Raw genomic sequence first — 49000 nt, 5'->3', positions numbered from 1 at the left:
CTGAGCCTGTCGAAGCGTGACCTCGCCTGCCGCCACCCTGTCATCTCTTGCCACAACGCTCGCGGCGCACGATTGCACGCTTCGACAAGCTCAGCGTGACTTATAATGAATGGTCGCACGCCCCGACATGGACGCCCTGGGCCGCGCTTCGACAGGCTCAGCGTGACGGGAGGGGAGTCCCCGGCAGGTACGCACTGCGCACCCCACACTCGACCCGGCGGAGGGCTCTTCCCGCGGAATCGGCTCGTGAACGTGGCATCGCCGTCCCGGCGATGATGCACATCCGGCGGGACGGTGGTAGGAGCCAGTGCATGCAGTACCGAACCCATCCGGGAGACCAGGAGGGACACCGGTGGAGAGAATCTGGGCGCCGTGGAGGCTGGAATACGTGGAGGTCGCGGCAGAGCAGCACGGCTGCATCTTCTGCGAAAAGCCAGCGGCTCAAGCGGACGAGGAAAACCTAATCCTGTTCCGCGGAAAGACCGCGTTCGTCATCCTCAACCTGTACCCCTACTCCAACGGACACCTAATGGTAGCTCCCTACAAGCACGCGGCCTCGTTGACCGAGTTGAGCGAGCCGGAGCTTCTGGAGTTGATAACCCTGACCCGGGACGCCACCGAGTGGCTGAAGCGCGCCTATCACCCCAGCGGCATGAACATCGGGATGAACCTGGGGCGCGTCGCAGGGGCGGGCATCGAGGGCCACATCCACATGCACGTGGTGCCCCGATGGGCTGGAGACACGAACTTCATGGCAGTCTTGGGGGACACCCGCGTCATTCCAGAGGGACTGCGCAGGAGCTATGAGAGGCTGAAGGAGGCCATCGGTGAGTGACCTTTTCTCGACGGCAGCGGTGAACATGAACCCGGAGGACGAGCTGAGCGCCCTGGCAGCCAAGGCCGCAACCTGCACCGCCTGTCGCCTAGCCGACACCAGGCAGAACGTGGTATTCGGTGAGGGCAATCCCCGAAGCCCACTGGTGCTGGTGGGAGAGGGCCCGGGCGAGCATGAGGACGCCAGCGGTAGGCCGTTCGTAGGCCGGGCAGGAGCATGTCTGGACAAGGCGCTAAACTCCTTCGGGGTTTCCAGAAGCGACGTATACATTTGTAACATCGTGAAGTGCCGGGCATTCACGCTGGAGAACGGGCGAGCGCAGAACCGAGCCCCCGAAGCCGACGAGGTGCAAGCGTGTTCCCGGTGGCTCGATGCGCAGCTCGCAGCCATCCGACCCCGCGTCATCTGCTGTTTGGGAGGCCCCGCTGCAAAGGTCATCATAGACCGTGGGTTCAAGATCACCGAGATGCGGGGGGGGTTTTATGCGTGCCGTTGGGCACCGTGGGCTACTGCAGCACTCCACCCGGCCTACGTTCTCCGACGCATGAACGAGGGCTTCGCCGACGCAGAGCAGCAGTTGCGCGAGGACCTTCAGCGCGCCTGGGAGAGAGCCCATGCTCCCGTCGAGGCGCCGCCTGCCGAGACTGGCCAGATGACGTTGTTTTAGTAGTGATCCGGATCGGCTTTCCATCCCTGGCCTGGGAACTCCCATGTAAGCCAAACGCAAGTTTCGACTAGCATCACGCGACCACGCAAGACGTCGGGAGACCGTAACATCGGACAGCTTACACGAGAGCCTCCGGTACTGAGCGGATCGGCATGCATCCCGACCAGCACGTCGTACTCGACGGCCCCGACATCGGGGTTCTCGAAGCCTCGGTACGCGAGCTGGAGTGCCACTGCAGGCTGCTCGACGGAAGGGACGCTTAGATAGCGGATCGGCATTGGCATTCTCATCCCGCTCGCGCTCCATGATTTTCGTCCAATCCTTAGATAACACTAACCGCGCCTGAACTTCGATCCCGGTACGCTTCCGACCGATAGTGTGCTCCTATTCCTGCATGCTATGCCTGACCCGGGTGGCCTAACCTGATTGCGAAAGGAAGGATAGACGGAATGCATCATCGAGCATGGGGGACGCTGGCACTGGCTGTGCTTCTAGTCCCTAACGCCATCGCCACCGTAGTCACTGTCGAGGCATTCAACAACGCGACGATTCAGCCGGCCGGCCCGCGCAGTGGCCCGAACGGCAAGAACTTCTTCAACATCGAGGGTTCGGATAACGGCAACTTCTCTTCGTGGGGTGCCGCCGACTTCAACAACGCCGACTTTGGGATCAGCGTAGCCAATCCGGCAGACCTGATCATTCACGGTCTGTGGCTGGAGTGCACCCAGTCCAACGCGTCGTTCACCAAGGATGGTCCCATCCGAATCTACCTGGTGGAGGATGCGACCACGAGCATCGAGCCCGGGATTTCCCCGTTCGTGTTCCTCTCGAGTGATATTCCCGAGGGTCTGGGCGGCCAGTTCCCGGTCAAGTACCATCTCACCGATGGTTATTTCACCAAAGTGGCTAACGGCTTTGTGGACGTGTTCGACCTCTACAGCGGTCTGGATTCGGCTACCAAGGACGTGATCAAGGGCAAGCTCATCTCGCCCCCGACTGCCCCGTTCCGCCTAGTCATCACTCCTCTCGCAAATGACACGGCGGCCACTTGGGCGGGGTTCAGCAACTCCAGTTATGCGGGTCCGACGCTGGTCGTTGACTACAGCATCGTCCCCGAGCCGTCGGCTCTGATCGCCTTGACTGTGGGTGTCGCCGGTTTGCTCGCGCGTAGGCGCCGCGCCTAGCCGCCATCACCCACACGCGCCCCGGGTCCTCCGCCCCGGGGCGCCGTTGTTTGTGCTTGGGGCTGACGCGGCGGATCATGGCAAGGATTGTGCAGAGAGACGCAGATCAAAAGGGAGAAAAGTCGGCAGTGCTCGTCCATCTCGTACTCGCCGCGTGCCTGGCCACGCCACCTACCACGGTTGCACGCCACGTCGCCTATGAGGTCCGAAAGGTCTCAGGCGTCTGGTGCCATGTAGTACGAGTGAACCTCAACGCTCCGGGAATCAAGGTCACTGGCGTCGTCTCGCGGTCCATCGGCGTTCTCGAGAGTGCCGACAGCTTGGTGAACCGCGCAAAGCCTACGGTAGCGATCTCGGGGACCTTCCACGGCACGATCCTAAAGCGGCCAATCGGCGACATCGTGATAGACGGCTCTGCTGCTTACCGAGGCCACTTCCCCAGTTGCCTTGCCGTGGACTGGTACAACCGCGCGGAAGTTATCACGCCGAAGCTAGGAAAGATAGTGGATTGGAGCAACTACGAGTTCGCTCTCGGCGGCTTGATCCGGCTCATGCGGGCGGGAAAAGTGGCTCCAGAAGTCGGGCACAACACCCAGCACGTCTTGAAGCCCAGCCCTCGCGCAGCCGTAGGGATCACGCCCCAGAACAAGCTAGTGATGGTGGCGACACGACAAAACGTGACACTTTCGGGCATCGGTGGCATTCTAAAGAGCTTGGGTGCGCGCGAGGCAGTGTGCTTGGACGGAGGGTCCTCGACCTCGCTCTACTACCGAGGCAAGATGTTGATCCGACCGACGCGGGCGTTGACGAACCTGCTCATTGTGTACGAGGATCCGGTCCAGTACGAGGCTCGGAGAACGGTCTTGGCGCCCAACGCGAAAAAAACGGCCCGGCTCTAGTCCGGGCCGAGAGATAAAGAGCACTGCGCGATCCGCGGTTCTCGGGGCCCGATGGAGTCGATCCTCGGGCCTCCGATGCTTCTCAGACCGAGGAAGCGGACATAATGTTCCGTGCCTTCCCCGATGATTCACGAGTACTCTCGCTGCTGGGCCGAGGTGGATCTCGACAACCTTCGGCACAACTTACGGACGCTGCGCGGCCTGCTCGCGCCCGGTGCCAAGCACTGCTTCGTGATCAAGGCCGACGGCTACGGTCATGGCCTGCTGCCGGTGGCTCAGTGCGCCGTGAACGAGGGTGTGGAGTGGCTTGCGGTCGCCACGGTGTCGGAGGGTATCGCGCTGCGGCAGGCCGGCATCTCCTGCCCCATCCTCGTCCTCGCGCCCATTCTATCGCTGGACTGCGACGTGCTCGTGCGCTACGACCTGCGAAATCTGGTGGAGGAACTTGCCGCGGCCCAGGCGCTGGCCGTGGCCGCCCGAAGGCAGGGACGAAGCGTGCGCGTGCATCTCAAAGTGGATACGGGGATGGCCCGCTTCGGAGCGCAGCCCGAAGAGGCAGTGGACCTCGCCTGCAGCATCGCCGACATCCCTTGCCTGGTGTTGGAAGGGATCGCAACCCACTTCAGCAGTTGTGCGGTCGACTTGCCTTACACCCACAAGCAGTACGAGGGATTCATCCGCATCGTGGAGGAACTGGAGCGGCGTGGTCTCCATGTTCCTCTGCTGCACTGTGCCAACAGCGCCGCGCTGATACGCATGCCGAAGCACGTGCAGCACGCTCTGGTGCGAAGCGGGCTGCTGGCCTTCGGCATTCGCAACGTGCCCTGCCCCGACGTGGACCTGCGTCCGGTACTGACCTGGCGTACACGCATCATGGCGCTGCGTGAGATACCTGCAGGTAGACGCGTGGGCTATGGGGGTACGTGGACCACCGAGAAGCGGACCCGCATCGCCACGCTGGGAACGGGCTACGCAGACGGCTACCCGCGCGAGCTGAGCAACAAGGGTTGCGTGTTGATTCACGGGCAAGAGGCGCCCATCCGCGGCATCGTATGCATGGATCAGACAATGGTGGACGTCACTCGCATTCCAGAGGCCCGCGTGGGCGACGTCGTTGGGCTGGTAGAAGGACCTATCACGGCCGAGCGCCTGGCTGAATGGGTCGGTACGACCCCGCACGAAATCCCTTGCCGCCTCACCGGGCGCGTTCCCCGCATTTACCTGAACGAGTAGGCCGCCCTACCCGAGCAATCCGCCGTCCGTTTCCTCGTCCTTCCCCGTGCTGGCGGTCTTCAGCTGCATTCCTTCAACCCTCACAGGTCGAGGCCGAAACCGCCGAGCGGCGGAGGCATCGCAGAGACTCCTACTTCAGGTTCTCCGGGTTGAGAGGTTGTAGCTCGGGGAGGACGAAGGTGCCGTCCTTGCGCACCAGCACATCGTCGAAGAATATCTCGCCGCCACCGTAGTCGTCCCTCTGGATACACACGAAGTCCCAGTGGACAGACGACCTGTTCCCATTGTCCGCCTCGTCGTAAGCATTCCCGGGCGTCAGGTGGAATGAGCCGGCGATCTTCTCGTCGAACAGCGTGTCCTTCATCGGGTGGAGCACATACGGGTTGAAGCCGATAGCGAACTCGCCGAAATACCTGGCGCCCTCGTCGGTATCCAGAATAGAGTTGAGTTTGTCCGACTTGGCCTGCGCCTCGGCCTCCACCACCTTGCCATCTTTCACCACCAGCCGGACACCCGAGAACACGGTCCCGTCTCGCAGACTCTCCGTATTGAATGTGATGACGCCGTTTCCGGACTCCTTCACGGGCGCGGTAAAGATTTCGCCGTCCGGGATGTTCATCTCGCCGCAGCAGGGCACACATGGGATGTCCTTGATGCTGAACGTGAGGTCCGTGCCCGGTCCGACCAGCCGCACACGGTCGGTCCTGGACATCAGTTCCTGGAGCGGCTCGACCGCCTTGGCCATCTTGGCGTAATCCGCAGTACACACCTCGAAGTAGAAGTCCTCGAAAGCCTCAGTGCTCATGCCGGCTTGCTGGGCCATGCTGGGGGAAGGCCAACGGAGCACCACCCACTTGGTCTTCGACACTCGCGTCTGGAAATGTACCGGTTGTGCGTAATGGGTCAACCACATCTTGAGCTTGTCGTCAGGCACGTCGGAGCTCTCGGCATAGTTGTGACCACCCCGGAGTCCCACGTAAGCCTGCATGTGTTCCATCCGCGCCCTGTCCCACTCAGCCTGCGCCTCGACTACGCTCTCATTCACTCCCAACAGGAACCGCCGCTGCACGATGGCGTGGTACGTATCGACGAATACGTTCGCGCCCGCTTCCTGCGCCACGCGCACTAATTCCGCCGTACAGTCGGGCGGAATGTCGAACGCCTCCACCAGCAGGTTCTCGCCGGGCTGAAGCCGGGTCGAGTGTCGGACCAGCAGCTGCGCTAGCCTAGTCATCCTCGGGTCTTTCATCCTCACTCCTCCCTTTCCGCGGATTCTACCGGCGAGGCGGAGCGGTCGAGCGTGGAACCCCCGTCCTTGGACCCTATGCGCGTTCGTGGAACACTGACCTGCCTGCCGCGGCTCCCCCTGCCTCGGGCGCCGTATACGAGCAGGAATGCCGGGTTCCACATCAACCCGAAAACCCAGTGCAGGTTTTGGTCACTCCGGCAGCCTACCTGTCCGAAAATCCTGGGCGAAGGTAGGGACAGGATGTCCGGACCATGATCGAACAGGGAGGTCGTAGGTATGCCACGCTTTGCCTATAGCGCGGTGGACCCCGCAGGACGCAACGTCCGAGGCGTAATCGAAGCCGACTCGGAGGAGCTAGTCCTAAGCCGTCTGCACGAGCAGCAGATGCATGTGACCAGCGTCAAGCTGGTAAGAGGTGGAGCGGGCGCCCGCAGCGCCCTCCTAAAGCCAAAGAAGCCCAAACTAACGTCGCTCGTGATCTTTTCGCGTCAGTTCGCCACCATGATTGACGCAGGCATCCCCATTCTCCGCTGCCTCGATATCCTAGCAGGGCAGATGAAGGATCCGGCTCTACGCGATTCCCTCAACCAGGTACGCGCAGACGTGAAGGGCGGTCAGTCACTGAACGAGGCGATGGCGAAGCACCCAATGGTGTTCAACCGCCTGTACGTCAACATGATCCGCGCTGCCGAGGTGGGAGGCATCCTAGACACCATCTTGGACAGGCTTGCACAGTTCCTCGAGTCGGAGATGGAGATCCGCACCAAGATCAAGTCCGCCATGATGTATCCGGTGATGGTACTGATAGCATCCGGCGTGATGTTGTTCGCGCTGTTCAGCTTCGTGCTGCCTAAGTTCAAGGACATCTTCGCCGGTATGGACGTAGAGTTGCCAGCTGTCACCGCTGCGTTGTTCGCCATGGGTGATTTCATGAAGGCGTTCTGGTGGGTGATCATAGGCGCAGGGATTGGCATGTTCGTGGCGATGAAGTTCTATGGGCGAACGCAGAGAGGGCGCTACCAGTTCGACTACCTTAAGCTCCGCATGCCCATCGTAGGCGAACTGAGCCTCAAGATGTCCCTCGCGAGATTCGCAAGGACGTTCGGCACGCTCATCGCCAGTGGCGTCCCGATGATGCGCTCACTGGAGATCGTCGGCGAGACCACTGGCAACGCGGTTCTCGCAGGTGCGATCGAAGTGGCACGAGGAAGCATCCGTGAGGGCAAGCAACTGAGTGCACCACTCGCTGCTAGCGGGCTTTTCCCTGCCATGGTTACTCAGATGATAGACGTCGGTGAAGAAAGCGGGCGTCTCAACGAGATGTTGATCAAAGTATCGGACTTCTATGATACCGAGGTATCGCAAGCCGTCAAAGGTCTCACCTCGATGATCGAGCCGTTACTCATCGTGTTCATGGGTGGCATTGTCGGCTTCATCGCTATCTCGGTGATGACACCTATCTTCAAGCTGGTCAACTCGGTTCAATAGCGACCTGTCACAGCTCAGGCGTGCATAGGATGTGCGCGCCGAGGCCCAACAGACCCCGGGGAACCGGGGGACCAAGGAGGAACATCACGTTGGGAGATTGCGCTCGAATCAGGCTGGAGCCTGAAGAAATGGTAGCGCTGTATTCACGGACTAAGGAGCCCGACCTGAGGGACGCCGTGACCCTGCACTACGCCGGGATGGTAGAACGCATCGCGCGCCGCTTCGCGGGGTCATCGGAACCGATCGAGGACCTGGCGCAGGTCGGTTTCATCGGCCTACTCAACGCACTGGAGCTGTTCGACCCTAGCAAGGGGGTCAAGTTCTCCACCTACGCAACACACTTAGTCGCAGGGGAGATCAAACACCACTTGCGTGACAAGGGGAAGATCATCAAGGAGCCGGCATGGCTGCAGGAACTGAACCAGCGGATCAACCGTATCACCCAGTCTCTCGCGCAGGAGTTGGGACGTCAGCCCACGGCCGCAGAGATCGCTGCGAACATGCGCATGACCGAAGAGGCGATCACCGAGGTGCTGATGACGCGGGACGTGTTCAAGGTGCTCTCGATTGACGGTGCGACCGAGGAAGACGACGGCGACAAACCTTACGACCTGGACAAGATGGAGTCTCAGGAAGAGGCTACGTTCCAGCTTCCCATCGAGGACAAGATGATCCTCGAAACCGCCGTGATTCACCTCAAAGAGGTGGAGCAGAAGGTGATCCATCTCTTTTTCTATGACGGTCTCAACCAAACGGAAATCGCCGCCACGCTCGACATCTCTTGCAACTACGTATCACACATCCTAAGGCACTCCGTCCAGAAACTGCGGAAGATACTGGTCACCGAGGACATCAAGGATCGTCAACTGCGTATACGTTATGCGCCCGACTGTGAGAGCGACGTGATGGATGACCAGACCGGTCTCTACGGACCCGATTACTTCCGTTCGCGGTTATCCGAGGAGATCCAGCGTGCGTCGCTCGACGGGTCCAAGATGTCGGTGATTATCGTGCGCTTCCACGGTCTAGAGCAACTACGCAGTTTCTATGGGGATATGACGGTTGGGGAGTTCCTCACCCAAGCTGGGTCCGTCATCCGAGCCAACATCCGTAAGCTCGACGTGCTCTGTCGCGCAGATGAGTTCGCGTTCGGGGTGGTTCTGCCTCACGTGGACCGACTGCGCGTGGATATTGGTGACCTCCTCGAGGAGAAGCTGGCCGAGTGGATTAACCGCCTCTTCTCCGCGAAGGGCCAGGTCGGATTCTACGTGGGCTGTGCGGACTTCCCAGACGATGGCTCGACCCTTCGAGAACTCCTCGCCGCCGCCTTGCGCTCGGCAGACAGGCACGACACCGCATTGCATCAGGCTGCTTAACAGACGAAACCTGGATGGCAGGGCCGCGCCCAGCCGCGCGGTCCTATCTTCTTGTCTTCTTCACGAACCCGAAGGATGCCGGCACCCATCCCATGCGAGGCCAGAACCGGCTAGAAAGGGGGTTCCACGGACAGTACACCAGTTCCCACCGCTGCGCACCCCTTTTGGCTAGCTCTGCAGCCAGGGCGAGACATAGCGCCCCACCCACGCCCCTGCCTCTGTGCTTCTCGGTGGTGCCCACGGACCTCAGGAAACCAATACGAGCCTCCGGTAGCAGCAGAGACGGCCTAAGCATCGCATACCCTACTCGTCCATCGGCAACTGCGATCACTTCGCCAGCTTCCTCGGCATAAAGCGAGACGCCGTTCGCGTCGCGGATCACCTCCTCACAGCCCTTGAGCTGGCGCTCACGCGCGTTGGGGTAGTCCGTGCGCTGAGACGGCGCGCACTCTGCGTGGTAACGTAGCTCCTCCAAATGGCAGTCCACTATGCGGCTCCCGTCTCCCGGCTGCGCCACCCGGATCTCGACTCCCGGCGGCGGCGCTGGGAGTTCGCCGAGAGGCTGAGTGCGTACACAGTGCGCATAGGCGGGCTCGAAGCCGTGACGGGCAACCAACGCTGCGGTCTCCGCATCACAGACATGGAAACACACATAGGTGGCCTCGACCTTTCGTTCCTTCGCAGCTTCGTCCATCGCCTCGAATAACTCAGGAGCATCACAACTGTCGGTCGGCCGAAGCCACGCGACGTTCCACACGAGGCTCGACCGAAACACGATCTCCTGAGCAGGGTCGTCTTTTCGAAGGTTCCAAGTGATGCCCTGGGCGATGGCACGCCAGCCCGCGGCGTCGCGAAGTGCAAGGGCGAGCCCTCCCTCGTCCACGGACCGCAAGATCTGCGATTCGAAGTACTCGGTCAGCTCTGGGAGCACAACGAGGCGAGGGTCACGGGCGGAGAGCATCGACGCGTGGACCGTCCACTCCACCGCCGGCTCACGGGCCTGTCGCGCCGTGATCCGGACCAGTTCCATATTATGCCAGCGCCTTGCGCAGCAGGTTCTCCCCCTCGGCGGCAAGGCGGGCGGCCACCGCCGGCTCTTCGGCCTCTGCGTAGATGCGCACCACCGGCTCGGTTCCCGACGCACGCAGCATCAGGAAGCGCCCACCTTCGAGTTCGAACAGAATGCCATCCATCCGATTGGTCTCGAGCACTCCGAAACCACCCACTTCGGCGAGACTCAGCCCGTTCACGACATCTTTGAGCGCTGCCATCTCCGAGCGCTGGAACTGCGCGTCAATCCGGTGATACCAGTGCGGCCCGACTTCCGCAAACACCTCGTCCACTAGCTGGCTCAGCGACTTGCCGCTCATCACGATGGCCTCCATCAGCAGCAGAGCCATCAGCATCGCATCACGCTCTGGTAGGTTCTGCGTAACGCCCATGCCACCCGACTCTTCGCCTCCCATGAGCACTCCGCCCTCCAGCATCTTCTCGACGATGTGCTTAAAGCCGACGGGCGTTACGTAACAACGGACGCCATAGCGGGCGGCCAACTTGTCAATCATCCTGGTGGTGGTAAGCGTCTTCACCACGTCCCCATCCAGCCCCCGCCGCTCGCGAAGATGTTTAAAGGCAATGGCGAAGATGCGATGGCTGTCCACGAAGGAACCCCGCTCGTCAATCGCGGCCAACCTATCGGCGTCCCCATCGAACGCGATGCCCAGGTCCCTGCCCTTCGCGGTCTCGACAAGCGGCCCCAGCATCTCGAAGATGGGCTCGGGGTGAATGCCAGGGAAGATTGGATTACGCTCTTCGCGTATCGCGACGATGTCCATCTTCGGCAGAAGGCGCGCGAAGTTGCCCGCACCCGCCCCGTACATTGCGTCGAAGGCGAGACGTAATCCCGAGGCCTGGATCCGATCCACGTCCACCTGTCGCCCGAGCCGGTCGAAGTATGCGGGCACGAAGTCAACAACCTCGGTGGTCCCGCTTGCCGCCCCGTGGGGATCGCCTTGATAGAGCTTCTTCTCGATAGCGTCGGTGATCTCGGTGATCGCCGCGCCGCCGTAGTAAGGCTTGAACTTCAGACCGTGGAAGATGCCGGGGTTGTGGCTCGCGGTGAAGACGCATGCACCCTGTGCCTGGTGCGCCAGCACTCCGGCGGACAGCGCCGGAGTCGCTGTCGGTTTGTCGTTCAGCACCACGTCGAAGCCGAAGGAGTTGAGCGTCCGGGCGCACGCTTCGGCAAACTGCTCGGACATCATGCGGCAATCGTGGCCCACTACGACTAGCCGCTTGCCAGGGGGATTCGCCTCCAGAAGGTACCGGGCGGTCGCCGCCGCCACTATCTCGACATTCGCAATGGTGAAATCGTCTGCAATGACACCGCGCCACCCCTCGGTGCCGAACTTGATCCTCATGCTGTCTCCCGGAATGATGTTATGCGCGCCTGCGCCGGCTGGACAGGATGTTCAGCCGCTCGCGGTACTTGTTGATAGTTCTACGAGCGACCTCGATACCCTGCTCTTTTAACATCTTGGAGATGCGTTCGTCGCTGAGAGGGCAACCTGGGTTTTCGTGCCTGAGAATCTCTTCGATTGCCTTCTGCACACGGAGCGCGGGCTTGAAGAATACTTCGAAAGGCACCACTTCCTGGCTTGGGAGCTGCACGAACTTCCCCATCGTGGCGCGTGAGACCGTGCTTTCGTGCACGCCGATCTCACGGGCAAGTTGCATGCGTGTGAGTGGGCGCAGGAAGCGATACGAGCCGGTGGCGATGAACCCGGATTGCGTCTGCAGCAGATAGTCCACGATACGACGCACCGTGCGACGGCGCTGCTGAATGCTCGCGATGAAGTTCTGGGCGCGGTCCACATACTGCACCACGTGCGAACGCTCGTCACTGGACAGGCGGTCCCGTTGCTGGTGGAGGCGGCGATAGCGCTCATTGATGGTCAAGGCGGAGGGATCGAACCCGCGTATCTCCACCTCATAGCCGTTGTCGGTCCGGCGGATGACGACGTCGGGCGTCACACTCGGTGCAGGCGACGGCGAGAAGTGGTCCCACTCGGCTCGAAACGCCTCGCCGGGAAACGGGTTGAGGTGCGCGACCATAGATGCGGCGGCCTGAACCACGAAGGGGCGCGCCCCATAGCGCCGACCGATCCGGGAGTAGCGTTGTTTGGTGAATTCCTCCCAGCAGTCGGCGACCATGTGCAAGGCGAGGTCGCGGACCGGCTCCGAGGGCATCTGCCTGAGCTGGATCAGCAGGCACTCGCGAAGGTCCCTGGCCCCCACTCCAGCCGGCTCACACTGCTGCAGCTTCTCCAGCACCTCCTCGACGTCTTCCATAGTAGCGTCGAAGCTAAGCGCCAGTTCTTCCACCTGCATGTCCAAATAGCCGCGGTCGTTGACCGCATCCACGACGTTCGCGCCAAGTGCGTGGAGCCGCTCTGGAAGCATGGGAAGGAGCTGAGCGCGGAGGTGATCCGCCAGCGACACCGGGGCCACGACGAAGTCCGTCCAGTCCTGGCTGTCGTCGGGGTCGTAGGGCTTGGTCGGGACGGTATCCTCCGCGAAGGAGTAGCGCGCCCCCGCCCGCAGCAGCAACTGGTCGGCGATGGTGTCCTCGTCGAGGGGCTCCTGCTCTTGCTCCATAACCTCCAGAGCAGGGTTTTCGGCCAGCTCCGCCTCGACGGCCTGCTCCAGCTCGACCTGGGTCATCTGCAAGAGGGTGCTGGTAAGCACCAGCTTGGGGTCCACACGGGTAGAAACCTGAACTTCGGCTCGCTGCGAGTTCTGCAAGGGCTCGTGCTCCTTTCCCGAACAGCCGCAAGTACATACTTGCACAGATCGTATGCCCTTTCTTGGCACGAGGCTAATATCGTGCTTTGCCGGTTTGGCGAGAGCGAATGCTAGAATCACCGGGTCGGGAGGCGCAGATGGCCCTGAGTATCGAACAGGTACGTCACATTGCTAAGTTGGCTAGGCTACAGATGACAGAAGAAGAGATGGAGGCGATGCTTCCGCACCTGCAGGAGATGGTGGATCGGTTCGGTCGTCTCAGCCAGGTAGACACCGAGGGCCTCGAGCCAACCTCGCATTCTGCACCACTGGAAAACGTCTGGCGAGAAGACGAACCATCTCCGCAAGGGGAGCCTTCCGCCATCCTAAAAGGTGCTGCCGAAGCCCGTAACGGTCTGTTCCTGGTTCCAGCCATCCTGACACAGGACGAAGCATGAACCTCTGGGAACTGCCTGCCCACCGACTGGCCGCAATGCTACAGAGACGTGAGGTCTCCGTGCTGGAAGTCGCCGAAGCCTTCCTTCAGCGTACCGAGTGCCTCGACGAGAGGCTCGGCACTTTCACCTTTCTCGACCCAGACGAGGTGCGAAGCCAGGCGGTCGAGGCACAGAGACGACTGGATGCCGGAGAGCGCCCCACCCTCCTGGGAGTCCCAGTGGCGATCAAAGACAACATCTGCGTGAAGGACGAGCCGACGACTTGCGCCTCGAGGATCCTGAGCGGGTACCGACCGCCCTATGATGCGACCGTTGTGGAGAAACTGCGAGCCGCGGGGGCTGTCCTGTTCGGCAAAGCGAACTGCGACGAGTTCGCGATGGGCTCAAGCACTGAGAGCTCGGCATGGCAACCCACCCGGAACCCTTGGGACCTCGATCGTGTTCCCGGCGGGTCGAGCGGCGGTTCCGCAGCCGCGGTGGCAGCAGGCTTGGTGCCTTTGGCACTCGGTTCCGACACGGGCGGCTCCGTTCGGCAGCCTGCAGCGATGTGCGGCGTCGTGGGTTTGAAGCCGACGTACGGCCGGGTCAGTCGCTACGGCTTGGTAGCTTTCAGCAGCTCTCTGGACCAGATCGGCCCGCTCGCGCGCGAGGTGCAGGACGCAGCGATGCTTTTCGAGGCGATTGCGGGCTATGACAGACGAGACGCGACGAGTGTGGACACCGAGGTGCCCAGGGTCACGCTCGATCCTGACGACGCTCTTCGCGGTCGGCGCATCGGCCTGCCCAGCGAGTTCCTGGGAGAAGGCGTGGACCCGGCTGTGGCGGAGGTTGTGCGAACCGCTGTAAGCGCGCTGGGGGATGCAGGGGCCATCGTCGAGGAGACGAGCGTTCCCAGCGTGCAATACGGTGTAGAGACGTATTACATCATTGCGCCTGCCGAGGCATCCTCCAACTTGGCGCGCTACGACGGCATCCGATACGGACACCGGGCGGAAGGGAATGCGGGCCACGTCGGCCTGGTCGAGCAGACGCGCGAGGAAGGCTTCGGACCCGAAGTGAAACGGCGTATCCTGTTAGGTACGTACGCGTTGTCAGCGGGTTACTACGACGCCTACTACCTGAAAGCCCAGAAGGTGCGAACACGGATGCGACACGAGTTCGAGGAGCGGCTCCGAACCTATGATTACCTCATGGGTCCGACCAGCCCCATCGTGGCGTTCGGGATCGGGGAGCTGCAGGATGACCTGCTGGCGATGAAGATGGCGGACATCCTGACGATACCGGCGAACCTCGCGGGCCTGGCGGCAATCAGCGTGCCATGTGGCTTTGCCCATGGGCTGCCCGTGGGCCTTCAGTTCATCTCGCGACCCTTCGACGAGGCGGGGCTGCTGCGAGTGGCCCACGCTTATGAGCAGCGGACGGAGTGGCACCGACTGCGACCACCGGAGCCGGCGGCAGCATGAGTGAGCGAGAACGAGCAGAGCTGAAGCTGTTTCTTCGCACGCTGGGCCGGCCTGGGCCGATTGTTCTGGGGCTCGCCCTAACACTCTTGCCCGCTAGCTGCATCGTGCCCATGGTGGCAGTTCAGATGGGAGGCTCCATCGTCGCGCTACTGGTCCCTCTCGCCCTTGGTTTCTCTGGATGGACACTGAGCGCACTGCTGAGCCGAGGGAACTACCGCTTCCGAAGCCTTCACTACAAGGAGCTGTGGGATAGAGTGCAGGACCGTGTGAGGCGCTTCGAGCGAGCCTACCGGAAGAGCCCACGCGTTCTGAAGCAGACCCTCAGCGAGACGCCCGATTCCGTGCACCGCCTGGTAGACGCGATGTACCTCGCCCTTCTCCGAGCCGACGCGGTGCGTCACATGCTGGAGGGGCTCGAGCCGAGGGACGTGCCGGTACGAGGCATCCGCATCGAGCCGCCTGCGTTGGACGAGCAGGCGCGGACTCTCTACGACCTCGCACGCAAAAGCCGAAGCGACTACCGTGAGCAATACCAGAGGATGCTCGCGGGCGTCGAGCGCACCGAAGCACAGGTGGACCTGCTCGTCAGCTCCCTGGACAACCTCCGCTTGCGGCTCCTGGACCACCGTGTCACTGGTGCGAAGGTCGAAATGCCCTCGGACGAGTTGATCCAGAGCCTTCAGCGACACCAGTCGGAGTTAACCGCACTGGAGAAAGCTGTAGACGAGGTGGACTTGCTTACTCGGTAAAGCTCGGTCTCCCGATTGCCCATAAGTAGATTAGATAGCCATCGAGGAGAGACGCCCGAATGTCCGAGTCCGACGCCCAGCCCTTCGTGAGCGTGGTGCTTCCGGCGCGCAACGAAGAGCGGTTCATCGAGTCCTGCCTGCGGTCGCTGCTGTGCTCCGACTATCCGGCAGAGCGGATGGAGATTATCGTGGCGAACGGTGCCAGTGAAGACCGTACCGCAGAGATCGTGTCTCGCGTGGCCACCGAGGACCCGCGAATAAGGCTGATGGAGAACCCCAATCGAACGGTTCCCTATGCGATGAACCTGTGCATACGCGCGGCCCGCGGAGAGATTATCGTGCGCGTGGACGCTCACGCTATGTATCCGTCGGACTACATTGCCCGTTCGGTCGAGACCCTGCGGAGGACAGGGGCGTGGAATGTCGGTGGAGTGTGGGTGACACGGCCCGGCGGGCGGGGTGCTTGGGCGAGAGCGATCTCGCTTGCTCTCGCCCACGGCTTCGGCGTTGGGGGCTCGGCCTACCGAACCGGCGCGAAGTCGGGCTGGGTGGACACGGTGCCTTTCGGAGCCTTCCGCCGCGAGGCGTTCGAGAAGGCCGGCCTTTACCGCGAATGCCTGACGCGCCACCAGGACTACGAGCTGAACGCGCGCATCCGCTCGGCGGGAGGACGCATCTACTTGGACCCCGAGATTCGGTGCGAGTACTTCGCTCGGCCCTCGCTCTCGGCGTTGGCGCGACAAAAGTATGCCGATGGCAAGTGGTGCGTGTACTCGTGGCTGGTCTGCCCCGAGGCCTACGCGTTTCGGCATGCCGTGCCAGGAATCATGGTCGCGGTTGCGTCACTGCTCGCGGCGGGATCGGTGCTGTCTCCCGTTCCTCTGGGCGTACTCGTGGTCCTCGCGGCTCTCTACTTGTTGGGCGGCGCGAATGCCGCAGTCGAGTTGTTGGCGACCAGTAGGCTATGGGAAGCATTACTAACACCTCTCGTGTTCCCGATCCTCCACTTTAGCCATGGTGTCGGCGTGATCGCAGGACTGCTCACCGCGCGCCGTTGGTCCGGCGCTGCGGTTGCCGCGCGACCGGCACCCCAATTGACAGCCGTAACCGAAGCCATGGAGGAGGCCGCCGCTTAGTCGGCGGGAGTGATTGGTATGCGGATGTTGACCCACACCCTAACCCTCCCCCTGCTGCTTCGCTACAAGGGGAGGAAGGCTGGTTCCCTGTGACATACGCCTGGCTCAAGCGTATGATGGACATTATCGTAGCGGTGCCGGCACTGTCGCTACTCGTGGTGTTGGTGCCGCTGGTCGCGGTCGCAATCAAGCTCGACTCCCCTGGACCGGTCTTCTATCGCCACGTGCGCTGCGGCAAGGCGGGACGCCGTTTCCGCATGCTGAAGTTCCGCACCATGCAGATGAACGCCGACCGCATCGGCGCGGCAGTGACCACGGCCGACGACCCACGTGTCACTCGCGTTGGCCGGTTCCTGCGCAAGAGCAAGCTGGACGAGGTGCCGCAAATCTGGAACGTGCTGCTCGGCGACATGAGCCTGGTCGGGCCGAGGCCGCAGTCACCGCATTACATCCGCTACAACTACCCCGACGAGCAGCGGCGTGTAATCCTAAGCATCCGCCCCGGCATCACGGGGCCTACGCAGATCTGGTGCCGTAACGAGGAAGAGGTGCTCGCGGCATCCTCCGATCCCGATGCCTTCTACGAGCACGTGCTGCTGCCGAAGAAAATTGCTTCCGACGTGGCATACGCACAGCGCCCGACATTCCTAACCGACCTTCGCTGTCTACTGCTCACGCTGCTTGTCTGCCTACCCATTCGACCGTTGAAGGGGCACTCGGCCACAGCGGACGATGTCGCGGACTTAGAGATGGCCGAACCGTCCGCGGTACCGATCCAGTAGCGCGCGGTTCCACTCGTCGCCGCCCTCCTCGTTGGCCGAGCGGAATACCGGTGGCTCGATGCCTCTGGCGACTAACACCTGCCACGCTGCAGCAAAGATCGAGTGCAGAATCGCGATACCTACGGCGGACGACAGCGGGCAGCATCGCACCGCCATTCCCTCCAGCCGCACACACGCATCACCCGCGGGCACGCAGTTGTCAATCACAAGGTCCACCACGTCCTGCAACCGTTTCCCCGTGATGCTTCGTGGCGTGAGGGTGCTCGCCCACTCGGCGCTGAGAATGCCGATTGTTCTCGCGCTCCGACGCTTGCCCTCTACCGCGACTTCCACCGGCGCAGGGTTGCGGCCTGACACCGAGTGTACGATCAGCACGTCGCCCACACTAACAGGCACCTCGGCCATTCGCTCTGCCGCGTAGCCGTCTCGACGCTCGTTCTCGGTGGTGACGGTGATAGGCCTATCCGTGGTCAGCAACCCGGGAAGGTGAATCGGCCCTACACACGCAGGACCACCTGCCCGATAGAAGCTCTCGTCGGTCACGATGCCCGCGTGGCCCGATCCGAACACCCATACCAGATGATCCTGCCCCACCGCCTCGGCCACCCACTCACCAGCGGTGCGAATGGCCCCCGCGCTACGGCGCTCTATCTCGGCCAGCACTACTCGCAACTCATCGAAATATGGCAATGTGCCGCTAGAACCCACGCTCTGTAACTCGCTTCCTTTCCTCCGCGTACAGTGCGGGACCGTCCGGCAGATTGATGCTCGGGTACACCGTAGGAGCGCTTCCCTTTTCTCCCAGTCGTTCGCAGACTTCGGCCACTAACGCCCACAGGCACAACACCGCACCGAGCCCCGAAAACGGACAGCAAGGGTGCCGGAGCCCCTCCACTGTCAGCATGGCATCGCCGAAGGGTGCACCGTTGTCTATCGCCCACGTGGTCACCTCGCGCAGCCGTTTGCCACTCGGGTGCCTCGACTCCAATCTATCGCTGTACTCGAAAGACGTGAGGGCTACGGTCACCACCTGCATCTCGTTGGCCTGGAGTGCCAGTTCCACCACTGTGGGGGACACACCCGACACGGAGCCGAGGACCAACACGTCCCCGGCTCGCAGGTTGCTCTGTGCCAAGGCAGCTCGCACCAAGTCCGTGGTCGCAGGCTTGTCGCCTCGTAGGTCCACCTCGCTATCTCGCGACGGATGCGGGTTATCCACAGTGAGTGCGAAGCTAAGCGGAACGAACGCCGCCAATCCACCCGCCCGGTTGATCATCTCGCGGGAGACCAGGTGACCCGTGTCGTACACGTGAATCGCGCCCCCGGCAAGCAGTGAGCGTACGCACGCATCTGCTACCTCCCGGATCGCCTCGGCAGAGGTAACACGCAACGACTCGACACGCTGCATCACCGTGTCGAAGTAGGTATCCAGTGCGCTCACCGCTTTCTCCAGTCTGTCATCGTCCGTATCGCCAACCCATGTGCGGGCGAGCGTTGCTCAGAGACAAACCGCGCGCCTCCATACCTCACCCGCACCATCTCTCGAAATGTTTCGCAGAGTGGGTCGCCTGCCTTCCACACTCCGCCGCTCAGCGCGAACGTAACTGGATCGCTTCTGTCATACAGTTTGGCTGCAGCCGCCACTGCAACTGCCGCGAGGTCGGCTGCCGCACGGGAGAACAACCCTGCGACCACCGGGTCGTCTTGCTCGACCGCCAGCCGTTTACACAGCGCCGCAATCCGCGCCCTAGGCACCCCATCGCGATACACCACCCGAACCAAGTCCCACAGGCAGTCTGCGCCGAAGTGCTCCTTCACTGCTCGTTCCAGCGGCTCGCTCTTCGGACCGGCGCCATCGTGCGAGCGCGTGGCTGCGCGTAGCGCCTTCACAGCGATGTCCCAACCGCTACCCTCGTCCCCCAGCAAGGAGCCCCATCCACCGGCACTCGCATGACGGCCATTTCTGTAGGCAACGGCACTGCTGCCAGTGCCCGCCACCACCGCCACACCCTCGTCTTCATACACTCCACACGCTGCCAAGGCAGCCTGGTGCTCGGCGTAGCGGACCACGCGACCGCATCGCTCCGACAGACCCGCCCCTGCCGCCTCCAATCCCGGCGTCTCCTCGGAGAACCCACCGGCCACCGCCACGCCTGCAGCGACGCATCTACCGACGTTCGCGAATGCCTGCGAAACTGCCTCGCGAATCGCGGCCCTCGCTTCCGACTCGCGCACGAAGTTGGTGTTGCACGGCCCAGCGCACCCAACACCCACCACCTCGCCTTGCGCGTTGCACAACACACACTCGGTGACCGACCCTCCCCCCACCAGTCCGGCGAACTGCTCCTCACTCATCGGCGGACATGTCCCTTACAACGAATTCGGCCCCCTCTCGGAGTGATCGAATCCCAGGATTCGGCGCCTGCACGTTCAGCCCCAAAGCGCGGCGCAAGTCCAGCCTGTTGCTGCTCCTTCCTCGCGGTCGTCCCAGGCTCAGCACCAGCTTGTCCTTAGCCCGGGTCATGGCAACATACAGCAGACGCCACTCCTCTTCCTGTTCACGCATGCGTTGCCTACGCTCCATCTCGCGGAACATAGTGCTCGGTTCGTCGTCCATGTTCACTGCGAGCAGCCGCTCGGCAGGCTCCACGAAAACACGAGCGGTCTGGGCCCCGGGCAGGTTGCCTGCGTCCGCAACGATTACTACCGGAAACTCTAGCCCTTTGGCGCCGTGAATGGTCATCAGACCGACCGCGTCGGCGCCCTCGTCGTGGATAGGAGCATCGCCCTCCCGGTCGGAGATGCGCTTCATCCTGTCCAGCCGCCGTACGAACGACGCTATGCTCTCGTCGCCCACTGCGAAGGCCAGGCTCTGCAACTTTCGCACGTTTGCCAATTGCCGTGCGCCGTCGGCTCGACAGAGGAGTTTCGGCCGATACTGCGTGCGAGTCAGCATCTCCTCCATCACGGCGCCAACCTCACGACGGTCCACGAAGCGACCGATGGGCTGGAACCAACCGAGCATCTCCTCTACCTTCGCCCTATCCTCGGCAGGCAGTTCCACGGACCCATCGGTTAGCCGCTCGAACACGGATGAGCCTTTCCTGTCAGCGCACAGCAGGGTCAAGGCGTCCAGAGAGAGGCCCACCATCGGCGACCGCAGCAGGCACGCCAGCGCAAAGTCGTCGTGGGGGTTCGCCAAGGCTGCCAGGCCGTTCCGCACGTCGCGCACCTCATGCTGCACCCAGTACCACCGCCCCGCACGGATGATCACTGCCGGCACTCCCACCCGCATCAGCGCATCCCTGTAGGCGGCTATCGGCGTCGTTACTCGGAACAGCACTGCGATATCGCCCGCCTGCACCGGCCTGCGGTCCGCCCCGTCCCCCACTAGTGCGCCCGAAGCCAACAGTCGTCGAACGCCTCTGGCTACCACGTCCGCATCCCGCAGTTCGTCCCGTCCGCCGGTCCATATCTCTACCTCGCCGGCTGCGCTTTCGTCGCTGGAGCGTTGGGCGCGCAGGAGGCCGAAGTCCTTGCCACATCCGCGCCGCATCGCCTCCGACACGAAACGCAGAATCCCTGGACGTGAGCGGAAGCTGTCCGTCAGGGGAATATACGCTGCGTCTGGGACCAATCGCTGCGTTTCCGCCGCCCAGTCGGAGAATTGCCGCACATCCCCGTGCCGGAACCCGAAGATCGCCTGTCGGGGGTCTCCCACGAAGCACACGTTCTCCACTTCTGCTAGGCACCGGATCAATCGCGCCTGTAGCGGATTCACGTCCTGGAACTCGTCCACGAGTATCTGCCGGAAGCGCAAGCGACATCGCTCCCGCAACGGCTCGCAGGTCTCCAAGAGTCGGACGGACAGCAACTCGAGGTCCGAGAAATCCAGCGCCGCGGCACGTGTCTTGCCTTCCTCATACATCGTCCATGTCGACAACGCCAGGCGAAGCATCGCAGCAGAGCGTCGGGCTGCAACCTCCTCGCGCTCGGGTGTTATGTCGGCCAGCGACTTGCCGAGCGCCCCTGCAATACCCAGAAGCTCATTGCACAGCGCCACATCCTCAGGTGGTACCTGCCGAGGCCGCACAGCCAGTACCTGCTGGACGAAGTGAGCGAGTGCCTGTCGTGCATCCACAGCCGCGAGCGAGTCGGGAAGCAACTCGATGAGTTGCCGGAGCTGGTCACCCTCCGCCTTCTGCAATGCCTCGCGCGCGCGGGCTAATGGCACCTCGGCCATCAGTTGGCAGACAATCCCTGCTGCGTTACCCGCAGTCGCCTCCAGGTCCTGTATCCACTGATCGACCTCTTCGCGCGTCAGTCCGTAGGAGCGAATGCGGTCGAGCAAGTGACGCACTTCACGGCGCAACACTTCGAACGGCTCTCCTGCATCGCGCCAACCCTGCAGCGTGCTACCCGCTTGTAACAGGTCCCCGAGCGGATCGGTCTTGCTCAGAGAGGAAGTGCAGGCGGCGCGAAAGGCACGCTCCACCTCCCGTGCAGCGTCCGTTGAGGCCAGCACACTGAATCGAGGGTCAATGCCTGCGTCGAAGGGGTTCTCTCGAAGGAGCCGCTCGCAGAATCCGTGGATGGTGTGAATGTAGCCGGCCTCGACCTCGCGGCGCATGGCGCCAAGCCCGACTTCGCCCAGGCGCTTCAGAATCCGTCGCTTCATCTCCTGAGCGGCCTTGCGCGTGTATGTGATGGCCAGAATGGCAGACGGATGCAACCCACGCACCTGAAGTAGGTGAAGGTAACGCTCCACGATCACCGCAGTTTTGCCCGTGCCCGCACCCGCCTCTACGCAGACCAGTCCTCTCGGTCTCGTAACGGCGAGCGATTGCGGTTCGGTGAGTACGACGTGTCTAGTCACTGGCCTCCTCCGGGTAGGGCTCGCCATCGTGAAAACGACCTTCCGTCGTCCGACACAAATCGCCGAACGGGCACGTGGGGCAGTGATCGCTGGAGGGCGTGGGCTTCACATAGGCCTGCTCCAAGCGCGCCACCAGCTTCAGCACCTTCTCTCGTACCGTAAGCAGGGTTTTCTCCCACTGGCTTTCAGGCCATGACCGATGTGCATACCCTGGGGCTTTGACCTCGGGCCGCCAAACATCTCGCTGCGAAGGTGAGGTCTGCACCATCCGCTCGCCGCCGCCCAATGCATCGAAGCCCATGCTCACAGCGCGGGCACCTAGGAGTTCGCGCGCTGCGAGGGCGTATAGGGGCAGTTGCAGTGACTCGGCGTTTTCGATACGCTGCATTCGACGCGTGGCGTCCGAGCCAAGCTTGTAGTCGAGTATCAGCATGGAACGCCCGTCGGGGTCTACGTCAATACGGTCTACGCTCCCTGCCAGGTCTACGTGCCGACCATCCGCTGCATGCACGCGGAGCGGCTTCGAGGTAGAACGGGGGTCCCGCTGACGGTTCGCGGTCTCATCTATCTCCGGCTCGCCGAATCGCCACTCGAGGAACTCAGGGCGCGCTGTCACGGCTTGCCGATAGGCGACCTCACGCTCGGCCAGGCTCGTGAGCAATCGTAACGCCATAGCATGCAGTGCGTGCACTTCCCAATCCGGCACATCCAAACGAATCGTTTCGAGGCGATTCTGCAGTTCCGAGGTGAGCCTATCGAGCAGGTCGGCATCGTTCGCGCCTCGCATGGCGTCCCGCAGGATCTCATGAAGGAATGACCCGGTGTCCGCCCTAGAGAGCGCGCCTGCAGCACCTCGAAGGCCTGCTCGATAGCGAGCCCAGTGCTGGAAGGCACAGCGGTTTAGGGTCTCTAGCTCGGTTATGGGTATTGGTCCCGGTCGCCTACCTGCGAGCATCGCAGCTTCGGTGAGTTGGATGCGGGGGAACCGCGGCAGTATAGACCATTCGTCGAACGGTGCATCCGATGAGGATGTGGCATTGGGGTCCGTCATGCTGCGCCCATCCGGCCCAAACCCCGGCCCAAACTTATCCGTCATGCTGAGCCTGTCGAAGCATGCAGCCGCACGCAACAGCTTATCCTCTTCCAGGAAACAGAGCTCGCTCGATGGGGCTAACTGAGATTCACCGTCCGTTTCCAGGGGCTTACCACAGGCTACCAGCACGTCCCGAACCGCTCCAGCCGGGAAGCAGCTTCGCACCTCGTCCAGGTAGAGGCTGGGCAAGGCCTCACTCTCCTCCTCAGCCCTAGGAAAGAACACGTACAGCGTCTCGGTAGGTTGCGTCGCCGCTAGGTAGAAGCGGCGACGCTCGTCCATCGCGCGCTCATATCCCGTCGGCAGCTGGCAGCCGGTGATTCGCCGAAGCTCCAGCCGCTCCTCGTCAGTCAGGAATGCATCCTCCGACAGGCGCCGTGGAAACACTCCTTCTAGCACGCCGAGGAGCAGTCCCACTCGCGGCGGATGCGTGTTCTCTTCCGGGCCTTCCAGAACACGAATGCCGGGCTTCGTGGGTACGCGATACGGGATGAGCCGACACATGCCGATCCACTTTGGGAGAAAGCGGCTGAGCCGCGTCCTGTCGTCGCCTCGCACTTTCGACACGACACCTAGAGCTTCCGCAACTCGGTATGCTGCCGCTGTAGCCAAGAAGTCTTCGTTCGCCCGCGCGTCGTCCGCCTCCGCTGCGAGACCGACCCAGCCCATCTCCGTTGCCAAGTTTCGGGTGAGCGCGGCGAAGTCAGCGGGCGACGCCGCCCCCTCGAATCGGCGGGACCATTCGGCCAGCTCTACGAGTTGCCCCGCACACTCCACCCCCTCGTCCTGCAGTTCCTTGGCACGCAGCAGCCAGGTTGACACACCCGCCCCCCGCAAGCCGCCCAACGCACGACGTAGCCGCCGACCATCCTCACGTCGGAACGCATAGCTGCTCTCCAGGTGCGACAGCACGTCCTCCCGCTGCCACCCGCGTGCAAACAGCGTCAGCACGGAGAACAAAAAACGCACGAACGGGTTGTTCGCAATTGGGCGCTCCACAGCGCGCGACGGTGTCAGCCCGAACCGCGGCCACACTGCCTCGAGCATGGGCCAGTACGCTTCCATGTCGCGCACCACCACCTGAATGTCCGATAAGCCCAGCGGCTTCTCGCGCAGTAGCCGCAGTGTGAACCGCGCCGCAGCCTCCACCTCGGCGAGGCGGTTCGGACAACTCACGAACAGCACCTCTTCGTCCCAGCCTTCAACTTCCGACCGTTCCAGAAAGAGCGTGTCTCTCAACGTTTGCATGGTCCGGCTTCGGCGAACGTCGGGGTCCGCCTCGATGTCCACGCGCACCACTTCGAAGCGGTCCTCCAGCCGCCGCAGCAACGCACTGGCACCGGCAAACAACTCCTCGGACCCCGGCACCCACGTGAGAGTAATGCCCACGCGGGAGCGCTCCGCCAATGCGCACAACAGCTCCACTTGCACCTGCGACAACAAGCCGAAACCGTCCAGCCACACCTCGGGAAACGACAGCCCCCCCGCGCGAAGGATCACGTCACACGCGGCCACAGCCGCCGCGGCCGGTCCTCGCATGCCCATCTCTGCCAACAGAGCGTCGTACCGCTCCCACAGCCCTGCTAACGCATGACACTTTTCCGGGAATCGTTTGTCGGTGACCTCCCCGCGCTCACCCGCCTCCCGAAGTTCTCCTGGCGTCAGGCCCGATGAAGTCAGTTCCTCGATAATGTCCGCGAGGCGTTCCTGGAAGCCCAAGGTCTCCACGACGTTCCCGAAGTAGCCGCTGCGCGCTTCGCCGGCAACCGTTGCCGCCACTGCCAATCGAGTGGAACGCGAGGCCGGTAAGAACGGCTTGCCCCGCGAGAGGTCAACCACTGTTCCGATGAAACGCGACCAATCTTGCACGGAGTCGAGGTGAAACTCATGCGTTTCGCCAAACTCTGGCGCGCCGCGTAGCAAGGACTTGGCCGACTCGACGTGCCCCCGGCCCGGCAGCACCAGTACGACGTCCTCGGGTCGATCGAGGAAGCGCTGCAGACAGTATCGCGTCTTGCCAGAGCCGGGGAGACCGGCGGCGACGACTAATGTCGGGCGTGGGTAGAACGGGTTCAAGGTATCGGTGCCAATGTAGCCGGTACGGAGCACGCTGCGCGAGGGCTAACCTTCTCGCATGGCCCGGAGCATGCGCAGGGCGCCTTCCTTATCTCCCTTCGCGAGCCGTCCGTCCAGCACCGCCTCCGTAAGCTCGTTCTTGAGTCGTCCCACCTCGTCGCCCGGTTGAATGCCGAGCGCGTCCATAATCTCGCGCCCGGACAGCGGGCTTTTCGCGTCGTCTGCGTGAAAGTCGGTCGCCACCTTGCGAGCACGCTCCTCGAGACCGTCGAGGTCCGGGGGGGCTAGGTCCACCCTTCGCGCAGCGGCATCGGCGCGACACAGGATGAGCAGGTCATCGAAGAGCGGACCTGCATCGCGCAATAGGCGGCGCACAGCCCCGTCCGTCCATTGCGGCGAATAACCTCCCGGGCGCATATGCAGCCGAACGAGATTCAGTGTATCGGCGGTCACGTGGTTCGGGAACTTGAGTCTTCGTAGGAAGGCCTTCGCCGGCGCGAGCCCCGCCACTTGGTGGTCATAGAATCGAATCCTGCCATCTTCGTCCACCGACTTCGTGAGAGGCTTCCCTACGTCGTGCAATACGGTTGCTAGGCGCAGCGGCAGCGATGCATCGGGGGGAAGCCCTTCTACTGCGAGTACGGTATGCTCCCACACGTCGCAGATATGCACCCCGTTCTGCTCGCATCCGACCATAGCCTGAAGTTCTGGAGCGAAAGCTGCAAGCAACCCAAGCCTCTCCAGTCGCCGAAGAGCGGTACCGGCAGATGCGTGCAGCAGCATCTTCGTGAGCTCGTCGCGAATGCGCTCGCCGCTGACGATTCGCAGGCGATCCGCCTCGACTCGTATCGCCTCCTCGCAGTCCTCTGCAATGGCGAATCCGAGTTTACAGGCGAGTCGAACCGCGCGGAGCATTCGCAGCGGGTCATCGCGAAACGTCCGTTGCGGCTCGAGGGGGGTGCGGAGGATTCTCTGCGATAGGTCTTCCATCCCGCGCCCTAACGGGTCGAACATCTCCCCGGTGTGCAAGTTTTCCAGGAGGGTGTTCACGGTGAAGTCACGGCGCAGCGCGTCGGTGGCCAGATCCGTCTGCACCACGTGCGGCTTTCGGCTGAACGGGTCATAGGTCTCGCGTCTGGCACCGACGATCTCCACCGGCACTCCCGCCACTTGGACTCGCGCGGTGCCGAAGCGCGGGTAAAGCACGGGGGCATGCGAGCTGACACTCCTATGGAACAAAAAGGACGCAAGGGTGCAGGCGTTGCCCTCCAACACCAAATCCAGATCGTCGGCAGGGGGAATGCCGAGTCGCTTGTCGCGGACGTAGCCGCCTACCAGGAAGAGCGAGTTTTCGTACTCCGTTCCGCTGGTGGCATCACGGAGTTTTGCGATCGCTTCATCCAGCGCGGTGCTCATTCCCAGATTGTAGCAGCCGTTGGTGCGTTGCTCGCACCCAGTCAACGCCCAACCATCTAACTACTCCTCAGCACCCAGGATCTGGCTATAGGCGATGGCATCGGGATTCACATACGTGACGCCCTTCGATCCCAGCTCGCTCTCTCCCTGCAGCTTTGCGTAGGTGAGATGTGGGACTTTGACCAGATCGCTCCCCTTGAGCGACGCGAGCACCTGTTCCGCCTCCTCGCGAGAGTTCACAGGGCAGTCCAACTCGACTCGGCTGGTGAGGCCGATAATGAGAGTAACCCTAGACATTCCGTCACCCCAGTAGAGTAGTGGTTCGTATGGAACAGGAAGGTACGACGTCGGGGCGAATACTCCTTGTCAGGCATGCGTCTGGCGCAGGGTTTGTGGGCCCGCGTGCGAAAGCGGGCAGAGCCCCGAGCGGTGATCGGGGCTCTGCAGCGGTGGCGTTGGCAGTGCGTGTCGGCAGTGAGCCGGTTGGTGACTGGAGGACGCGGTCGCCGGTGCTGAACGATCTCGTCCAGTAGGCTCATTCCACCGGGCGGAAAGAGGCCGTCATGCATTCGTACGGTCATGCGAAGCGAGCGACCGCAAACCGGCGCTCCTACGCGCGGAGCAATGCGAGACGGCAAAGCTATTGGAGGTGGGCCAATGAAGGTGGTAAGAATCCATCAGTTTGGTTCGGTGGACAACCTCGTTCTCGAAGATGTTCCTGAGCCGACTCCCAGCCCTGGCCAGGCGTTGGTAAGGGTGCGAGCGTGCGCGCTCAACCACCTCGATCTGTGGGTAAGGAACGGTGTCCCCGCCTATCGTACGCCGCTCCCGCACATCTTGGGCTCGGACATCGCTGGTGAGATGGCCGAGGACTGCGGGGAGTTCAAGGCGGGCGACCCCGTGATACTGCACCCAGTGCTAAGCTGTCGGCGGTGCGAGATGTGCATCAGCGGGCGCGATAACATTTGCAGGAACTTCGGCATCCTCGGGGCGCACGTTCCTGGCGGGTACGCGCAGTACCTGGCAGTCGACTCGATAAACCTGGTGCGAAAGCCGGAACGTTTGAGCTGGGTGGAAGCAGCGTCCATTCCTCTGGTGTTTCTGACTGCGCACCACATGCTGTTGGAGCGCGCAAAGCTGCAGGCAGGCGAGACGGTCGCAGTGCTGGCAGCAGGAAGCGGGGTCGGAATCGCTGCCATTCAGATCGCAAAGCTTGCCGGGGCGACGGTAGTCGCGATCGCCGGAAGTGACCAGAAGCTGGCTCGCGCCCGCGAACTCGGCGCGGACTTCGGCGTCAACTACACGCAACCGGACTGGGGCAAGCAGGTGCGCTCGTTCACCAAGGGCATGGGACCGGACGTAGTAGTCGAACACGTAGGCGAGGCGACCTTCCCGGAGAGCGTCCGAATGATGCGCCCAGGCGGACGACTGGTCACGTGTGGGGCGACGACGGGACCGGACAGCGGTTTCGACATTCGCGTGCTCTACTCGAGGGAACTCAACGTACTGGGCTCCATGCTCGGGAGTCTGCGCGAGTCGCACAGGGTGGCCGAGCTGTTTGCCGCGGGCAAGCTGAAACCCGTCGTGGACAGCGTGCTGCCGCTGTCGGAGGCCCGTGCAGCGCACAAGAAGCTCGAGGACCGCGCAGTCTTCGGCAAGGTGGTATTGGAGATTCCGTAACAGCCGCGCCGCTTCGGCAAAGAAAAAGCCCCGGTGAGGGTACCGGGGCATGCGGCGAAAGGGAGGGAGGAGTAGGAGGAATCCCATTCGCGGTCCCTTGACCGCTGCCCCACTGCGCCCTGCTGCGGAGCCCGCATCCACTCCCCGCCGCTATGTGCGAGTTTCCTGTGCCGTAGCGTTTTTCCGCACCTTGCCCGATGGCCAACCCGCAGCGGTACGTGCTTGGCGTCGAGATGGGTCCGATCCAGCAGTCTTCGGGTGTTTCGAGAGGGGTGAAAAGAGAATGGCAGGGGTAGCAGGATTCGAACCCGCGACCTACGGTTTTGGAGACCGCCGCTCTACCAACTGAGCTATACCCCTGCGCGGCGTCCGATTATACCTAGACGCCGAATAGGATTATCGGCGCCGGTTCGCGTATACTGGCCTCACGAATGAGAAGCCAAAAGCTCTCCCGGAGGCAAAGCGTGGTCCGATACGCTAGACTTCTTGCCCTATCACTGTTCGCTCCCCTTGCGCTCGCGTCGTGCACCGCCCAAAGCCCTGCGCCGGTATTGTCTCAGGCGGTCGGGGAAGCGCTTCTTGCCTACGATCGTGCCCTCCCTCTCGATGCCGAGGTGAAGGAAAAGAGTCTGGAGGACGGAGTGAGGTTGCTTTCCGTGACCTACTCGAGCACTCATGGCGAGCGTGTGCCTGCCCTGCTGGCGGTGCCTGCCGAAGCGAAATCGCCGCTGCCTTGCGTGGTGCTGATGCACGGACTGGGCGGTTCGAAGGATGGCATGAAGCCGTTTTGGGTAGAGCTTACGAAAGCCGGCTACGCGTGCTTCGCGATTGACGCCAAGTTCCACGGTGAGCGACCGAAAGGGCCGGGCGGCCAAGCGCTGCTACTGTATCCGTATTCCGGACGGGACGCCCTTGCCCAGACGGTTGTTGACCTTCGGCGGGGACTCGACTTTCTGCAGACACGAGACGAGATTGACACGAAGCGGATCGGATACGCAGGAGTTAGCATGGGGGCTATCCTCGGTTCCATCACGGCAGGGGTAGATGACCGCATCGCCGCCGTCGTGCTGATCGTGGGAGGAGGCGACTGGAACGTACTCCTGGAGAAGTCGCTGCTGTCGTTGGCCGGGGATAAGAACCTAAAGGACAAGACTGTGCGTGCGCCCGTAGTCACCGCACTGGACCCGCTGGACCCAGTTCACTGGGTCGGTCGCATCTCGCCGCGCCCCGTGCTGATGATCAACGGCGACCTGGACAACATCGTGCCTGTCGAGGCCAACAAGGCCCTACATGCGGCAGCCAAGGAGCCCAAGAAGGTCGTCTGGTATTCCGGCGGGCACTTCGCCCCGCCAGATCTTGTGCGCAGGGAACTCTTGGCTTGGTTTGCCGATCATCTCAATGGAAAACCGTGAAACTGGACCCACTTCTGCTTGCGTTCGCTCTGACATTTCTGCAGAGCCTGGGCTGGACCTACTTCGACGGCCGGAAACGTAGGAACGCGGCATATCGTGACCGCGTACTCGAGGGGATCAGCCGCATCCCCGAGCGGCAACGGGAACTTCTGACTGCCCTCTTCTACCCACAGACGCTTCACGCGCGCTGGGTGCAGGCCACCGTAATCGGAACCTGCAGCCTGATCCTTGCCGTGCCTTTCTACTTGCCGCTGTGCTGGCTGCTGGGCGCGAATCCGTGGGCCTGCCTAGGTGTCATCGTGCTGGCCAGCTACCTCGCTGCCACCGTAGGTGAGTTCCTGCTCAACTGGTAGCCGCCAACCGCCTAGCGAGTTCCTCGAACGTCTGCACCGAGAGTGTCTCAGCTCTTCTCTGTGGGTCCACACCCACTTCGGCTAGCAGCGCTTCCGCTTGCTCGCGGCTCATGAGCGTCTGAAGGGCATTCCTCAGGGTCTTTCTGCGCCCCCCGAAGGCGGCTCGGACCACGTCGCGCAGGCAACGCTCCTCCACTTCCGACATCCACGAATCGCGCCGGTCCATGCGCACCACGGCGCTTTCGACCTCAGGAGGTGGGTAGAAACAGCCGGGCGACAGCGTAAAGTGCTTCCGGACATTCGCGTGGTGCTGTGCGAACACGGTGAGAGCGCCGTAATCGCGGGTGCCGTGAACGGCCGTCAGCCGATCGGCAACCTCCTTCTGCACGGTCAGCACCATGCGTCGGATGGGCTTCGCGGGCAGCAGCCGCTCCAGAACCGGAGTGGTGATGCAGTAGGGCAGGTTGCTGACCACTGCTGAGACGCCCTTTGCAAGGGCTTCTTCCAGGTCATACCGGAGAAAGTCCGCATGCACGATCTCGAGCCGAGGGACCGCCCAGGCGCGCAGGCTGTCCACGAGATGGGGATCTCGCTCGACGGCAAGCACCGAGTGCCCCCGGGCAAGTAGTTCCTCGGTAAGAGCGCCTAACCCGGGGCCAATCTCGAGCACGGCCTGGCCCTCAAACAGCTCTGCGGCGTCCACGATGCGGCGCAGCGCGTTGCGATCACAAAGGAAGTGTTGCCCCCAAGCCTTACGCGGACGAATACCGAGCTCGGCAAGTTGGGAGCGGATTCCGGTAGGCGAGGTTCGACTCACATCGTCAGTCGAGAATGTGTACCTTGACCTTCTTACGGCCGAAAGCCTTGGCCTGCTGATACGTCGGGAAGCAGAGGTCAATGTCGTAGCCATCCACCTTTGCACCCACATCGGCAGCAATGGCGTAGCCGTAACCCTCGACGTACAACCTAGTGCCCAGCGGGATCACTTTCGGATCCACCGCGACGACGCCGTACTCGGCCTTAATGCCGGTTGCGGTATAGCCACTCGCATACTTCCCGCAGCTTGCCGGCCCCGGGTCGTAGGCCGTGGCGTTCATGATCAGCACCTTTCGCCCGGAGAAGGAGCCTCGCGAGGTCTTGTACCCTTCTATACCGACTAGATACAGCTCGCTTTGGGGAGGCGTGATGTTCTCGAACAACACTTCGTTCTTCACTACGCCCTTGGGGCCTATTAGCCTGCAATAGAGCCGGACGATCCGTCCGGGCTTCCCTTCGCGATGCTTCTTGATGCTTCCGCGAGGGATGTTCGTATCGCGGATGTATTCCTTGATGAAGGGGATTTCCTTGGCTTCCCATAGAAGCACTTGGGCCAAGTTCTCCTTCGGTTTTGCTTCCGTCTTCGTCCCGGTTCCGCTGTTCACCGCGGATTTCGCGCTTGCGAGAAGTAGCAGAGCCGCCACTCCCAAACCAACCACTGTCGTCAAACGCATTGGGGACACCTCCTTATTGCGTTGGCGCAAGTTTGGCTAGGCTACCCCGTCTAGTGCGGGACTGTCAAATCCACGAGACAGACCCCTTACTTTAGTACCCATTCCAGACTGGCTTCGGGCAAAAGAAAGTGCCCCGTCGCATAGCTTACGATAGGGCTGGATTGCGGTGGTGGATGGCATGTGAAGGCTGTGTAGCCAACCATGCCCCGGAGAAGTGGGTATTTCGTATGATCTGCGGATGCTGCACACGGCGTGCCAATCGGAGGTGGCGGTTTATAACACGTGCTCGAGCCTGCTCCACTAGCCGACAACCCGTACGGACGACCGTCCTCTGCTCTCTGCGAAAGGATCGCCGGGGGCGATGGAGGCCGCCCTCGGCACGCAAGAAAATGGCCTCTGCAGAACCCCGCAGAGGCGAGAACCGTTTGGGTGGTTGAGAGGAGACCTGATCGTCTCTTCTTTGTAATTGGCGATGTCTGCTATTGGTCTGCCGTGCTACCTGCAAGATGCGTGCCGGATCGGCCCTCTCGTTCCAGCAGCCCGACTGCAAGCAGGAAAGACTCCGTGGTCTCCGACCGCAAGAGCCGCCGAATCCACGGGTTAGCATCGGATGCTTCGGCAAGGGCTCGAAGCGCGCCCCCCTCGTCGCCTTGAGCGTACCTATGTGCCGCCAGGCGATACGCAGGCTCATGGCGTCGCTTGGCCCGCAGGGCCTGCAAGACCGCAGCGTCGCGGTCCATCCCGCGCAGAACAAGTAGCTTGTACAGTTCGCGCTCGACCCCGAGAAGTTTTGCCCAGCCGAGCACAGCTCTCTGTCGTGCCATGCCGGGCTCCATGCGGGCGACAACATCACCGATCGTGTCGAAGTCGCTCGTATCACCGACGACGCCGAGGGCATAAGCCATCTCCGCTGCGACCGATCCCTCTTCGTCGAGGAGTCGCCGTCTCAGCGTGTCGGCCGCAGCGCGTATATTCAACGTGGCTACGGCCTCGGCGGCGACGAGACGGATACTGGCCTCCGAGGCTTCAAGGCCGCGCTGAATGGCTGCATAGCCCTCAGGCGATTGCGTGTTCCCGAGGGCACGCAACGCCGTCCGTCGGAGGTCCGGGTCCTCGGTACTGTCCGCTACCTCGCTCAGAGCCTGTACTGCGATCGGTCCTCCGGCCCGCCCGAGGGCACGAGCGGCGGCAAGCCGAAGCCCCGGGCTCGGGCTCGACAACAATCGTGCGATGGATTGGACACCCTCTTCGGTCCCGATATCAGCTAGTGCGGAGACCGCGTCCTCATCGGCGTATTCCGGGTGCTCCCGCATGTGCTGTAGGATCAACTCGGACGCTTTGGTTCCACCGATCTGACTGAGGGCAGCAAGCGCCTTCTTACGGACGGAAGGCTCAGGATCGTCCAGTGCGACCGCCAGTTCCTCGACTGCCATTCCCATCTTCACCTGGCCGAGCTGCTCGATGGCAGCCTCGCGGCTCTGCTTGTCATGACGGGTACCCAGCTTTCGCAGTGCCAACATCCCGCTCGGGCGGACTGCTCCTAGCTGCGACATCACCTCTCGCACCCGAGTAGCCCTGGGGTCACTGATGAGGAATGCGGAGAAGAAGACCGCAGTGCGCATCACCACGGTGATAAGGAAGATGGTCTCGTAGCGAAACTCGTCGGCGAAGACCCCTTTCATGGACTGCATGAGTGCACCGGCCAGCGCAGGTGCGATTCCCATGGCCAAGGCGTTGACCGTGGACACCGCTCCCACGGCCACCGTCTGGTGTTCCTTCGGCGCCGCCTCGATCATCAGCTTGGTATGTGCGATACCGACGCCGGCCCAGAACACCCCTCCCAAGACGTGCGCGATGAACAGGTAGATATAGGAGAGCTGCAAGTGGTCCGGGCTGCACGCCACCCAGAATAGAAGCAGCGGCGTGATCCCGGCGCAGGAGATAATCAGGATAGGCTTGCTGCCGAAACGGTCGCTGAGAAAGCCCCAAAGCTTCGTCGAGGAGATGGACGACAGTGATGTCACCGTCCCTATCACCTGGATCATGGTGAAGGACATCTTGAGTTGTTTCAGCATGTAGTCCGCAAAGAACGCCGAGGGGAACCCTACTGCGAACGCGAACGCTAACGAGAACAGGATCACGCTGCGGTAGTTGCGATCCAGGAACGCCGACCGGACAGACTCGGTCGCCTCACGCAGTGTTCGCTTGACCTTGGTCGCGCGCGGTGGCTCGGGGATGCGGGCGAAGAAGTAAAAGGACATCAAGCTGGCGACCGTTCCGATGCCGAACGTGACACCATAGCCGATGGACGGGCCCTTCTCGCGGATGACAGTATCCACCAACAGGCCGGCGGGGATCGAGACGAGCACTGCCACCCAGCCGCAGACTGCGGTCCTGCGCCCGAAGAACCACCCACGGTGTTTCTCGGAGACCAGGTCGCCAAGCCAGGCGAGGAAAGTCGAGTTGATGAGTGTGACGGACAGTGCCGCGAGCGTCATGAAGAACATGAGCATTGCGCCTCGCGGATAGTGCGCCGGCAGGAACGGCAGCACTGCGATACATGCCCAGAAAACCCTGTGCGCCAACGCCATCGGCACACAGAGCGTCCGCCGACTCGGAAACATGTCCGCCCAGATGGAGCCAGGCACGTGAAACAGGCCAACGAGCGCGGGCATGGAGATCAGGACGCCAAGCCAGAAGTCGTTCAGCCCTAGATGTCGGGCGAACCCAATGACGAATGCGCCGGTGGAGAAGGCGATGAAGGCGGTATAAAGCCCGGCATCCAGATTTGCCATCCGGATACCGCGCAGCACCTCGTGACGGTTGAGCGGCTGCGGCTCTGCGGACACCGGCGAAGTCTAGCATCAGAAGTAGTCGCAAGGGTATAGGCTGAAGGAGCGCCTTGGCGGAAAGAGACCAAGTGACCTAATAGGATCGTTTTCCGCACCGCAGAAGAGCGCGCGGGTGAGATTGCCTATGGGGACTTGCTCGGCGGCCGAGTCGCTCTGCATGACCGTGCCCTCCGAGAACCGGAGGGAGATCGAATTGCGTGGGATGATGTCGTCGGCGGCTGCCACCACGTTGCTCATCTCAGGGCGAAGACGCGCCAGGCATCGTATGACCTCGGGGAGGTCGAGGATGCGTGCCATGAAGTGGTCCTCGTACACGGGGGGCTCGATCAGCCCGTAGCCGGCCGCAATCCATCCGTCGAGATCCTCCACCCGCCCGGTAATCGAGATGGTCTGATGGTCGAGCAGACTGGGTGGAAGTGCATATGGCGCGGGCGGCATGACCTCCTTCACCACCAGGGCACCGGGCTCTTCGGACAGCACCGCATAGCCAGCCGGTGGGTCGCCGAAGAGCGCAATCCTTGGGTTCTGCCATAGCACATAGTGCCAGCGCTCCTCACCGCGTCGCAGTGCCCCCAGCCTGTGACCTCCGTGCAGACGGTAGAGACGAGCGAGCAAGTCCGCGTCCTCCCACGATGCCCAACGTGCCGGTCCCCCAATACCACGAATCGGTGGAGTCAGGCGGGCACGTATCCTCTCTCCTACCATGACGAATCCGAGACGCTCGTAGATTGGCCGACGGTTTGGAACGAGAGCTGCAGCGACATAGCCCATCTCGGGCAGGGCAACTAACAGATCGCGGAGGAGTCTGCTAGCATATCCTTTGCCCTGCTGCGATGGGTCGGTGGCGACTCCCGCGATGCCGGCGCATCGCATGTACCAACCGCCCATCTGCATCTCCAGCGGTACCACGGTGGCAGTAGAAACAGGTTGCTCTCCGTCGAAGAGCAGCCACTTGTGGGACAGATCGAAGAAGGGGTCGGCAAAGAAGATCGGCTCGGCCGCTTGTCTGTCTACATCGAATGCCTTGCAGATGAGTTCCAGGACGGCACCCACCGTGCCGGATGTCGCGGGACGCGACTCGAGCCGATGGGCAGCTATTCGGTTCCCTCCGTCTGTTCCACGTCCACTCGGATCTCCACGGTAGTGGAGTCGAGAATCGTCACACCGATCGGCGTGGCGATGGATGCGGTTACGGTGCGACTGGATGTTATGCCCCACAGGTCTATGGGCTCCGTAGCGAGTTCATCCAGTTTCGCCAACGCTACTCCCGGCCCACGCACCAACGCCTGCCCAGGGGTGATGCGAAAGCTTGTCAGCCGGTATCCAAAGGGCAATCTTCCCTTCCATCGTGGGCTGACTGCCACACGCTTCGTCCGCAGCTCGGCCGAAGCAGGGATCACACGCCCCTTAGCCGGTGAGACGGTTAGGTCACCGCGCACCGTGGCCCCCGAGCGCGAGACCAGCTCGATGGGGCGTAGTTCGGCAGCGCCCGTCGGGTCAGTCGGGTCAAACAGAATTCGAGCGCGTGCAACACGATCCACATCGCGCTCGTTGCCCGAAACGATCACCTGCTCCGGCTCGGCAATCCAATCACTCGGATCGAGCCCCGAGGGCATAGGCTTAGTCGGCACCGCTTCCACCGGAACCGTGATGTCGGTCTCGGCGACGAGCGTAACATCCACTCTACGGCGGTCCACCTGCCAACTAAGGTTCTCGAGGAGATCCGGGGGGATAGAAAGCGAGACGGGGTAGGAGGAGGTACCACGCTTTCCGTTCCCTAGTGATACCGAAACTCTAACACTATCGAGGTCGGAAGCGGTGATGGCATCCACACTGGCTCGGTCACCTGTAACTGTCAGTCGAATGGTGACATCATCGCCATGTACGACCTTGAGGCCCTTCGGCACGTTCTCGTACTCCACGCGCTTGGTCAGCGACATCTGCCTATCTGGGGTCTGTGCCCTGTCTACGGTATAGAACAGCAGGAACGTCAGCGCGATTGCCATCATCTTCTCGGCCAGGTTATGCCTGAGGAATTTCACTTTAGGCTCCTTTCCTCAGCCACTTGCGACGTGCGGCCTGCAGGCGCACGCCTAACAACGATGACACTTTGCCAGACGGTATTAGGTGAGCAAGCAAGTAGGTGCGAAGCGCGGCGACTGGTAGCCCGCTTTGCATCTCGCCGTGCTGTGCAACCGATATTCGGCCCGTTTCTTCGGACACCACGATAGACACGGCGTCGGTGCGCTCGGTCACCCCGATTGCAGCCCGGTGCCGCATATGGTACTCGGGATGCGGATGGCTCTCCGGCATGGGTAGCTCGCAGGCCGCGGCCACAATCCGTGCACCCCGGATAATCACCGCCCCGTCGTGCAGGGGATTGCCCGAGAAGAAGAGGCTGGCGATTGCCGGCGCGGACACCTTGGCGTCCAGCGCCACTCCGGTCTTGGCCACATCTGCAAGCTGGCTGGTGCGCTCCACGACGATCAAGGCACCTACACGATTCTTGGACATCTCGGCCGTGGCAGAAACGATTTCCTCAACGACTTCTGCCGGCGTGTCCGTGCCGCTGAACAGACGGCTTCCCGTCCACGGACCGACGCTTCCGAATTGCTCGAGAACCTGACGAAGCTCAGGGAAGAACAAAACGACTAGGGCCAGACCACCCACGACCGTGGCTTTCTCCAGGATGTAATGCAGTGTGGTCATCTCGAGATAGGCGCTGAGCCCGTACACGATGGCGAAGATCAGCAATCCGCCCATGATCGGCCAGGCCCGAGTGCCGCGAACGAGAAGCAGAAGGCGGTAGATGACGTACCAGACAATCAGGAACTCCACGGCTCGCAGCAGCGACCGCGCCCCCAGCCCCGTGATTGCTTCCCAGAACTCCTGCAAACCGCGCCTCCCATGCGCGCCCCTCGACACCCCCCAGCCGCGAGCATGACGGAATGCTAGGCGATGGTCTTCGGGTGAGTACAAGTATATCCCGGAGTAGGTTCGGATAGGGTAGGCCGGGAAGCGGATGGCGGAGGCAAAAAAAAAGGCACACCAGCCAGCCGGTATGCCGAGCACAGTTAGAGGTCGGGAGGAGCGAGGGGTCAACCTCACTCACTGTGTCCCTATGTAGAACGCATGCTCTTTATAACCCGACTATAGCCTGCTCGCTAGCGGCAACTTTGCGAGCTTTGCTCGCCCGGTTCGCGCCATTAGCTGCTGGAGAGGCTGCGCGGTGAAATAACCACGCGTCGATCCGGCTCCAGACCCTCGCTGTACGTGGTCACAGCCTGCTCGTCCCGCAGCACCCTATGAACGATTCGCCGCTCATGAGCCGGCAGCGGCTCCAGCTCTGCCTCCTCCGAGGTCTTTGCCACATGCTGAGCTAGCTCCAATGCCAGCTTTCTAAGCGTCAGCGCACGCTTGGTGCGATAGCCGTCGCCATCTAGCACGAGCCGAACCCCGACATGTTCTTTGCAGAAGATGACGTTAGCCAAGTACTGGAGAGAGTCGATCACCACTCCCTTGCGCCCGATAAGGTGCGGGAGATCAGGCCCCGATAGGTTCAGGTGGATGTACCGGCCTTCGGTCTTCAAGTGACTGACTTGCACCTGCATCTCGGCAGCGGAAACAATGGCGCTGAGCAGGGCGACGGCCTCGTCTACAGCCGTCTCTGGTATTGACACCGGCGGTGCATCCTCGTCCGGGCCAAGGGCCACGGCGAGGAGTTCCTGAATCTCGGCATCGGTCGCTGGTGGGAGTTCCGACTTCTTGGCCGCCGGGGGGGGAGCCGGTTTCGGGGCCGCCTTCGGCTGTGCCGGCTTGTGCGGCTCTGGGGTCTTGGGCGGTGGTGCTGGGGCTACGATGCTTTCCTTGGGGCGTGCCTCACCGACGGTCGCTCTGACACGCTTGTACACGAAGTTGAACAGACCCTTTTTGTCGGGCAGCTCCTCGAAGACCACCTGCGAGGGGTCGGTGACGCCGAGCAACTTCATCGCGGCGTTCTTCGCTTCTTCCAGGGTTTTGCCCGATGCTTCGACTGTTCGCTCCACGAGAACCCTCCAACCGGGCGGTTCTAGCGCCGCCTCTTCTTGTGCTGCTTGGGCACTCCCGTACCCTTTCCGCCACCGACGACTTCCGGCAACTCGAACACCGGCGCTGGCATAGGCTGCTTATTGACCCATACCTGCTGCGCGGTGCTTAGGATGTTGAACGCGAGCCAATAGAGCAGAAACGCGCTCGGCAACCTCCAGAAGTACATCATTACCAGAAAGACTGCGCTGAATACCAGGGCGGTAACCTTCTGCTGCTTCTCCTGCGCCTTGTCCGTTACCATCATCCGCTGCGTGACGTACATGCTGAGCGCATAAAGAATCAGAAGCAGGTGGTCGTGGGTGCCGAGGTTGGGGCCCACCAGCCCACCGGTCGCCTTCGAGATCGTGGGGTTGATCCAAAGGAACGTGCCCTGCTCGAACTCGAACCGATAGGCCCGCATGACGTGGTACACCCAGATCATGAACGGGAGCGGGAGGAACATAGCGAGGCAACCGGAGAACTGGTTGACCCCCTGTTGGCGAAAAACCTCCTGCTGCTTCTCGAGCAGTTCCCTACCCTCGTATCGCTCCTTCAGCTTCTCCAACACCGGCTGCAGAGCCCGCATCTGACGCATCATCTTGAAGCTCGACTGCGCAAACGGATAGGTGAGAGCTCGCACCACGATGGCGATCACCAAAGTCGCGAAGGCATAGGAGAACCACGGAATGCGCCCCGTTGCACGGACCACCCCGTCAATGAACTGATACCCGATACCGATGCCCCAGGTCGGCTCCACCCGGTAACGCCGATTCAACTCGGCATGCAACTCGTCCAACTTGCCTTTGGGCACCAGGCGCTCATACTGCTCGGGCATGGTGCTGCGGAACTTGGTGTACTCCTGTTCGGCAAGGTCGAGGTAGTGATTGCGCTTAGGGATATCCTTCAGGTTGCCCTTGTCCTCGAGGACGCGAGCGTACACGGACCAAGCCTCGGCGCGCTCCTTGCTTTCCGGATAGTGCCGAGCCAAGCTGTCGAGATGCTGCTTGATGACGAGATCGTCCGGGGCTGGCTTGGCGAACTCCTTCTGAACCGTCGTGAGCATGTCCTGCGCCGAGCGGACCTCTTGCTGAGGCTGCTGGCGCCCGCCCACCAAAAGGGTGATGCCGAGATAGGCGACGATGAAGAAGAGCAGCATCGTCATCCAGTTGGGACCTTGTTGCTGTGGCCTTTGGCTCATCATTCAAGACCGCATCACGGGACGGGGTCGTATCCTCCTTTGCCGAACGGGTGACAGCGCAGGACTCTGCGCAGTGCGAGATATAGGCCCTTCAGAGCTCCGTACTTCCGTATGGCCTGCGCGGCGTATTCCGAGCACGTCGGGCTATAGATGCAGACGGGTGGCGTAAAGCGCGAGACCTTCTGGTAGCCTCGGATCGTCGAGGTCAGCGCCCGTTGGGCCAAAGTCATGCGCTCATCGCCCCCATCCGCTTTAGCAGATCCTCCACGCTGGAGTCGATCTGCTCGAACTCCGCCATGAGGATCGCCGGGCGAAGGACGAAGATCAGGTCTAGTCCTGCTGCGATCTTGCCCAGGCGCTTTTCGAGCGCCGCCCTCACGCGCCGTTTCCACAACACCCTCCTGGCCAACTTGCCCAACCTCCGACTGGCAACAACCCCAATACGCGGCCCCTCCGCGTCCGCTCGTCTGCGGATGTGAAGGGTAAGGATCGGGGAATGTGCGAACCGGCCTTCCGCATATACCTTCGCGAAGTCCGACCGCTTCCGCAGACGAGCGTGTCGGGGAAGCACAATGTCGCTTACTTGACGAGCTTTTTCTTGCGCACGACGGCAATCTCATGCCGTCCCTTACGCCGCCGCGCCTTCAGGACGCTCTGCCCGTCTTTGGTTCGCATCCGCACCATAAAGCCGTGCGTGCGATGCCGGTGTCGGTTGTTCGGTTGGTACGTTCGCTTCATATTCCGCCCTTGATTGCCCGCGCATTATACCCGTCCACCCAGCGGCGCGTTGCGAGGGCGCAGAGGGAGGAAGGTGGTGCCGACCGGGGGACTCGAACCCCCAAGCCCTTGCGAGCACTGGCACCTGAAGCCAGCGTGTTTACCAATTTCACCAGGTCGGCGGGAATAAAAAAGGTACCCGACCACGCCGTAGAAGTCAAGTGGGCCGGGTTCGTCGGACGGCGGGGGCGAGGCTGGGGTACACTGCTTTTTCGGCGGGTTCCTTGCCGGCAGACGGCGGCCCATTCTGGGAGCGAGATTTGCAGCACGTTTACTCTTTTCTTCTGTGGATTGACGTCCTGATAGCGGTCATCTTCACCGTCCTGGTCACCTTCCAGGGAGCGAAGGCCGGGGGGTTGACGGGCGCCTCGGCGGCGGTCCGGACAACCTACAAGGGCAAGCCCGGCTTCGATGACTTCATCTCGCGCATCACGCTCGGTACGGGTATCGCGTTTATGGTGGTGACGCTGGTGATGCAGATCATCGCCGCCCGCATCAAGCTCGGCGCGTAGGCGCTCCAAGCCCCAGAGTGGCTCGGCCAGACCGATTCAGGGAGGGGTGTTTGGCACTGTCCTAGCCTCAGCCCTGCGGCTGGCAGCCGACGAGGTCACCGGACGATTGCGGGTCGAGGCCTCGATCTCCGGTAACCGAGTGGGTCGCCGTTGCTACAGCAGCGGAGCAGGCTCGACTCCCGTGGTCAGTGGTCGTGATACAGTGGTCTCACTTCGGTGCTGCCGTCGGGATTTTTCGTAGACTCGCTTCCGCCGTGCCATGCAGGAACGCCTCTGTCCGTGCCGGCTTGTTCCTTGGATCGCATCGAAACGATGCGCAGGCGCACAGAGCCTTCTCCCCACCAGTAGTCCGGACCTGCCTGTTCCGGTGTCATCCCACGGGCCTCCAAAGAAGGATTGCCTTTGGTTACAACGAACAGCCGGGCTTCCGGCTTTCGCTCAATCACGGGCGATGCTTTTGCGGAAGTATCTACAAGCAGATCGCCGAACCAAGCACGGTAGAGCTCTAGCCCGTCCAAAACCGCGGGGGCATCAGGCGCCACGTAGAGCACTTGGTTTTTGGTAGCCCAGACGACGCCCATCCCCAACCACCGCAACATCAGACCACTCCTCGCCCAATACTTCCCATCCTTTGGTCGAGGAGGGGGAATGTATTCCGTTCCGTCCGGTAGAGTGCGAGCGGGCGGATAATCGCTCGGATCGACTGGACGGCTCAGCTCGAATAGAACTTCGGTCCCAGGCTCCAGCACCAGCCACGAGGCCACGGGCTGAGCAGTTTGTGTTTCATCAGTGGTGCCGCGGCCACGAAGCGCCCAGGTCACCGTACCCACGATGACCACACCCACTACCGCAATCACGAGCGGTGCAAACCATCTTCGCTTCATACGAGCCTCCCAAAGAAAGCGATGCCTGGCTCGGTGGGGGCGCGATAAAGAATACTCTCATGATCAACCGCAAGGACTTCGCCGCCGTAGGCGTGCCAATAGCTTACGAAAGCCTCACCCGGAGTCACGATTTCCGCCCCGGGAGTCGGCGGGACCCATGGCGCGTACCCTGAGTCATGCGGCGTATCCGTCATCAGGAACAGGAGTTCGCCGGGAAACACCACCACACGGTGTCCCGCCTCACTGTCGGTTGGTGGCCATCCGACGGCATCGCGGAGGCCTGTCGTTAGCGGATCAGGGTCGGGCAGCCCCCCGGCTGCCATGTCGGAGTTGACTTGGGCAGAGGCTGTAGCAAGCAGCGCAAACGCCCATGCTATGGCACTAATCTGTACCTGAGGATGAATTATGGACCACCGGTTCATTGCCCGCCACCACCTTCAGCCTGCAATCTGGATTGCCAACACAACTATAAGGTTCTCCACGGAGTGCCCGTTCATTACCTTGGCAAATAGGACTTAAGGCCTATGATCGGCGTGGCCGTCGAAGTGACCTCGAGAGAAGCAAGCGAGGCACAAGCACAGGTGAGTCAATGCTTCTTATCCCTCACCATTTATATTGGCAAGTGGCATGCTAAGTTATCGATGCGAGCCAGCAATGCCGAAGCACCAAAGGGGACAGCCGAAGGCGTGTTCAGAAAGGGGCTTCCCGACTTCGCCTCAAAGTGACAGTGGGGTTGTAGCGGAGGTGTGGCGCGGCGGGGTTATGCGGCGCGCTTCGTGGATTCCGCGTCCAGCCCGAGGCGGTCGGGCCACTTGGTATCGGCCGAGGACATCGCATCGGGCTCGCGGGCGGCGACGCGCGTAAGAACGATGTAGAAGATGAACGCCGTTAGGGCGTAGAGGATCACGGCAACCATCATTGCTGCTTCACCAAGCACCATTGTCGGCTAGGCGGGTTGGGGATTGGACCCTAAGACTACTCGTCCGGGTCGCGGCGGATGAGCGAAAGGAACTCGTTTCGAGTCGCGGAGTCGTCGCGAAAGACGCCGATGACGTGGCTGGTCATCACGCTGGAGTGCTGCTTTTCGATGCCTCGCGCCATCATGCACAGGTGCCTTCCCTCGGCTACCACAGCCACGCCCTCGGGCCGAATAGCGTAGTCAATCGCCTCGGCGATCTGGGTCGTCATGCGCTCCTGAACTTGTAGGCGCCGGGCGAAGACGTCCACCACGCGCCCTATCTTGCTCAGCCCGATGATCTTCTCACGCGGGATATAGCCCACATGAACGCGCCCGAAGAACGGCAACAGATGGTGCTCGCACAGGCTGAAATACTCTACGTTGCGCACGATCACCATGCCGTCTCCGGTTGCCTCGAAGAAAGCGTCGTTCAGCACTTCGCGCAGGTCCATCGAGTAGCCGCGGGTGAGGTATCTCATGGCCTCGGCAGCGCGGCCGGGGGTCAGCAGCAGGCCTTCTCGCGACGGGTTCTCTCCGATCTCGGTCAGCAGGTTGCGATAGATCTGCTCCAAGTTGTCTCCCATCTCACTCGTCCCCCACGTATTCGAAGAAGTTGTTCGGCGTCTCGTGGATGCCGACCTTGTGCAGCCTGCCCGGGACCTTCCCCACGAGGCGATCCCAGATCACTCTGCACAGGTTCTCGGTGGTGGGGACCAAATCGTGGAACTCGGGGACTTCCACGTTCAGGTAGCGGTGGTCCAAGACTTCGACGACCTCCTCGTGGACCACGCGGTCCAGAGTGTCCAGGTCCAACATCAGTCCCGTCACAGGATCGGGGCTTCCTGCCAACGTGACCTCGAGCACGTAGTTGTGCCCGTGACCATAGGGGTTGTTGCACGAGCCGAAGATGGCGACATTTTCTTCGTCGCTCAGAGCCGGGTTGTGCAGCCGATGCGCCGCGCAGAAGTCGTACCTTCGGGTCATCAGCATCTTCTCCTCCTCATGCGGCAGGTAATCCAGAGATAGATAGGGGGACTCGACCAGCCGAAGCCGAGTGATGGTCAGCGGTCCCACGCCCTCCGCAAGACGGGCGTACAGGTAGGGAGCGAGGACCTCCAAAGACGGAGGACGTTGGCCGAACTCGGGCACCTGCTTGTTGAGCCAAGTGCCGTTCAGCGGGTTGACCACGCGCTCTCGGAGCAATGCGTCGAGGTTCGCCAGGTTCACCACCATGCCGGTGTTCGAGCAGACACCGCCCTCGACGGTCAGTTCCACGCGATAGTCGTGCCCGTGCGGCCAGGGCGACGCCGTGGACCCGAAGACGGCCCGGTTGTCCGCTTCGCTAAGTGCATCGAGCCAAAAGTTGTGGGCGGCGCTGAAGTGCACAGCGCGTGTAACCCGGTGCATTGCCATGTAGTGATCCTCGAACGCAGTGGCCGACGGGGCACGTGACTTGCATTCTTTCTTTTATTATGCTAAATAATGTCGAGCGTTCGCGAAGGGGAGGGCGATCACCGTGTACATCGAGCAGGACTACAGCGCGTACACCGAGGCACACCACCGCACTTGGGCAACGTTATTCGAGCGCAGAATGGCGACGCTTCCAGACCAAGCCTGCGCCGCGTTCCTCCGTGGCCTCGATATCATTGGTTTTGACCCAATGCACATGCCCCGGATTGGCGATGTGAACGCGAAGCTGGAGCCGCTGACGGGCTGGCAGGCCGCTCCGGTCGGCGGGTACCTCCCGGCGAAGGAGTTCTTCACTTCGCTTTCGCAGCGCAAGTTCCCCACCACCATCAGCATCCGGCCGGAGGACCAGCTCGACTACCTGCCGGAACCGGACATGTTTCACGACGTGTTCGGACACGTGCCGATGCACACGGACCCCGTTTTCGCAGACTTCCTGCAGAAGTTCGGCGAGCTGGGGATGGGGGACTTGAGCGAAGAGGAGCGCACGAGGCTGGCTCGCCTCTTCTGGTTCACCGTCGAGTTCGGCCTTATCTCTGAGGACGGTCGCATCAAGATCTACGGCTCCGGGCTATGCTCCTCGCCGGGCGAAGGCGCCTATGCACTAACGGACGCGGTCGAGAAGCTGCCCTTCGACGCAGAGCGGGTGATGAACCAGCCGTTCGAGATTGACCACTATCAACCGCTGCTCTTCGTGGTGGACTCGTTCGAGCAGGTGTACGAGGCCTTGGAGGAGCAGTTGGGGCGACTTGCGGCGCTGCAATAGGCGCTAAAGCTTGCTGAGGTATACGAAGCAGCGGACCACTGCCCAACCGAGCGGCACCATGAGGATGACCAAGGCGAACCAGTTCACCATTTCGACGGGCAGCAGCCAAGCCAGGGGGAGCGTCAGAACAGAGAGCCCGGCAGTCGCGATTCCCGCTGCCGCGAGCGCACGACCCGCATAGCGGTTAGCTGGGTACCAGACCTCGTCCGATGAAAGTGTCTTAGGTGTGCGGAACCCGTACCAGGGATTGCGCTTGACCCGTCCGGCGGCGAGCGGCAGACCGACGACACAGATCAGCAGGCCCAAAACTCCCATAACAAGAAGCATTCCCGTCGTCAAACCCCCCTATCGGTGTAATCGCTAAGCCATAAACCTACGGTGGAGATACCGGTCCGGTTGCGCCGGCAAAAGTGTTAGCAGATTGTTCACGTTCGACTGGGAGTCTGTCAACCCGCACGATATCGGCACCGGACCGGTGACGAATCGGCACCCGACAGGCCATACTACATCCAGCGCCACATAGGCGCATTCCTCGTTGGTAAGGTCATGGGGGACGAGATGGGGACTTATCGGATTGCTACGCTGTTTTTGGCCTTTGCAGCTCTTGTCGCATCGGCTTGGGCGACTGAAGTCAAGATACTCGACTGGAACATCAAGCGGGCGGTCGGCGCCAACAGCCCCAATTCGGCCGCTCAGCCGTACATGGCGCGGATCGTCAACTACCTCGATCCCGACATCTGGCTGATCCAGGAACTAGGTGGCAACACCTCTGGCTGGAACTGGGTCAACCAGCGCGCGGCGCTAGACACTTTCATCCAGACCTACCTGACCATCTACGGACCCTCGCCGCAGCGGGATGTGAACTACTACGTGTACGTGAACACCCGATCCGACGGCTACACGAGCTGTGCGGTGGTGAGCAAGTACCCGTTCTATAGTGCGACGGACGTGTACATCGGCTCTCCCGGCCGTGGGTTTACCTCGACACGAATCAACGTTCCCGGCACGAACGGCTTGCTAGTGTTCACCGGTCACTTCGACTCGGGCGGGACTACCACGGACGCTCAGAACCGCCAAGTCAACGCGGAAGGCGCGCGGGACACCGTGAACTACATGGCCTCGCTGTATCCTGGTAGCGCCATCGTACTTACCGGCGACTTCAATGAGAACGAGGATGCCGACTTGCCGAAGGTTTACCCGCTCGGCACCACGCTTCCTAACGGACACACTTACTGGCCCATTACGACGGTTCTTCAGACGCCCACCTACGATCTAGTCCCGCTGCAGCCGTTCGGCGACAAGCGAACCTGGCGCTCCACCACGCCGTCGCAGCGGTTCGACTACATCATGGTGTCCCCGAACAACGGGGTGAGGGACAACGTGACGGTTCTCAGCAAAGGCGTGTTCAACAGCGCACAGAACACGCCGCCCGGGGTGTTCGCGGGAGACAGCGCAAACGCCTCGGATCATCATGCCGTGTGGACCGTACTGGATGTGACCGCAGGTGCAGGACTGGCGACCGTGACCGGCCGCGTGACGCTGGAAAACTATGTGGGGCCTGCCGGCTTGATGGCACTGATGCAGTTCCGCGCTCCCGGCACGCAGACGGTTCTCCACTCGGACCTTGCCACGTTGGGCGCCTCTGGCGATTACAGCCTCAGCGGCGTGCCTGCAGGCACGTACGACGTTGCCGTGAAGTTCCCGAATTGGCTGCGTCAGGTGCTACCCAGTCGGGTCATAGTCGGACCGACGACCACGGGCGTGGACTTCACGCTGCGCAACGGAGATGCCGATGGCAACAACGCCGTGGACCTGGCCGATCTGAACACAGTACTTACCTACTTCGGGAATCCCGGAGGGATGGGAGACCTCACGTGGAACGGCTCCGTGGACCTGGTGGACCTGAACATCGTGCTGACCAACTTCGGCCTGCAGGGCGATCTATGAGTTGCCACTCGCTCGCAGCAGTCGAAGCTTGGCATGCACCCGAATAATGTCGCCGGTAGCGAGACGGGACCCCTCGCCGTAGTTTTGGGTCCACTCCCAGAGTCGCGCACCCGTGCCACCCGACCACTGCAGGATGTGTAGGGTGATACGGTCGGGCTCGACCATGGCGCGGACGGATTGCGTTCCATCAGACAATACCGCGACGCCTTGGTCTCCCTCGGCACGCAGCGAGGCCCAATAGACGCTGCGCTTCGTGGAGCGGAAGTCGTTGCAGCCGAGAGGCGTATTGTCCCAAGACCAGGGCCTCTCCGGCGGCACGCCGTCTCCACTCTTACGGAACGCCAGCGACGAACCACGCGGCCTGCCGATGTGATCCTCTGGATAGTCCGTCCACTCGGCCCTGCGCTCCCAATCCAGTGTGTCGCAATCGCGCGGTACGGAGAGGCGTAGGCCCACCTCGCGGGCGAGTATGTCGGGCCCCGAGTAGATGAACTCGGCGGAGCACTCGACCTCACCGTTGGGTTGCACTAGGTAGTCGTAGCCCCCTTTTAGGTCCTGATACTCGCCTTCGATTCGGATGCGCACACCCGCCCCTTCCGGCGACACGCTCAGGCTCGACAATCGCCACGAGCGCTCGTCCAGTAGCGGCGCGAGCGGTCTCCCCGTTGGCAGAACGTGAAGAGAAGGCAGTTCAAGCAACACCGTCTCGCCGTCTACCGTGCAGCGTCTCAGCCGTCCACCCATATGGCCGTATGAACCGGGCGCACCCTTGCCAATGGCGAGGTCGAACCCATCACCGGTGATGCGGTAGGAATCGCTGTTCAGGGCGGCCTCTTCTGTCAAGACCAGCCGCTCGCCAAAGCCGCGCGTCACCGGCGGCTGGGGCCTTGCGGACCCGCCGACGACGAGCGTGACCCTGTCCACCTCCACCGAATCCTTTACGAACACGAGGCTGATGGCCTCGCCGTCAGTGAGGCGGCGAGGTAGCTGAACACCGATCCGTCCGCGTGAGTGGGGGGGCAGAGGATGGGTGGCAGTGACGATTTCCTCACCCATCTTCCAGCGGACGGACAACTCGGAGAGGTCGGTGAAGTCGTATCGGTTCTCGACCTCCACTTCCACGCGATTACCTTCCATCACATACGGCCCGCCGAGCACGGCGATGGGCGAGTGCAGTTTGCGAACGTGGAAGAACTCGGGCTTCTCCCGCCTCCATCCATCCACAACGCCCCACGGGGCGTCGCCGACGATCCCGCGTCCCTGCATCTTGTAGTCGGCGTCGAGGAACAGCGTGGGTGGGGCGCCTCGTCCATACTCGTAGCCGCGCCCCGGAATACAGGTTAGGTCATCGGACCAACACCAGATGAAGGACCCTTGCGTAGTCTTGCTGTCCAGGAAGCGGCGCATCACCTCGATCAGCGGCACGCCATATAGGTCTCGCAGCCCGGGGTCTACCCAAAGCTCCCCGAAGTCCCCCCAGATGCCTTGGAAGATGCACAGGCTCTCGTCGAAGAATAGCGGCAGGTTGCGCCCTTCGTGTTCTTCGATGCGCTGGACGCTCATCGGGTTGTGCAAGGTAGCTATCTCGAGGTCGGCACTGGTGGCCGCACCACACGGCCGTGAGGGGTCCCACTTCTTCACCCACTCGTGTGCCCGCTCGAAGGCCCAGCCGAACCGGCTCTCGTTACACAGGGACCACATGAAGACCGATGGGTGATTCCTGTCACGTGCGACCGTCTCTGCCTCTAGCTGCAGGATGCGGGGAGCGAACCGCAGGTCGTCCGCAGCACCCACCCAACAGAAGGGAGCTTCCGCCTCTACGTACAGGCCGAGCCGGTCGGCCGTGGATGGGAGGGAGGGCACGGGTGGGTAG

48 protein-coding genes and 2 tRNA genes are annotated in these 49000 nt (G+C 62.0%); 19 read left to right on the top strand and 31 right to left on the bottom strand.

Going from position 1 to position 49000, the window contains the following annotated elements:
• The first annotated feature begins 352 nt into the window (after positions 1-352).
• From HRF45_13280 to alr, 6 genes are all read left to right on the top strand, one after another.
• On the top strand, positions 353-835 hold the full coding sequence (locus tag HRF45_13280) for an HIT domain-containing protein (GenBank protein MEP0767494.1): 483 nt from the start codon (positions 353-355) through the stop codon (positions 833-835).
• Positions 836-860: 25 nt separating this feature from the next.
• Positions 861-1502, top strand: coding sequence for a uracil-DNA glycosylase (locus tag HRF45_13275; GenBank protein ID MEP0767493.1), 642 nt, complete (start codon positions 861-863; stop codon positions 1500-1502).
• Positions 1503-1654: 152 nt separating this feature from the next.
• Entirely contained in the window at positions 1655-1765 is a 111-nt protein-coding gene (locus tag HRF45_13270) for a hypothetical protein (GenBank protein MEP0767492.1), read from the top strand.
• A 186-nt stretch (positions 1766-1951) separates the two neighbouring features.
• Positions 1952-2686, top strand: a complete 735-nt coding sequence (locus HRF45_13265) for a PEP-CTERM sorting domain-containing protein (protein ID MEP0767491.1) — start codon at positions 1952-1954, stop codon at positions 2684-2686.
• Between the two features lie 128 nt (positions 2687-2814).
• A complete protein-coding gene (locus tag HRF45_13260; GenBank protein MEP0767490.1) occupies positions 2815-3585 on the top strand; it encodes a phosphodiester glycosidase family protein in 771 nt (256 codons plus the stop codon).
• A 111-nt stretch (positions 3586-3696) separates the two neighbouring features.
• Entirely contained in the window at positions 3697-4818 is a 1122-nt protein-coding gene (gene alr / locus HRF45_13255) for an alanine racemase (protein MEP0767489.1), read from the top strand.
• Between the two features lie 130 nt (positions 4819-4948).
• On the opposite strand, the gene HRF45_13250 is transcribed toward alr, so the two are convergent.
• Positions 4949-6067 carry an aminopeptidase gene (locus HRF45_13250; GenBank protein MEP0767488.1) on the bottom strand — a complete coding sequence of 373 codons (1119 nt, stop codon included), beginning with the start codon at positions 6065-6067 and terminating at the stop codon, positions 4949-4951.
• Between the two features lie 276 nt (positions 6068-6343).
• Between HRF45_13250 and HRF45_13245 the strand changes: the two genes are divergently transcribed.
• Complete coding sequence (locus HRF45_13245) at positions 6344-7555, top strand: type II secretion system F family protein (GenBank protein ID MEP0767487.1); 1212 nt, start codon at positions 6344-6346, stop codon at positions 7553-7555.
• Between the two features lie 128 nt (positions 7556-7683).
• Positions 7684-8931, top strand: a complete 1248-nt coding sequence (locus tag HRF45_13240; protein ID MEP0767486.1) for a sigma-70 family RNA polymerase sigma factor — start codon at positions 7684-7686, stop codon at positions 8929-8931.
• A 43-nt stretch (positions 8932-8974) separates the two neighbouring features.
• Here HRF45_13240 and HRF45_13235 read toward each other — a convergent pair whose 3' ends face one another.
• Genes HRF45_13235 through rpoN form a run of 3 tightly spaced genes read right to left on the bottom strand, consistent with a single transcriptional unit; the run spans position 8975 to position 12735 of the window.
• On the bottom strand, positions 8975-9961 hold the full coding sequence (locus tag HRF45_13235) for a GNAT family N-acetyltransferase (GenBank protein ID MEP0767485.1): 987 nt from the start codon (positions 9959-9961) through the stop codon (positions 8975-8977).
• 1 nt (position 9962) lies between these two features.
• Positions 9963-11351, bottom strand: coding sequence for a phosphoglucomutase/phosphomannomutase family protein (locus HRF45_13230; GenBank protein MEP0767484.1), 1389 nt, complete (start codon positions 11349-11351; stop codon positions 9963-9965).
• A 19-nt stretch (positions 11352-11370) separates the two neighbouring features.
• On the bottom strand, positions 11371-12735 hold the full coding sequence (gene rpoN, locus HRF45_13225; protein MEP0767483.1) for an RNA polymerase factor sigma-54: 1365 nt from the start codon (positions 12733-12735) through the stop codon (positions 11371-11373).
• Between the two features lie 137 nt (positions 12736-12872).
• Between rpoN and gatC the strand changes: the two genes are divergently transcribed.
• The 5 genes from gatC to HRF45_13200 all read left to right on the top strand — a co-directional run bounded on the left by gatC (position 12873) and on the right by HRF45_13200 (position 17302).
• Positions 12873-13172, top strand: coding sequence for an Asp-tRNA(Asn)/Glu-tRNA(Gln) amidotransferase subunit GatC (gatC, locus tag HRF45_13220; GenBank protein ID MEP0767482.1), 300 nt, complete (start codon positions 12873-12875; stop codon positions 13170-13172).
• On the top strand, positions 13169-14635 hold the full coding sequence (gene gatA, locus HRF45_13215) for an Asp-tRNA(Asn)/Glu-tRNA(Gln) amidotransferase subunit GatA (GenBank protein ID MEP0767481.1): 1467 nt from the start codon (positions 13169-13171) through the stop codon (positions 14633-14635). Before gatC ends, gatA begins: the two co-directional genes overlap by 4 nt.
• Positions 14632-15384, top strand: coding sequence for a hypothetical protein (locus tag HRF45_13210; GenBank protein MEP0767480.1), 753 nt, complete (start codon positions 14632-14634; stop codon positions 15382-15384). The genes gatA and HRF45_13210 overlap by 4 nt, the downstream gene beginning before the upstream one ends.
• A 59-nt stretch (positions 15385-15443) precedes the next feature.
• Entirely contained in the window at positions 15444-16520 is a 1077-nt protein-coding gene (locus tag HRF45_13205) for a glycosyltransferase family 2 protein (protein MEP0767479.1), read from the top strand.
• A gap of 113 nt (positions 16521-16633) precedes the next feature.
• The gene (locus tag HRF45_13200; protein ID MEP0767478.1) at positions 16634-17302 is read left to right on the top strand and encodes a sugar transferase; all 669 of its coding nucleotides are present in this window, start codon (positions 16634-16636) and stop codon (positions 17300-17302) included.
• Here HRF45_13200 and HRF45_13195 read toward each other — a convergent pair.
• Genes HRF45_13195 through HRF45_13165 form a run of 7 tightly spaced genes read right to left on the bottom strand, consistent with a single transcriptional unit; the run spans position 17264 to position 27060 of the window.
• Positions 17264-17992: an SIS domain-containing protein gene (locus HRF45_13195; protein ID MEP0767477.1), complete on the bottom strand. Its 729-nt coding sequence runs from the start codon at positions 17990-17992 to the stop codon at positions 17264-17266. The two genes, HRF45_13200 and HRF45_13195, sit on opposite strands and share 39 nt — an antisense overlap.
• A 7-nt stretch (positions 17993-17999) precedes the next feature.
• Positions 18000-18743, bottom strand: coding sequence for a sugar isomerase domain-containing protein (locus HRF45_13190; GenBank protein ID MEP0767476.1), 744 nt, complete (start codon positions 18741-18743; stop codon positions 18000-18002).
• The gene (locus HRF45_13185) at positions 18740-19657 is read right to left on the bottom strand and encodes a hypothetical protein (GenBank protein MEP0767475.1); all 918 of its coding nucleotides are present in this window, start codon (positions 19655-19657) and stop codon (positions 18740-18742) included. Before HRF45_13185 ends, HRF45_13190 begins: the two co-directional genes overlap by 4 nt.
• Complete coding sequence (locus tag HRF45_13180; protein ID MEP0767474.1) at positions 19650-22178, bottom strand: UvrD-helicase domain-containing protein; 2529 nt, start codon at positions 22176-22178, stop codon at positions 19650-19652. Before HRF45_13180 ends, HRF45_13185 begins: the two co-directional genes overlap by 8 nt.
• A complete protein-coding gene (locus tag HRF45_13175; GenBank protein MEP0767473.1) occupies positions 22171-25380 on the bottom strand; it encodes an exodeoxyribonuclease V subunit gamma in 3210 nt (1069 codons plus the stop codon). The genes HRF45_13180 and HRF45_13175 overlap by 8 nt, the downstream gene beginning before the upstream one ends.
• Before the next feature lie 12 nt (positions 25381-25392).
• Positions 25393-26763, bottom strand: a complete 1371-nt coding sequence (locus HRF45_13170) for an HD domain-containing protein (GenBank protein ID MEP0767472.1) — start codon at positions 26761-26763, stop codon at positions 25393-25395.
• 60 nt (positions 26764-26823) lie between these two features.
• On the bottom strand, positions 26824-27060 hold the full coding sequence (locus tag HRF45_13165; protein MEP0767471.1) for a hypothetical protein: 237 nt from the start codon (positions 27058-27060) through the stop codon (positions 26824-26826).
• Between the two features lie 360 nt (positions 27061-27420).
• Here HRF45_13165 and HRF45_13160 point away from each other — a divergent pair, with 360 nt between their 5' ends.
• On the top strand, positions 27421-28443 hold the full coding sequence (locus HRF45_13160) for a zinc-binding dehydrogenase (protein MEP0767470.1): 1023 nt from the start codon (positions 27421-27423) through the stop codon (positions 28441-28443).
• 284 nt (positions 28444-28727) lie between these two features.
• Here the strand turns inward: HRF45_13160 and HRF45_13155 are convergent.
• Positions 28728-28803, bottom strand: a tRNA-Trp gene (locus tag HRF45_13155).
• A 104-nt stretch (positions 28804-28907) separates the two neighbouring features.
• On the opposite strand from HRF45_13155, the gene HRF45_13150 reads away from it, so the two are divergent.
• A complete protein-coding gene (locus tag HRF45_13150; GenBank protein ID MEP0767469.1) occupies positions 28908-29855 on the top strand; it encodes an alpha/beta fold hydrolase in 948 nt (315 codons plus the stop codon).
• Positions 29852-30208 (top strand): hypothetical protein, encoded by a 357-nt coding sequence (locus tag HRF45_13145; GenBank protein ID MEP0767468.1) that lies wholly within the window; start codon positions 29852-29854, stop codon positions 30206-30208. Before HRF45_13150 ends, HRF45_13145 begins: the two co-directional genes overlap by 4 nt.
• On the opposite strand, the gene rsmA is transcribed toward HRF45_13145, so the two are convergent.
• The 12 genes from rsmA to HRF45_13085 form a co-directional block, all read right to left on the bottom strand.
• Positions 30198-31025, bottom strand: a complete 828-nt coding sequence (rsmA, locus tag HRF45_13140) for a ribosomal RNA small subunit methyltransferase A (protein ID MEP0767467.1) — start codon at positions 31023-31025, stop codon at positions 30198-30200. The two genes, HRF45_13145 and rsmA, sit on opposite strands and share 11 nt — an antisense overlap.
• A 4-nt stretch (positions 31026-31029) precedes the next feature.
• Positions 31030-31698: a 3D domain-containing protein gene (locus HRF45_13135; GenBank protein MEP0767466.1), complete on the bottom strand. Its 669-nt coding sequence runs from the start codon at positions 31696-31698 to the stop codon at positions 31030-31032.
• Positions 31699-32177: 479 nt separating this feature from the next.
• Entirely contained in the window at positions 32178-34547 is a 2370-nt protein-coding gene (locus tag HRF45_13130; protein ID MEP0767465.1) for an MFS transporter, read from the bottom strand.
• A 15-nt stretch (positions 34548-34562) separates the two neighbouring features.
• The gene (locus HRF45_13125) at positions 34563-35603 is read right to left on the bottom strand and encodes a GNAT family N-acetyltransferase (protein MEP0767464.1); all 1041 of its coding nucleotides are present in this window, start codon (positions 35601-35603) and stop codon (positions 34563-34565) included.
• Positions 35604-35644: 41 nt separating this feature from the next.
• Positions 35645-36592, bottom strand: a complete 948-nt coding sequence (locus tag HRF45_13120; GenBank protein MEP0767463.1) for a hypothetical protein — start codon at positions 36590-36592, stop codon at positions 35645-35647.
• A 1-nt stretch (position 36593) separates the two neighbouring features.
• The gene (locus HRF45_13115; GenBank protein MEP0767462.1) at positions 36594-37445 is read right to left on the bottom strand and encodes a TIGR00159 family protein; all 852 of its coding nucleotides are present in this window, start codon (positions 37443-37445) and stop codon (positions 36594-36596) included.
• Between the two features lie 311 nt (positions 37446-37756).
• A complete protein-coding gene (locus HRF45_13110; GenBank protein MEP0767461.1) occupies positions 37757-38596 on the bottom strand; it encodes a KH domain-containing protein in 840 nt (279 codons plus the stop codon).
• A gap of 23 nt (positions 38597-38619) precedes the next feature.
• Positions 38620-39780 (bottom strand): membrane protein insertase YidC, encoded by a 1161-nt coding sequence (locus HRF45_13105; protein ID MEP0767460.1) that lies wholly within the window; start codon positions 39778-39780, stop codon positions 38620-38622.
• A gap of 50 nt (positions 39781-39830) precedes the next feature.
• Positions 39831-40046 carry a membrane protein insertion efficiency factor YidD gene (yidD, locus tag HRF45_13100; protein ID MEP0767459.1) on the bottom strand — a complete coding sequence of 72 codons (216 nt, stop codon included), beginning with the start codon at positions 40044-40046 and terminating at the stop codon, positions 39831-39833.
• Positions 40043-40387, bottom strand: coding sequence for a ribonuclease P protein component (gene rnpA, locus HRF45_13095; GenBank protein ID MEP0767458.1), 345 nt, complete (start codon positions 40385-40387; stop codon positions 40043-40045). Before rnpA ends, yidD begins: the two co-directional genes overlap by 4 nt.
• Before the next feature lie 8 nt (positions 40388-40395).
• On the bottom strand, positions 40396-40554 hold the full coding sequence (rpmH, locus tag HRF45_13090) for a 50S ribosomal protein L34 (protein MEP0767457.1): 159 nt from the start codon (positions 40552-40554) through the stop codon (positions 40396-40398).
• Between the two features lie 74 nt (positions 40555-40628).
• Positions 40629-40715, bottom strand: a tRNA-Leu gene (locus HRF45_13085).
• Positions 40716-40853: 138 nt separating this feature from the next.
• On the opposite strand from HRF45_13085, the gene secG reads away from it, so the two are divergent.
• Entirely contained in the window at positions 40854-41105 is a 252-nt protein-coding gene (secG, locus tag HRF45_13080) for a preprotein translocase subunit SecG (GenBank protein MEP0767456.1), read from the top strand.
• Positions 41106-41290: 185 nt separating this feature from the next.
• On the opposite strand, the gene HRF45_13075 is transcribed toward secG, so the two are convergent.
• The 5 genes from HRF45_13075 to HRF45_13055 form a co-directional block, all read right to left on the bottom strand.
• On the bottom strand, positions 41291-41989 hold the full coding sequence (locus tag HRF45_13075) for a hypothetical protein (protein ID MEP0767455.1): 699 nt from the start codon (positions 41987-41989) through the stop codon (positions 41291-41293).
• Entirely contained in the window at positions 41986-42411 is a 426-nt protein-coding gene (locus tag HRF45_13070; GenBank protein MEP0767454.1) for a hypothetical protein, read from the bottom strand. Before HRF45_13070 ends, HRF45_13075 begins: the two co-directional genes overlap by 4 nt.
• A gap of 338 nt (positions 42412-42749) precedes the next feature.
• Positions 42750-42908 (bottom strand): hypothetical protein, encoded by a 159-nt coding sequence (locus HRF45_13065; protein MEP0767453.1) that lies wholly within the window; start codon positions 42906-42908, stop codon positions 42750-42752.
• 56 nt (positions 42909-42964) lie between these two features.
• Positions 42965-43531, bottom strand: a complete 567-nt coding sequence (folE, locus tag HRF45_13060) for a GTP cyclohydrolase I FolE (protein ID MEP0767452.1) — start codon at positions 43529-43531, stop codon at positions 42965-42967.
• Position 43532: 1 nt separating this feature from the next.
• Positions 43533-44360 (bottom strand): 6-carboxytetrahydropterin synthase, encoded by an 828-nt coding sequence (locus HRF45_13055; protein ID MEP0767451.1) that lies wholly within the window; start codon positions 44358-44360, stop codon positions 43533-43535.
• Between the two features lie 97 nt (positions 44361-44457).
• On the opposite strand from HRF45_13055, the gene HRF45_13050 reads away from it, so the two are divergent.
• Positions 44458-45180: a phenylalanine 4-monooxygenase gene (locus tag HRF45_13050; GenBank protein ID MEP0767450.1), complete on the top strand. Its 723-nt coding sequence runs from the start codon at positions 44458-44460 to the stop codon at positions 45178-45180.
• Positions 45181-45183: 3 nt separating this feature from the next.
• On the opposite strand, the gene HRF45_13045 is transcribed toward HRF45_13050, so the two are convergent.
• The gene (locus HRF45_13045) at positions 45184-45495 is read right to left on the bottom strand and encodes an SdpI family protein (protein ID MEP0767449.1); all 312 of its coding nucleotides are present in this window, start codon (positions 45493-45495) and stop codon (positions 45184-45186) included.
• 231 nt (positions 45496-45726) lie between these two features.
• Between HRF45_13045 and HRF45_13040 the strand changes: the two genes are divergently transcribed.
• The gene (locus tag HRF45_13040; GenBank protein MEP0767448.1) at positions 45727-47127 is read left to right on the top strand and encodes an endonuclease/exonuclease/phosphatase family protein; all 1401 of its coding nucleotides are present in this window, start codon (positions 45727-45729) and stop codon (positions 47125-47127) included.
• Here HRF45_13040 and HRF45_13035 read toward each other — a convergent pair.
• A partial coding sequence (locus tag HRF45_13035; GenBank protein MEP0767447.1) for a hypothetical protein occupies positions 47122-49000 on the bottom strand: 1879 nt, incomplete at its 5' end. The two genes, HRF45_13040 and HRF45_13035, sit on opposite strands and share 6 nt — an antisense overlap.

Source organism: Fimbriimonadia bacterium, from assembly GCA_039961735.1.
Taxonomy (GTDB): Bacteria; Armatimonadota; Fimbriimonadia; order Fimbriimonadales; family JABRVX01; genus JABRVX01.
The sequence above is the reverse complement of the archived record's forward strand: the minus strand, read 5'-3'. Positions and strand labels throughout refer to the sequence as shown.

Bases quoted from the DNA above. Each gene is read 5' to 3' on its own strand.
- HRF45_13275 (MEP0767493.1), top strand. From the start codon at position 861: ATGAACCCGGAGGACGAGCTGAGCGCCCTGGCAGCCAAGGCCGCAACC.
- HRF45_13270 (MEP0767492.1), top strand. From the start codon at position 1,655: ATGCATCCCGACCAGCACGTCGTACTCGACGGCCCCGACATCGGGGTT.
- HRF45_13265 (MEP0767491.1), top strand. From the start codon at position 1,952: ATGCATCATCGAGCATGGGGGACGCTGGCACTGGCTGTGCTTCTAGTC.
- HRF45_13250 (MEP0767488.1), bottom strand. From the start codon at position 6,067: ATGAAAGACCCGAGGATGACTAGGCTAGCGCAGCTGCTGGTCCGACAC.
- HRF45_13245 (MEP0767487.1), top strand. From the start codon at position 6,344: ATGCCACGCTTTGCCTATAGCGCGGTGGACCCCGCAGGACGCAACGTC.
- HRF45_13240 (MEP0767486.1), top strand. From the start codon at position 7,684: ATGGTAGCGCTGTATTCACGGACTAAGGAGCCCGACCTGAGGGACGCC.
- HRF45_13235 (MEP0767485.1), bottom strand. From the start codon at position 9,961: ATGGAACTGGTCCGGATCACGGCGCGACAGGCCCGTGAGCCGGCGGTG.
- HRF45_13230 (MEP0767484.1), bottom strand. From the start codon at position 11,351: ATGAGGATCAAGTTCGGCACCGAGGGGTGGCGCGGTGTCATTGCAGAC.
- gatC (MEP0767482.1), top strand. From the start codon at position 12,873: ATGGCCCTGAGTATCGAACAGGTACGTCACATTGCTAAGTTGGCTAGG.
- gatA (MEP0767481.1), top strand. From the start codon at position 13,169: ATGAACCTCTGGGAACTGCCTGCCCACCGACTGGCCGCAATGCTACAG.
- HRF45_13210 (MEP0767480.1), top strand. From the start codon at position 14,632: ATGAGTGAGCGAGAACGAGCAGAGCTGAAGCTGTTTCTTCGCACGCTG.
- HRF45_13205 (MEP0767479.1), top strand. From the start codon at position 15,444: ATGTCCGAGTCCGACGCCCAGCCCTTCGTGAGCGTGGTGCTTCCGGCG.
- HRF45_13200 (MEP0767478.1), top strand. From the start codon at position 16,634: ATGATGGACATTATCGTAGCGGTGCCGGCACTGTCGCTACTCGTGGTG.
- HRF45_13185 (MEP0767475.1), bottom strand. From the start codon at position 19,657: ATGAGTGAGGAGCAGTTCGCCGGACTGGTGGGGGGAGGGTCGGTCACC.
- HRF45_13170 (MEP0767472.1), bottom strand. From the start codon at position 26,763: ATGAGCACCGCGCTGGATGAAGCGATCGCAAAACTCCGTGATGCCACC.
- HRF45_13165 (MEP0767471.1), bottom strand. From the start codon at position 27,060: ATGTCTAGGGTTACTCTCATTATCGGCCTCACCAGCCGAGTCGAGTTG.
- HRF45_13160 (MEP0767470.1), top strand. From the start codon at position 27,421: ATGAAGGTGGTAAGAATCCATCAGTTTGGTTCGGTGGACAACCTCGTT.
- HRF45_13135 (MEP0767466.1), bottom strand. From the start codon at position 31,698: ATGCGTTTGACGACAGTGGTTGGTTTGGGAGTGGCGGCTCTGCTACTT.
- HRF45_13105 (MEP0767460.1), bottom strand. From the start codon at position 39,780: ATGACGATGCTGCTCTTCTTCATCGTCGCCTATCTCGGCATCACCCTT.
- yidD (MEP0767459.1), bottom strand. From the start codon at position 40,046: ATGACTTTGGCCCAACGGGCGCTGACCTCGACGATCCGAGGCTACCAG.
- rpmH (MEP0767457.1), bottom strand. From the start codon at position 40,554: ATGAAGCGAACGTACCAACCGAACAACCGACACCGGCATCGCACGCAC.
- HRF45_13075 (MEP0767455.1), bottom strand. From the start codon at position 41,989: ATGAAGCGAAGATGGTTTGCACCGCTCGTGATTGCGGTAGTGGGTGTG.
- HRF45_13070 (MEP0767454.1), bottom strand. From the start codon at position 42,411: ATGAACCGGTGGTCCATAATTCATCCTCAGGTACAGATTAGTGCCATA.
- HRF45_13065 (MEP0767453.1), bottom strand. From the start codon at position 42,908: ATGATGGTTGCCGTGATCCTCTACGCCCTAACGGCGTTCATCTTCTAC.
- folE (MEP0767452.1), bottom strand. From the start codon at position 43,531: ATGGGAGACAACTTGGAGCAGATCTATCGCAACCTGCTGACCGAGATC.
- HRF45_13055 (MEP0767451.1), bottom strand. From the start codon at position 44,360: ATGGCAATGCACCGGGTTACACGCGCTGTGCACTTCAGCGCCGCCCAC.
- HRF45_13045 (MEP0767449.1), bottom strand. From the start codon at position 45,495: ATGGGAGTTTTGGGCCTGCTGATCTGTGTCGTCGGTCTGCCGCTCGCC.
- HRF45_13040 (MEP0767448.1), top strand. From the start codon at position 45,727: ATGGGGGACGAGATGGGGACTTATCGGATTGCTACGCTGTTTTTGGCC.